Here is a 55983-nt window from a genome sequence, read left to right on the forward strand (position 1 = left end):
ATGGGTGTGTGCTCCTTCGTGCGTCGGCCGCGCACGAAGGCTTATGGGTGCGCGGCTGCACCCAGGTTCTGTCCCTTTCTCGTCCTTTCCGACTGCCCCTTGCGGCTTCTTCGCGCCCGGGCGGCCGAACTTGATGGCATCTTGACGGCCTGTCTCACGGACGACTGTCCCCAGCCGTCACCTGGGCAACGTGCCCGGACGTCAGGACGCAAGGAACCATGCGATTTCCGTCAGAGCCGCATCAAGGCACGTGGCTCGCGGTTCTCCGATCACTAGCGTCGCAGTCATGGGACGCCGTGACGACGCATGCCGAGGACCGCTCGACGCGCACGCAGATGGACCGGACGGCGCCGCGCAAGCCACGAACGACCGTAACTGGATGCAGGAGTTGTGGAACTCCGTCCGCTGCGCCGCCGTGTTGCTCGTTCTGCTGCTCCTGATCGACTGGGGCACGGGCCGGCTCGCCCTGTGGCGCGCCGCGCTGTGGCTCGCTCTCGCCGGGCTGCTCTTTGTCGTGCTGTATCCCGCCCGGGTGTCCGCGGGCGGGAACTGGCTGGCTTCGCGCCGGCTGGTACGCGAGTACCGGGTGCGAACGGACCTGCTGGTTTCGGTCCGGTACCTGGACACCATCTCGCAACGGCTCCTGCTGCGGGACGCGCTCGGCGGCCGCGTCGAGATCGACCCCGAGGTCTTCGTGCGCAACCCGCAGCTGTGGTTCTGCCTGGAGGAGGGCGTGCGCAAGGCCGGCGCCGACGGCTCACTGCTGTGCGGCGCGACCGCCTTGCGGCGCATCTCCCGACGTGTGGACCAGGAGACCGCACGCGCCGTGTTCAAAGCGTCCGGCCTGGAGTGAGTTCCGCGTCGGCTCAGCCGGCCGGCCCCGACGTGTCCAGAGCGGCCCCCGTCTGATCGGCCAGCGTCGCCGCGACCAGCCGGGCCTGGAGCGGGGGTACGGGGCCCGGCCCCGGGGTCAGCATGAAACGGCCGAGGTAGCGGGCGTTGCCGTGGACGCGCAGTTCGATCTCGCCCTCGGGCCATCCCGCGGCGTCCACGTCCCAGGAGCGCCTGCCCACCGTCATGCTGCCGTCGTTGTGCAGCCGGGGCGGCTGTCCCAGCAGGGTGCCGTACTGGAAACGGCAGGCGTTCAGGCCGAGCAGTTCGGTGAGTTCACGGCGAACCCCGTCGACCACGGTGTCCGCGTCGAGGGTCGCGACGCGGTGGATGCGCGCGAGGTAAGCGGCGTCCGTGACCGTGATCACTTCCAGGCGGCGGGCCCGGGCCGCCAGTTGGGACACGATCAGACCGACGACCAGCAGCAGGACCGCCGTCTCGATGTCCCTGGAGGCGGTGATGTCGAAGGTCTCGTACGGCCGCGTGAGGAAGAAGTCGAACCAGGCCGCCGCCGATAGCGCGGCCACCACACCCGCCGTACGGCTGCCCAGTGCGGCCACCGCGACGACTACCACGACGAGGACGAGGGCAGCGTTGGTGTGCGACAGGCTCGTGCGGAAGGGCACGAGCGCCAGCGCCACCAGGAAGGGTGCGGCGAGACCCGCCGCCAGGGCGAGCCGGTCCCGCAGCGGCCAGGTCCAGAACATGGCACGGCCTCTTCCCGTACGGTGCGGCCTCCAGGTGCCGGCCACTGTGCTCATCACGCACCTCCTGCGCTCTGCTCGGTCGGTACAACGCTCACGGCCTGTGCGGCGAACGGCAGCGACACCACCATCGTGAGGCCACCGCCGGGGGTGTCCTCGGGGCTGAGGGTGCCGTTCATGGCTTCGGTCAGGCCGCGGGCGAGGGCCAGCCCGAGACCGAGGCCGGTGGTGTTGTCGGTGTCGCCGAGCCGCTGGAAGGGCTCGAAGAGATGCTCGCGGCCCCCTGTCGGCAGGCCGGGTCCCCGGTCCACGACCCGCAGCTCCACACGGCCGGCCAGGGCGCTGGCGGTGACCAGCACTCTCCTGCCCGACGGCGTGTGGCGGGCGGCGTTGGTGACCAGGTTGGCGATCACCCGTTCCAGCAGCGGCGGGTCGGCGAGCACCGCCGGGATCTCCTCCAGGTCCGCCACGTCCACGTCTGAGACGTCCGCGAGTGCCATCGGGAGGACCTCCTCCAGGGTGGTGGCTCTCAGGTTCAGTGTGAGAGCGCCCGCTTCCAGGCGGCTGAGGTCGAGGAGGTTCTCCACGAGACGGTTGAGTTTGGCCATGGACTCGTCGGCGGTGGCCAGGAGTTCGTCCCGGTCCTGCGGGGAGAACTCGACGTCACGGCTGCGCAGCGAGGTCACCGCGGCCCAGCCCGCGGCCAGCGGGGTGCGCAGGTCGTGGCCGACGGCCCGCAGCAGGGCCGTGCGCAGGCGGTCGGCGGCCTTGACCGGTTCGACCTCGGCGGCGGCCTCGGCGAGCCGGGCCCGTTCGACCGCCGATGCGACGTGCGCGGCGAACGCGGCCAGCACCCGCCGCTCGGACGACGACAGGGTGCGGCCCCGCAGCGCGAGCCAGGCGCCGGGACCGGCGGGCACGGCTGTCACGCCCGCTTCGTCGGGCGGCTCGTCCACCAGGCCCGCCGATTCCATGCCGAAGGTTTCGCGGGTCCGCTCCAGCAGGGCGGGAATGGTCGCTTCTCCGCGCACGATGCTGCCGGCCAGGGACGACATGGTCTCCGCCTCGGCCGTCGCCCGGGCGGAGCGGCGCGACAGGCGCAGGGAGCGGTCGACGACGGCGGCCACGGTGGCGGCGACGACCGCGAACACCGCGAGGGCGAGCAGGGCGTTCGGGTCGTCGAGGGTGAAGGCGCCGATGGGCGGGATGAACCAGTAGTTGAGCAGCAGGGAGGCCGTGATCGAGGCGATGACCGCCGAGGCGACTCCGCCTATGCAGGCCACGCCCACCACGGCGAGCAGGAACAGCAGGGCCTCGCTGGTCAGGTTCAGCGTCCCGCGCAGCTGGGCGAGGACGATCGTGAGGAGCACCGGCAGTACCAGGCCGGTCACCGGGCCGGCGATCATCCGGGCCGTCGACAGGGTGCGGCGTCGTGACGGGAGCAGGGTGCCGCGGCCGGCGCGCTCGTGGGTGACCCGGTGGACGTCGATGTCGCCGGACAGCTCGGTCACGGTCTCCCCCGTGCCCGGGCCGGTGAGGAACCGGTCCAGTCGGCCTCGGCGGCTGGTGCCCAGGACCAGCTGGGTGGCGTTCTCGGCACGGGCGAACTCCACCAGCGTGGTGGCCACGTCGTCGCCGACCACCGAGTGGTAGCTGCCCCCGAGGTCCTCCACCAGCCTGCGCTGACGGGCCAGCGAGGCGTGCGAGACGCCGTCCGCGAGCCCGTCGCTGCGGGCCACATGCACGGCGAGCAGATCCCCTCCCGCCGACCGGTCGGCGATCCTCGCCGCCCGCCGGATCAGCGTGTCGCCCTCCGGCCCGCCGGTCAGCGCGACGACCACCCGCTCCCGCGTCTCCCACACCCCGCCGATGCCGTGCTGCGAGCGGTAGTCCTGCAGCGCCTCGTCGACCCGGTCGGCCACCCATAGCAGCGCCAGCTGCCGCAGCGCGGTGAGGTTGCCGGGCCGGAAGTAGTTGGCGAGGGCGGCGTCGACCTTCTCCGGGGCGTAGATGTTGCCGTGCGCCATGCGCCGTCGCAGCCCCTCGGGCGGCATGTCCACCAGCTCGATCTGCCACGCCCGCCGCACGACCTCGTCCGGCACCGTCTCGTGCTGCGGCACCCCGGTGATCTTCTCGACCACGTCGTTGAGGGACTCCAGGTGCTGGATGTTCAGCGCGGTGACGACGTCGATGCCCGCGTCGAGCAGCGCCTCGATGTCCTGCCAGCGCTTGGCGTTGCGGCCCTCGCCGGGCACGTTGGTGTGCGCGATCTCGTCGACGATCGCCGCCTGGGGGCGACGGGCGAGCAACACGTCCAGGTCCATCTCCTCGAACTGTCCGCCGCGGTAGGTGCAGGCCGCTCGGGGGACGGTCTCCAGTCCGTCGAGCATCGCCTCAGTGTGTGGGCGCCCGTGGCACTCCGCGAACCCCACCACCACATCCGCCCCGCGGGCGGCTCGGCGCCGCCCCTCGTCGAGCATGCGGTAGGTCTTGCCGACTCCCGGGGCTGCCCCGAGGTAGACCTTCAGTCGTCCGGGCCGTACGTCACTCATCGCCGCCGACGCGCTCCGCTCACTGGATCAACTCCCCTGTAGCCAGGGGTCCCTCCTTCCAAGGAAGCCCCTTCGCGGGCCGGTCGGCGCGGTTGTTAGCGCTTCCTTGGCGCCGGTCCCGGAGACCTTGACAGTGCCTTGACGTAACCTGCGCCCGATAGGGTGACGGCAGGTGTGCCGGGAAGTCTGGTCGGCCGGGGAGCCACGGCGGTTCTCCGAAAGCCCCAGGGAGACGGCATGCACAGCGTCGGTACGGTTCTCGCCCTCGCGGTCCTCGCTACGGTGGTCGCCACCTTCGCCCGCCGCTGGCGCATCCCCGCACCCTCCCTGCTGGTCGTCGCCGGTCTCGCGGTGGCGCTGTTGCCGGGCACCCCACGGATCGAGATCAGCCCCGAGATCATCGGCTTGGTCGTGTTGCCGCCCCTGCTGTACGCCTCCGCGGAGGAGATGTCCTGGCGCGAGCTGCGGGCGGTGTGGAAACCGGTCGGGGTCCTCGCCATAGGGCTGGTGCTCGCCTCGGCCGCGGCCGTGAGCGCGGTCGCGGTGTGGTTGACGCCGTTGTCGTGGCAGATGGCGTTCGTGCTGGGAGCGGTTCTGGCCAGCACCGATCCGGTGGCGGTCACCGCGCTCGGGCGGCGCCTCTCGCTGCCGCCGAAGGTGCAGGTGCTCGTCCAGGCGGAGAGCCTGTTCAACGACGCGACCTCGCTGGTGCTGGTACGGGTGGCGGCGGGCATCGCCGTGGCCTCCGCGGCCGCCGACTGGGGCGCGGCGGGCGGGCAGTTCCTGCTGCTGGCGGGTGGCGGCACGCTGATCGGCGCCGCCGTGGCCGGGATGATCACCCTGATCCGGCGACGCACCGAGAACCCGGTCCTGGAGACGGTGATCGCCCTGGTCACCCCCTACGCCGCCTACCTCCTCGCGGAGGCCGCGCACACCTCCGGCGTGACCTCGTGCGTGGTCGCCGGCGTCGTCCTGGGTGGCCGGGGCGACCGGCTCACCAACGCCCGCATCCGCCTCCAGCTGCACGCGGTGTACGGCACGGTGGTCTTCCTGCTGGAGAGCGTGGTGTTCTCCCTCATCGGGCTGGCGCTGCCGGCCGAGGTGCGAGCCCTCGCCGACGGCGACCGGGCCTGGCCGCTGTACGCCCTCGCCATTGCCGGCACGCTCATCACCGTACGACTGCTGTGGATCGCCCCGCTGTCGGCGGTGGTCCAGCGCAAAGGCGCGGTCAACCGGATGAACTGGCGGATCCCGGTCGTGCTGACCTGGGCCGGCACCCGGGGAGTGATGCCCCTGGCGGCCGCCCTGTCCATCCCGGAGATCACCAAGGACGGAACCGCGCTCGCCGACCGGCCACTCGTCCTCGTCCTGACCACCTCGGTCGTGGTCGTCACCCTCGTCGTGCAGGGCTTCACCCTTGCCCCGGTCGTCCGCCGCTCCGGCATCGCCCTGGAACCCGCCGACACCGAGCGCGAGGAGGCCGAGGCCCGCTCCCGCCTTGCCCACGCCGGACTGGCCCGGCTGGAGGAACTGGCGGAGCTGGAAGCCGTACCGGACATCGTCCTCGACCGGCTGCGCCGGGGTCCGAACGCCCGCCTCGACGACGCCCACGAGCGCCTGGCGGGACCGAACGGAACCGCCGTCGCGGCCGAGTCCGCCGCCCTGGTCTACCGCCAGCTGCGCCGCGATCTGATCGCCGTGGAGACGGTGGAACTGCAGCGGCTGTACGACGGCCACCGCATCAGTGACACCACCCGCCGCCGGCTGCAGCGCTCCCTCGACCTGGAGGAGGCCCGGCTGGCGGACGCCTAACGGAACTCGGCAAGCCTGGGCCGCAGTCCGAGGGCGGTGAGGGCGACGGCGGCGGCCAGCAGGCCGCCCGCGCACGGGAGCAGGCCGGTGACCGCCGAGCGGCCCGCGTCGACCGAGGCCGTGAAGTGGGCGCGGTTGATGCCGGTGACCTTGTCCAGGGCCGCCATCCACGCGCCGAAGTGCGCGTTTGAGGTGCCCGGCTGCCAGCCCATGCAGAACTCGACCGCCTCGCTCTCCTTCCCCGCGGACAGCAGGGCCCGTATCTTCCGGTCGTCGCGCTGGTAGACGGCGTACGCGTCAACCGTCTTCTCGGCTGCAGCCCGCTCACCGGGGAAGGTGATGTTGTCCAACTCCCGCCGGAACTCGCCGGTGAACCGCAGATCGTGGTGATCGGACAGGTACGCCTGCCAGGTGGTGGCGAGTTCGGAGTCGTACGACGAGAGAGTCGCGCCCTTCAGGCCGTACAGCTGCTGCGACTTGGCGAGGAACGCCCGCGCGTACTGGTCGCGGCGCTGCGGGTCGAGGAGATAGCGGCTTTCGTCGGCGTTGGCGTCGTAGGCGATCGCCCGGGCCCGCGAGAGGGCCACGACGGAGTCGAACGACTTCGAGTGGACCGAAGGCACCCCCTTCGCCAACTTCCTGCGCTTCTTCCTTTTCGGCCAGGGCGAGGTCGCCCCGGTCACCCGGGAGGTCCTGCGCGAGGCAGAGCCCGACCGCGCCCGCAGACCGAGGGTGCACACCGGCTGACGTACCGCGTCAGGATCCCGTCAAGGTTCGCCCGTGCAGCGCTAGGACCCCGTTAGCGACAGTCGCCGACCCCCGCAGGGGCGCCTAGCGTCAGCGCCATGCGACGGAGCGGACCGGCGGGCTCGGCCGGCGACCGCCACTGGCGTGGCAGCGCCCGGCTCGCGGTGAGCTGGGCCCTGATCTTCTTCGCCATGAGCCTCCTGATCGACTGGGACGCGGAAAGCCTGACGCCCCTCCGTGCCCTGCTGTGGGTCACCTTGTCGGCCGCCGTGTGTGCCGTCCTGCTGCCGCCACGGGTAAGCGCAGGCCGCGGCTGGCTGGCGGTACGCACCCCCTGGCGCAGGCGAGTGATCCACACGGACGCGCTGACAGCCGTACGGCAGTACGACGGCGTCTCCTCCCACCTGGTCCTGCGGGACACCCACGGCCACACCCTGGAACTCGACCCCCGAGTCCTCACCGCCAACCCGCTGCTCTGGCACGAACTGGACACGGGCGTCCGCCGCTCCCTCGAACGCGGAACGCTCCGCCACGGAGCTGACGTCATGAAGCGCCTGGGGCATCAGATCGACGACGAGACGATCGAGGCAGTGCTTCGGACCTCGGGGCTTCCCTGACGGCAGAGGGCCTCCGCCTTACATTGCGCCGCGTTGCTGCGTTCCGGACAGTCGCGCGCCCTGGACTACATGCGCCGCTCCACCGTCCTTGCACATCTGATGGGCCACGACGCCTTCGCCCACCACGGCCTCGGAAGCGCCGCCCTCGTGCGCTTCGGCTTCAGGACGACGGGAGCGTCCAGCGCTGGCCGGTGGCACCCGCGCAGGTGGCGATGGTCAGCTGTGTCTTGTTCGTCGCGCCGTTGCTGGAGGGGCCCGCAACCTGACGGTGCCGAACCGGGTTATCGCCGCCGTGTCCAACTCCGGCCCGGTCGTCTGGGGCCTGGTCTGCACCTGCCACTGCGGCTCGGCGTCCTCGGCCCAGCAGGCTGGTCCGTCATCATCGGCCTCCATGGCCTGTGTCGAAGACCGTCCGAGCACTGCCGGTGTGCCAGGTCCACCATGGAGGGAAAGCGCGAAGCAGGTGAGCGCGACGAGCCGCCGGGAGCACGGGCATGGCGCGTGGACGGTTGCGGATCTACCTGGGGGCCGCCCCGGGCGTGGGGAAGACATACGCCATGCTCGAAGAGGGCCAGCGGCTGCGTGCCTCCGGCGCGGACGTCGTCGCGGGATTCGTCGAGCCGCACGGGCGGCGGCCGACGGCGGCCATGGCCGAAGGCCTGGAGACAGTGGAGCGGCGCAGGGTGACCCACCGGGGAGCGGAGTTCACCGAGATGGACCTCGACACGGTGCTGGCCCGCCGCCCCCAGGTCGCCCTGGTGGACGAGCTCGCCCACACCAACGTGGCCGGCACCGGCACCCGCAACGCCAAACGGTGGCAGGACGTGGAGGAACTGCTCGATGCCGGGATCGACGTCGTCACCACGCTCAACGTCCAGCACCTGGAGTCGCTGAACGACGTCGTCCGGCAGATCACCGGAGTGCGCCAGCGCGAGACGCTGCCCGACGAGGTGGCCCGCCGAGCCGACCAGATCGAGCTGGTCGACCTGCCGCCCGAGGTGCTGCGCCGCCGCCTGGCGCACGGCGCCATCTACCCGCCGGACCGTATCGAGGCCGCTCTCACCCACTACTTCCGGGTGGGCAACCTCATCGCACTGCGCGAACTGGCGCTGCTGTGGCTCGCCGACCGGGTGGAGGAGGGCCTGCAGCGCTACCGCGCCGAGCACGGCATCGCCGCACCCTGGGAAACCCGCGAGCGGATCATGGTAGGGCTGACCGGCGGTCCGGAAGGCGAGACCCTGATCCGCCGAGCGGCCCGGATCGCCGCTCGCACCCCGGGCAGCGAACTGCTGACGCTGCACGTCGTGCCGGCCGACGGCCTCACCCACGCCGATCCGGCGGCCCTCGCGGCCCAGCGGGCTCTGGTGGAGTCGCTGGGCGGCACCTACCACCAGACGACCGGCGAGTCGGTGGTCGAGGCTCTACTGCAGTTCGCGCGGGCCGAGAACGTCACCCAGATCGTGCTCGGCGCCAGCCGCCGCGGCCGACTGTCGCTGCTGCTGGACGCCGGAGTGGGGCATCGCACGATCCGCGGCTCGGGCCCCATCGACGTTCATGTGGTCACCCACGAGGAGGCGGCCGGCTCCGCCTTCACGACGCGGAAACCGGGTCCGGGCCGAGGCGCCGGGCCACGCCGGTTCTGGATCGCGACAGCGGGAGCGGCGCTGCTGCTGCCCGCGCTGACCCTGATCCTGACGGCCCCCGCCACCCGGCTCGACCTGTCCGGGGTGCTGGTGGTCTTCCTGGTCGCCGTCGTCGTCACAGCCCTGGTCGGAGGGCTGGTCCCGGCGCTGGCAGCGGCGATCGCGGCGGCAGCGCTCGCCGACTACTACTTCACCACGCCTGTTCACTCACTGCGGGTCGAGCACGGCGGCGAAGTCCTCGCCCTGGTGGGCTTCGTCGTCACCGCGGCCCTGGTCGGCGCGGCCACCGACGCGGCCGCGCGGCGCACCCGGCAGGCCGTACGCGCCACATGGGAGGCGCAGGTGCTGAGCCGGCTGGCGAGCGCCATGATGCACGGACGGGACCTGCCGACCCTCATCGAGCAAGTGCGGGAGACCTTCGGGCTGACCGCCGCCAGCCTGCTCGAACGCGACCCCAAAGCATCACCCGGTCCCCGCTGGTACGTGGTCGCCAGTGCCGGTGCGGACCCGCCGGAGCAGCCGTACCAAGCCGATGTCGAAAGTCCCGTCAGCGACAACCTGACCCTGGCGGCCCGTGGCAGCCTGGCCACCGACGACCAGCGGATCCTCGGCGCGTGCGCGGCACAGCTCGGCATGGCACATCTGCACGGCAGGCTCGCCCGGCACGCCGCCGAAACCGACACCCTCGCCGCCGCCGAACGCACCCACGCCTCCCTGATCCGGGCGGCCGACCGCGATCTGCGGGAGCGGCTGCGCACGGCGGAAGAAGCCCTCGCCCGGCGCGACACCGACACGGCTCAGGCGTCGATCCGCCGCGCCGCTCAGGTCGTCGCCGACCTGGCCGACCTCGACCGGCTGCACGGCGGGACCCTCGACCTCTACTTGCGCCCGGTCGACCTCGACGAGGTACTGACCGCCGTACTGGACGACCTGGGGCCGGGTGGCCGCACCATCGAGGTCCGGCTGCCGGAACAGCAACCCGACGTGATCGCAGACGCCGCGCTCCTCACCCGGCTGCTGACCGCCCTCGCGGCGGACGCCTTGCGCCACAGTCCGCCGCAACGGCCGCCGGCACTGACCGCCGAAGTCCTCGACGGCCGACTGCGCATCCGCCTGACGGGCGGCCCCGACGGCGCCCCGCGCCCCGACAGCCTGACACTGCGGCTCTCCCGGGACCTGACCGAAGCGATGGGCGGCACGCTCGAGGCGGCGGACGACCGCGGGCGGCTGTTCTCGGTGACGCTCACCCTTCCGGCCGCCTCCACGCGCCCATGACCTCGCGCCGGGCGACCCGACCTGAGGGGTCACTTCAGACCCACGCGCAGAAGCGTGTGGACAGCCCGGACATCGAGGTGGTCGGCTTCGACGAAGGCAGCTGAGACGGGCAGGTCCCGGCGGTCACCTACGGAGAGCCTGACCACCACTGAACCGTCCCGGGTTCGGTAGAGATCTCAGATTGTGGTTGTGACCTGTGGTTTCGTGAGTTCGGTGTAGTAGTTGGCTTCGTACTCGACCGGCGGGACGTGGCCTATCTCACCGTGGAGCCGCCGGTGGTTGTACCAGTCGACCCACTCGACGGTGGCCAGCTCGACCTGGGAGAGCGTCTTCCAGGGCCGTCGAGGCTTGATCAGCTCGGTTTTGTAAAGGCCCACCGTCGATTCCATCAGGGCGTTGTCGTACGCGTCGCCGACGGATCCGATGCTCGCGGCGATGCCGGCGGTCTCGAGGTGTTCGGCGAGCTTGAACGATGTGTACTGCGATCCGGCATCCGAGTGATGGATCAACTCGCCCGGTTTCACCGGCCGTTGGTCGCGGTCTCGTTGCCAGATCGCCATCTCCAGGGCGTCCAGGACGAAGACGGTCTCCTTCACGGTGGCCGCTGACCAGCCGACGATCCGGCGTGAGAAGGTGTCCACGACGAAGGCGGGGTAGACGACCGCGGACCACGTTTTCACGTGGGTGAAGTCCGCTACCCAGCAGCGGTTCGGCGCGGCGGCGACGAAGTCACGGTCGACCAGGTCGGGCGCTCGCTCCACCTGTCCGCCGGGAATCGTGGTGATGACGCGTTTGCCGCGGACCGCGCCCTGGATGCCGAGTTCGCGCATCAGGCGCTCGACCGTGCAGCGGGCGACCGGATGGCCCTGCCGGTTCAGCTCGCGCCAGATCTTCCGGGCCCCGTAGACACGGTAGTTGGACGTGTAGACCTGCTTGATCTTCTCCTTGAGTTCCGCGTCGCGGACGCGACGGGCGGAGGGCGCCTGGAGGCGTTTGTGGTGGGCGTAGTAGGTGGAAGGGGCGATCTTGCAGTCGTGCTCGGTGAGTGTCTTGCAGATCGGCTCGACCCCGCCGAAGCGGTCCCGGTACTCGTCGATGAAGGCTACGAGCGCGTGTGTGGCCGGTCGAGCTCGGCCGCGAAGAAACTTGCCGCGGCCTTGAGGATCTCGTTGGCTCGCTTGAGCTCGGCGTTCTCCTTCTTCAGCGCCTTGAGCCGGGCGGACTCCTCCGTCGTCGTCCCCGGCCGCTGTCCCGCGTCGATCTCGTGCTGCTTGACCCAGTTCCGCAGCGTCTCACGGGAACCGATGCCGAGCTTGTCCGCCACCGCTTGCAGGGCGGCCGTCTCGTTCGGATAGTCGCCGCGGACCTCGGCGATCATGCGCACCGCACGGCGGCGCAGCTCAAACGGGTAACGGGAGGGTCGTGCCATGGCTCAATCCTTTCACGGAATCGAGCCTCCACCTGACACGGGGCGATTCATTGCCGCCCACCCCGACTCGCCCGGTCCCGGTCTTCCCGATCACCGTGGCGGTCGGATCTGCCGGAGGGTGACGGCGAAGGTTCGGCGCGCGAACCCCGGTGTCGCCCTCCGGTGCGCGGGTACGCGGAGCTGACCCCCGAAGATGTGGAGGGAGTCATGCAACGAGGCAGTGACCGGCTGAGCGTCCACCGCGACGACGAGATGAAGCACGAACTGCAGGGTCTGCTCAGGTCCGGGCGCCCCACCCGGACCGAGGAGTGGCACGACCCCGAACCCACCGCCGACGACGACCCGGAGGTCGCGGGCGGGCCCGTGGCACCGGGCGGCTCGACGGCCTCCCTGAGCGCCGTCCGTCTGGAGCTGGCCCGCCTCCTGGGCCGTCAGGTGTTCCCCGCGGACGCGCACAAGCTCGCCCGCGCGCTGCGCCGGGTGTACGCGCCGGACACCGTGGTCGAGGCGGTGGAACGGCTGCCGCGCACCGCGCGGTTCAGCACCGTCCAGCAGCTGGCCGAGGCCGTGGTCTCGAGCGGGCGCGAGGAGTCTCAATGACGAAGTCAAGCCGCCCGCGTGACCGGCGGGGCGGAGGTGAAGGCTCGGTTGTCACGCAGCAGCGCCCACAGCACGCCGGCTCGTCGGCGGGCCAGTGCGATGACTGCCTGGACGTGCGTGCACCCCTCGCTGCGCTTCTTGAGGTAGAAGTCCCGGTTCGGGCCCTCGCGGATGATGCTGGTCTGAGCGGACATGTAGAACACCCTTCGCAGGCGGCGGCTGTAGCGCTTGGGCCGGTGCAGGTTGCCGGTCCGGCGCCCGGAGTCGCGTGGGACGGGCACCAGCCCGGCCGCCGAGGCCAGGTGGCCGGTGTAGGCCGACAGGTCACCAGCGGCCACCACGAACTCGGCCCCGAGTATCGGGCGCATGCCAGGCAAGGACTCGATGATCTCCGCCTGCGGATGGCTGCGGAATGTCTCGCGGATCTGCTGGTCGATCCGCTTCAGCCTGTCGTCCAGGGCCAGGATCTGCCCGGCCAGGTCGGCCACGATCTGCGCGGCGATGTCTTCGCCGGGCAGCGCGGTCTGCTGGGCCTGCGCGGCCTCCAGCGCGGTCGCGGCCACCGCATCTGCACCCCGGACGCTGCGGTTGGCCAGCCAGGCCGTCAGCCTCGCCCGGCCGCGGCGGCGGATGGCGGCCGGGGTCTGGTAGCCCGTCAGCAGCACGAGCGCGCCTCTGTGCGAGCTGTAGTCGAAGGCCCCCTCCAGTGCGGGGAAGACGCCGGTCAGCACGTCGCGCAGGCGATTGATCATCCGTACCCGGTCGGCCACGAGGTCGGTGCGGTGGGCGGTCAGCAGTGCGAGGTCGGCGGCCAGCTGGGCGGGCACATCGATGGCGGCGAAGTCGTTGCGGTGGCGGGCGGTCTCGGCGATCACGTAGGCGTCGCGGGCGTCGGTCTTCGCCTCGCCCCGGTAGGCGCCCGACATGCGGTTGACGGTGCGGCCGGGCACGTAGACGGCTCGCTGGCCATGGACCGCGAGCAGGGCCAGCAGCGCGGAGGACGTGCCGGAGATGTCCACCGCCCAGTGAACCTCGTCCGCCAGGTCGAGGATCTCGCCGAGCGCGGTCAGGATCGCCGACTCGTCGTTGTCGATCTTCTTCGACCACAGCGTCGCGCCGGTCTCGTCGACCACCGCCGCCGGGTACGAGACCCGCGACGAAAGGAACCCGAATCATCATGCGCATCGCATTCCTGACCGCACCCGCGGGCGTCGAGCAGATCGAACTCACCGACCCTTGGCAGGCGGCGCGCGACGCGGGCCACGAACCCGTGCTCGTGTCGACGAGGTCCGGGAAGGTGCAGGCGTTCCACCGTCTCGACAAGGCGGACACGTTCCCCGTGGACGAGGTGGTGGGTGAGACCTCGGCCGACTCCTTCGGCGCCCTCGTGCTGCCGGGCGGCGTCGCCAACCCGGACTTCCTGCGCATGGACGACAAGGCCGTGGCGTTCGTCCGGGACTTCTTCGACCGGGGCCGTCCGGTCGCGGCGATCTGTCACGCCGCCTGGACGCTCATCGAGGCGGACGTCGTGCGCGGCCGGGTGCTGACGTCCTGGCCCAGCCTGCGGACCGACGTCCGCAACGCGGGCGGCACCTGGGTCGACGAGCAGGTCAAGGTCTGTGACCACGGCCCCAACAAGCTGGTCACCAGCCGCAAGCCGGACGACCTGAAGGCGTTCTGCGACGCGTTCCTGCGGGTGTTCTCCGAAGACGCGGACTGACGGACGGCACGGACGCCGGCCGGCCCGGAACGACACCTGGACGGCCGGCCCGGACGACAGCCCGGACGACAGCCCGGATCGCCGCCGGCCGCTGCTCGGCCGACGGCGATCCGGGTGTCCGGGTGTCCGGGTCCGGCGGTGCCGACTGTTCAGCTCTGTTCAGCTCTGTTCAAGGCTGTCCAACACTGTTCAGCCGCGGGGAGCCGCCGACTCCCCGCCCTTGCGTTCCCGGGCCCCTTCCCGTGTGCGGCCGGCGGCGACCGGACGCCGCGGGTTGCGGCGCAGGTACTCGCCCTCCAGCTGGGCCATGCGTTCGTTGTGGGTGCGCAGCGCGTCGTTCGAGCCGTACAGCAGGGTGTCGTGACGCGTGCGGTGGATCGTCTCCAGCTCCTTCATGAGCTGCTGGTCGTCCAGCCGACTGGGTTCGACTCCGGTCATGGTGGCTACCCGCTCGTCGTGTTCGTCCATGAGGTCCGGGTACCCGCCCGGTGAGCACTACCCGCGAGCGATATCCGGGAGGGAGCCATGGATCTCGCGTTTCTGCAACCACTGTACGAACATCCCGGGCCCTGGGCCTCCGTGTACGTCGACACCTCACGGCACACGGAGGACGCCTCCCACGAGCGGCGGCTGACGGCCGAGGCCCTGGCCCGGGAGCTGTCCGGACAGGGGGCGGACGATGCGACCTGCCGGGCGGTGCGAGAGGCGCTGGAGGAGCTCCGGCTCTCCCCCGAGCCGCCCGGGCGGGCCCTGTTCGCGCGCGCGGGCGGGGTGGTCCTGGACCCGCCGCTGGCCCGACCCCCGCGGCGCGACAGCGCCCGCTGGGCGCCGCTGCCGCACACCGCGCCGCTGCTGGAGCTGGCCGGTGAGGACCCGGTGTGCGTGGTGGCGTACATCGACCGCAAGGGCGCGGACTTCGAGCTGCGCAGTGCGCTGGACCGGCGGGACGCCGGTTCGGTCTCCGGACGCCAGTGGCCGGTGCACCGTACGAGCACGGTCGACTGGTCGGAGCGGCAGTTCCAGCTGAAGGTGGAGAACACCTGGGAGCACAACGCGGGCGAGATCGCCGACGCGCTCGCCGTCGCACAGGAGGAGACGCGGGCCGACCTGCTGATCCTGGTGGGGGACGACCGGGCGCGGCGGGCCGTGCGCGAGCGGCTGCCCGGGCGCCTCGCGGATCTGGTCGTCGACGCCCCGCACGGCATCGGCAGCCGGCTGCTGGACGAGGACGTCCAGCAGGCGCGCGCCGAGCACGTCCGGCGGCGGGCCACCCGCGAGCTGGAGCGCTTCCACGCCGCCCGCCATCCGGACGCCGAGGGGCGCAGCACGGCGGTGGAGGGCGTGCCCGCACTGGTCGAGGCCGCCCGCGAGCACCGCATCGACGAGCTGCTGATCCTCCCCGACGGTCCGGACGCGCACCGCGAGGTGTGGATCGGCGAGGACCCGGACCAGTTGGCGGTGCGCCGTACGGACCTGCGGATCCTCGGCGAGCAGCACTCCTGGTCCGCGCGTGCGGACGACGCGCTGATCCGGTCCGCGGTGGCCACCGGAGCCCCCGCGCTGTCGGTCACCCCGGCTGCCGGGGCGGCCCGGGAGGAGGCGCCGGTGGGCGGACTCGGCGCGCTGCTGCGCTGGTCCTAGCGCTCCGGGACGCTGGTCCTAGCGCTCCGGGACGCTGGTCCCAGCGCTCCGAACCCCGCGGACGGCGGTCGGCGGGTACCGGGCCTCCTCGGCCCGTCGGCCGTCACCTCACCCGCTCGACCCGTCGTTCGTCCCACACCGGTTCCTGGGTCTCCCGGACCCGGCCGTCGCTGCCGAAGACCAGGTAGCGGTCGAAGGAGCGGGCGAACCAGCGGTCGTGGGTGACCGCGAGGACGGTGCCCTCGAAGGCCTCCAGGCCCTCCTGGAGCGCTTCCGCGGACTCCAGGTCGAGGTTGTCGGTCGGTTCGTCGAGCAGCAGGGCGGTGACGCCCGCCAGTTCCAGCAGCAGGATCTGGAAGCGGGCCTGCTGGCCGCCGGAGAGCTTGTCGAAGGACTGCTCGGCCTGGGCGGTCAGTTCGTAGCGGCGCAGCCGCGACATGGCGGCGCCGCGGTCCTGCGAGTGCTCCTGCCACAGGATGTCCAGCAGCGGCCGGCCCCGCAGCTCGGGGTGGGCGTGGGTCTGCGCGAAGTGGCCGGGCACGACGCGCGCCCCGAGCTTCCAGCGGCCGGTGTGCGCCACGTCCTCGCCGGCCAGCAGGCGCAGGAAGTGCGACTTGCCGGAGCCGTTGGAGCCGAGGACGGCCACACGTTCGCCGTAGAAGACCTCCAGGTCGAAGGGTTTCATCAGGCCGGTGAGTTCGAGCTGCTCGCAGGTGACGGCGCGGATGCCGGTGCGGCCGCCCTTCAGGCGCATGGTGATGTCCTGCTCGCGCGGCGGCTCCGGCGGCGGCCCGGCCTCCTCGAACTTGCGCAGGCGGGTCTGGGCCGCCGCGTACCGGGACGCCAGTTCGTGGCTGACGGTGGCTGCCTGGCGCAGGCTCAGCACGAGTTTCTTCAGCTGGGCGTGCTTCTCGTCCCAGCGCCTGCGCAACTCCTCGAAACGGGCGAAGCGTTCGCGCCGGGCCTCGTGGTAGGTGGCGAAGCCGCCGCCGTGCACCCAGGCGTCGGCGCCCGCCGGGCCCGGTTCCACGGACACGATCTTCTGGGCGGCGCGGGCGAGGAGTTCACGGTCGTGGGAGACGAACAGGACCGTCTTGCGGGTCTCGCCCAGCCGCTCCTCCAGCCAGCGTTTGCCGGGCACGTCGAGGTAGTTGTCGGGCTCGTCGAGCAGCAGCACCTCGTCGGTGCCGCGCAGCAGCGCCTCCAGCACGAGCCGCTTCTGCTCGCCGCCGGAGAGGGTGCGCACCAGCCGCCACTGCGCCTTCTCGTACGGCACGCCGAGCGCGGCCGTGGTGCACATGTCCCACAGCGTCTCCGCCTCGTACCCGCGTGCCTCGGCCCAGTCGGAGAGGGCCTGCGCGTACCGCATCTGGGCGGCCTCGTCGTCGACGGTCATGATGGCGTGCTCGGCCTCGTCGACGGCGCGCGCGGCGTCGCGGACGCGGGGCGTCGCGACCGACACGAGCAGGTCGCGCACGGTCGTCTCGTCCCGCACGGAGCCCACGAACTGGCGCATCACGCCGAGGCCGCCGCTGACGGTGACGCTCCCGCCGTGCGGCTTCAGCTCGCCGGAGATCAGCCGCAGCAGGGTCGTCTTGCCGGCGCCGTTCGGTCCGACGAGGGCGACGACGGCCCCCTCGCCCACCCGGAAGGACACGTCACCGAGCAGCGTCCTGCCGTCGGGGAGGTGGTACTCGAGGTGCGCGGCTTCCAGATGTCCCATGGGAGGGCATTGTGCGGGCGGTACGCTCACCGGGGCAAACGCTTATCCGGACTCGCGCTCGCCCGGCTGTCCGGCTGTCCGGCTGTCCGGCTGTCCGGCTGTCCGGCTGTCCGGCTGTCCGGCTGTCCGGCTGTCCGGCTGTCCGGCTGTCCGGCTGTCCGGCTGTCCGGCTGTCCGGCTGTCCGGCTGTCCGGCTGTCCGGCTGTCCGGCTGTCCGGCTGTCCGGCTGTCCGGGCACTCATCCGGCCTCGGGGACCGGCCGTCCCGCCGGGCCGCCGTCGCCGGCCGGGGACACCGCCGCACCCGCCCACGTCAGCGCCGTCCAGCCGTCCGACGGGGAGCCCTCCAGGGCCACGACGCCCGTGTTGGCGAGGGGGCGGGCGGCGGCGAAGGAGACGTCGACGTTGTCGGCGCGGGCCGCGGTCCACACCCTGATCGCCGCGCCGTGGCTGACCATGGCCACCGTGGAGGCCCCGCTGCGGGCGGCCTCCGCGACGACGGCGTCGTACCGCGCGAGCGCCTCGGCTCCGGTCTCGCCGCCCGGCATCCGCAGCCGCGTGTCCCCGGCCGCCCAGGCGAACACCGTCCTCAGGTACAGCGCCCCATGCTCGGAGTCGCCGGGCAGCATCTCCAGGTCGCCGGCGGACAGTTCCCGGATGCCTTCCCGGACGACCACGCCGAGGCCGCGCACCGCGGCCAGCGGGGCGGCGGTGAGCTGGGTGCGGACCAGCGTGGAGGCGTACAGGACGTCGATGTCCTCGCCGGCGAGCGCCTTCGGCAGCGCGGCGGCCTGCCGCTCGCCGAGCGCGGTCAGGCCGGGGCCCGGGGCGGCGGTGTCGAGCAGCGCCCGGACGTTGGTGGGGGTCTGGCCGTGCCGGACGAGGAGCAGACGCATCCAGGGGCCTCCGCGTGTCGGTCACCGCCCGCCGTGAGCGGCAACGGCCGACTCAGCGTACCCGCACGGGATCCGCCCCGGCCGGTGCACGAACCGTACCGACGAGCCGTACCGACGAACCGTCGGTCCACATGGCGAAACGCGGGTCTCATCATTCGGCATGCACGCGTACCGTGACGGGTACCGGCCGCCGGGGTCCGAAGCCCCGAGGGCCGTACGACGAGAGGGGATCAGCCATGCCGAAGCCGCGGGAGACCGCCGTCTACACGCACGGGCACCACGAGTCCGTGCTGCGCTCGCACACCTGGCGGACCGCCGCCAACTCCGCGGCCTACCTCCTCGGCTCGCTCAAGCCCCACATGAAGATCCTGGACATCGGCTGCGGACCCGGCACCATCACCGCCGACCTGGCCGAACTGGTCCCGGACGGGCACGTCACCGGCGTCGACGCGGCGCCGGAGGTGCTGGAGCGGGCCCGCGCCACGGCCGCCGAGCGCGGCCTGGGCAACGTCGGCTTCGCCGTCGCCGACGTCCACGCGCTGGACTACCCGGACGACACGTTCTGCGTCGTGCACGCCCACCAGGTGCTGCAGCACGTGGGCGATCCGGTGCGGGCGCTGCGGGAGATGCGGCGGGTGACCAGGCCGGGCGGTCTCATCGCCGTCCGCGACTCCGACTACGCGGCCATGACCTGGTATCCGGCGTCCGCCGGGATGGACGACTGGCTGGAGCTCTACCACCGGGTGGCCCGCGCCAACGGCGGCGAACCGGACGCCGGACGCCGGCTCAAGGCGTGGGCGGTGCGGGCCGGGCTGAGCGACATCACCGCGACCTCATCGACCTGGACGTTCTCCACCGCCGAGGAGCGGGCGTGGTGGAGCGGCCTGTGGGCGGACCGGACGGTGGCGTCGGCCTACGCCGAGCAGGCCACCGCGGGCGGTCACGCCACCGCGGAGCAGCTGCGCGCCGCGGCGGACGCGTGGCGGGAGTGGGGCGCCCGGGAGGACGGGTGGTTCTGCGTCCTGCACGGGGAAATCCTCTGCCGCAAGGACGCCTGAAACACGGTTTCCTGGAAACCCGGCCGAGCAGGAGGTTCATTATGGTTGCCATCCTGCTCGTACTGCTTCTGGTGCTGATCCTCTTCGGCGCGGGATTCGCGGTGAAGGCCCTGTGGTGGATAGCACTCGCCCTTCTCGTCGTGTGGCTTCTGGGATTCCTGATGCGCAGCACGACGGCCAGCGGCGGGAGGGGGCGCTGGTATCGGTGGTGAGGTGACTGCCGGATTGTCCCGGTGGATTCATTCGGGCCGGATTGTCCCGGTGGATTCATTCCCGGGGAAGCAGCGGTCCCAGCGGCCCGAGGTCCAGATTCAGGTCCTCGGGCCGCAGGCCGTAGCGCTCGCGCAGCTCGGTCATGCGGTCGTCGAGGAGCATCAGCGTGAGCCCGATCCGCTCCTCCTGGTCCTCGCTCAGGTCGCCGGTGTCGAACCGGCGCAGGGCCTGGCGTTCCATCAGCTGCCGCAGCAGTTCCACGACGGTCAGGACGAGCTTGACGAGGTCGCGCTCTACGGTGTCGGGCTCCAGGTCAAGCCGGTTGCGGGGCTCCAGGTCCAGCCGGTCGCGGCGGGGCGCGGTCACGTCAACCCTCCCCAAAAGGCGAAGGAACTTGTTCGTTCACGGAGCTGATCAGTGCGTTCAGGTCGATGCGCACCAGGTCGACGTCCGCGATGCGCAGGGTGATGTCCCCCGTGATGACCACGCCGCCGGCCAGCAGCCGGTCGAGCAGGTCGACCAGCGCCACCTCACGGCGTTCGACGACGGTCACTGCTCCTCCCCGGCGAAGGAGTACGCCGCCCAGGGCCCGGTGAGTTCCACCCTTATTCCGGCGTCGTCCATCATCTTCTCGTCCTTCGTCCGGTCCACCAGTTCCACGAATTCCTCGGAACTGCCGCGTGGCACCAGATATGCGGCGTTGAGGACGTTGCGCCCGGAGACCCCGGAGAGTTTCGGATTCTGCGGGGCGTGCAGCCGGAAATCCTCGGCGTGCGCGGAAAGTGTCGCGTGGAGGCGGCTCGCGAACTCCTCGCACTTCTGCCACGTCTCCTCGTTCGACTGCACCCGCATCCGCCGCTGCCGCAGGTAGTCCCGGCCCGACGCAGGCTTCCCGGCGGGCGCGGGCGCCGGCCGGGGGGCCTCGATCTCGGCGTACACCTTGACGCCCCACTCCACGCGGCCCTCCAGCCGCGCGAGGGTGCGCCGGAAGTCCTCCTCGCGCTCCTCGATCATCACCCGGACCCCGCTGTCGTCCCGGAAGACGGTGCCGAGCCTCAGCGGCAGCGGCGTGGTGACGACGGTGAGCGCGTCGATCACTCCCTGGTGGGCCCGGGCCACGGCGGTCAGCCAGTCCAGGTCCTCCAGATGCCTGCGGAGCGGTTCCTCGGCGAAGTCCCGCTCCGGCACGTGGCTCACCACGGCCACCAGACCGTGGTGAGGCACCACTCTGGGCGGGTCGTCCGCCACGCCCGTCAGCTGGGCCTGAAGGGGCGTGTCGAAGGGGCGGCAGACGGCGTAGACGTACCGCAGTCCGGTCACGGTGCCTCCTTCTTCTTCTCTTCCTCTCCCCGCCCTTCTTCGACGGGCTCCGCGTACAGCTCCAGCTGAGCCAGCCGCTCACGCAACTCGGCGTTCTCACGCGCGAGTTGCTTGCGGCGGGCGCGGGAGGACAACTCGGGGTCGTCCTCCCACCAGTCGATGCCCATCTCCTTCGCCTTGTCCACGGAGGCGACGATCAACCGGAGCTTGATGGTGAGGAGTTCGATGTCGAGCAGGTTGATCCGGATGTCGCCGGCGATGACGACGCCCTTGTCGAGCACGCGCTCCAGGATGTCGGCCAGGTTGGACCCGCCGCCTCCGGCGTAGGGTTCGGGCATCCGGCTGGACATGGTCATCGACGGCTCCCGCCGGCGTACTCGTACTCGGGCTCTTCTTCCTCTTCCTCCTCGTCGTACTCCTCAGGCCCCTCGTCGTCCTCTTCTTCCTCCGCACGGGGCTCCTCGTCCTCTTCCTCCTCGTCGTACTCTTCCGGCTCCCCGTCCTCTTCCTCTTCTTCTTCCTCTTCTTCCTCTTCCTCCCCGGTGGGCTCCTCGCCCTCCTCGCCTTCCTCGTACTCCCCGTTCTCCTCCTCGCCCTCCTGCTGTTCCCGCTCCTCCTCGGCAAGGGCGTCCTCGTGGCTGCGGACGACCTCGGCGTCGCGGATCTCACCGCGCCAGCCGTCCTCCGCCTCGCCCTTGAGCGTGATGAAGCGGACGTAGTTCTTGAGGTCGAGCCGGGCCCGGCGGCCCTGGGCGCGCCAGATGTTGCCGGTCTTCTCGAAGAAGCCCGAGGGGTAGTACTCGATCACCAGCAGAACGCGGGTCAGGCTGTCGGCGAGCCGGTGGAAGGAGACGACGCCCTTCGTGGTGCCCTTGGCGCCCTCCGAGGTCCAGGCGATCCGGTCGTCCGGCACCTGCTCGGTGGTCGTCGCCTTCCAACTGCGGTTGGACCACCAGACCTTCAGCTGCCAGTCGGAGTGCGTGTCGTCGGCGCGGCTCGCGCTCTTGACGCCCTTGGCGAAGGTGCTGAAGTCCTGGTACTTCGTCCACTGGTCGTACGCGGTGCGCAGCGGCACGCCGACGTCGATGCTCTCGATGATGACGGTCGGCTTCTGGCCCGAGCCGCCCTTCTTCTTGCCCTTGCCCTTGCCGCCCCCGAGGTTCTTCAGAGCGCCCATCACGTTGTCCTTGGCACGGGAGGCCCCGAGTTCGAGTGCGGAGCGCAGCGGCCCCTTGCCCTCGGCGAGCTTGCGGCCCCCTTCGAGGGCGAGTTTGGCGAAGCCCGGGCTGTTGCCCTCGGCGATGTCGTTCAGCTTGCCGGTGGTCTCGCCCAGCTTGCGGCCGACGCCGACCAGCAGGCGTTCGGCCTGCGCGGCCAGGTACTCCTGCACCTCGGCCTTCAGCCGGTCGGCGGCCTCGCTGTGGGCGAGGCCGGTGAGCGGGTTGTCCGTGGCCTTGCCGGCCGCCTTGCCCGCCGCGCCTGACAGAGTCTCGGTCATCGGTCACCGCCGCCCTTCCGCATCCGGCCCCGGGCGCCACGCGCGGCACCCCTGGCCGCGGCCGTCTTCTTCCCCGCGGTCTTCTTGGCGGTCGCCGTCTTCTTGGCCGCCGCCTTCTTGGCCGGGGCTGTCTTCTTCGCCGCCGTCTTCTTCGCGGGTGCCTTCTTGGCGGGTGCCTTCTTGGCGGGCGCCCTCTTGGCGGCCCGCTTCTCCGGTGCCCGCTTCGCCTCCGCCTTCCCGCCGCGCTCCTCGGAGTCCTCTTCGGCCTCCGGCTCCTCGGAGTCCTCCTCGGAATCCGGCTCCTCGTGTTCCTCGGACTCGGGTTCCTCCTCGTCCTCCGGTTCCTCCTCGGCCTCCGGTTCTTCCTCGTCCGTCGGCTCCTCGTCCTCGCCGCCCCGGCCGCCGCCCGGCACCACGCCCGCGAGCTGGTCCCGGACCTGACCGGTACGGCCGTGCAGGCGGTCGGCGAGCGCGTCGATCTGCCGCTCCACCATCGCGCCCGAGGCCGCCTTGCCGACGCCCCGCAGGTCGGTGCGCAGCTGGGTCCCGATCTCCTTGAACTGGGGGTTCTTCAGCAGTTGCTGGGAGACCAGGTCCGCGACCGCCCGGGGGGTGATGTTCATCCGCTTGCCGGCCACGATGGAGCCGATGGCGAACGCCATCTTCAGTTTCTTCGTGCGTCCCAGGAGATATCCGGCCCCTACCGCGAGGCCCATTCCTACTCGGTTCATCGTGCCGTCCCGTCCCCACTTCCCACGCCGTTGCGCAGGCCGATCTCCAGCCGGTCGAGGAGTTCGTCCTCCATCCGGTCGAACTCCTCCTCGTCCATCTCGCCCGCTTCCAGCCGTGCCTCCAGCTGGGCGAGTTCAGCCCGGACCGTGGCCGGGTCGTAGTAGATGCGCTCCGCCTCGCTGAGCACCTGTTTGATCGCCCACGCGCTGCCGCGCACCGGGGCGAACGGCAGCAGGAGGACCTCTGAGATCAGTCCCATGGGGACTCACTCCTCCTGGCTTTCCGTGCCGAGTGCGGCGGCCGCGGGCTTGCCGGGCCCCGGCTCCACGAAGCTGTACGGCGGCAGCGGGCCGTTCACCCGCAACTCCAGGTGCGGCTGGCTGCTGCGGACCTCCTCCACCCCGGCGAGGAAGTCCTCGGCGGACCCCCGCTCCACCAGGAAGGAGATGTTGGCCAGCCAGCCGGTCGACTCCGGGCCCACGCTGATCGTGTCGGCCAGCGGCTCCAGGGCGCTGCGGACCGCCTCCGCGTCCTCGCCCTCGCGGGCCTTGACGGCGTCCGCGACCATCTCGCCGAGCCGCAGCCGGTCCTCGTAACTGCCGCCGCCCGCCTGCCGGTTGGCCTCGGCCATACCGCGGAGCTCCGCGTTCTCGGACATCACGCGGTGCAGCACGGCCTCTTCGTCGTGGACGGCCTTGACGTTGTACTCGACCTTGCCGTCCAGCGCCTGCAGTCGCTCCTTGTAGTGGTCCGCGCGCTCCGCGAGCACGCTCGTGACCGTGTCGTCGTCCTGCGCGACGCTGCCGAACCTCATGGGCAGCACGCAGCCGCCGGCGCCCGCCTCGCTCAGCACGTTCTGGTGGGCGAGCAGGTCCTTGCGCTTGGGCCGCAGCCCCTCGGGGGCGTCGCTGACGACGGCCACGAGCTCGCCGGCCTGGAGAATGCGCACCGGCCGGGGCGGGTCTCCGACGCCGCCCATGCCGTCGGGCAGCGACGGGTGGGAAGCGGCCGCGATGCCGTAGACGTACGTGCTCACTCCTCTTCCTCCCTCCGGCGCGCGGCCGTCGTCTTGCGGCGCGGCCTGGATTCGCTCTGGCTCTCCTCACGGGCCTGCTTGAAGGCGTCGGATATGGTGTCCGCCGCTCCGGAGAGGGCCCCCTTCGACTTGCCGCGGGCGCCCGACTCGGTGACCTGCCCGACGACGTCGGGCAGGCCGGGGCTCTTGCGCGGGCCCGCCTCCAGGTCGAGCCGGTTGCACGCCTCGGCGAACCGCAGGTAGGTGTCGACACTCGCCACGACGACACGTACGTCGATCTTCAGGATCTCGATGCCGACCAGGGACACGCGCACGAACGCATCGATGACGAGCCCCCTGTCGAGGACGAGTTCGAGGACGTCGTAGAGGCCGCTCGAGCCGCCTCCGCCGCCGCTCTGCTGGGCCGGGACAACGGTCATGCCGACCGTGCCTCCTTCTCTGTGGACTGGTGAGTGGTCGATTGCTCCGGCGAGCGGCCTACCGGCCGCCCGGCCTGTGGGCGTCGGCCCGTCCGCGCTCGTAGCGGCGGACGCGCCGGTAGCCGGTCAGCTGGCCGTCAGGGTCGAGTTCGACCTGGTAGCTCGCCATCAGGCTCATCGTGTCGGGCACGCGGGCGAGCTCCATGACCTCGATCTCCAGGGACCAGCCGTCCTCCGTCTGGTCGAAGGACGAAACGCTCTCGGCGGCCATGCCCGTCAGCTCCGCGAGCTGGGCGCGCGCGTGGCGCAGCACCTCCATGGGGCCCGGCCGCTTGCTCGTCGTGCGGCTCTCCGCCTTCTTCGGGGAATCGGGTGAATCTTGTGACTCTGGTGTGTTCTTTGTGTTCGTCATGGCCACCTCTCACTCCGTGTGGCCGCCCAGCCGTCGGACAAACCTTCCTGGGCGTCCGGGTCCAGGGGGATCGGCGTCACCGGTGGACAGCGCGGGTAGGTGCATCAACCACGTAGCCCGTCGAGCCTGCGGCGGGCCGGTCCGAGGGCGCGCGCCCTGCTCTTGGCACCGGCCCAGGGCTCGGTGCGGGCCTGGTCGACGGCGTCCGCGACGGTCCAGCGACGGGCGTGCAGGCCGGGGTCGTCGAGCTGGGACCAGGCGATCGGCGTGGCCACCGGAGCGCCGGGCAGGGCGCGCACGGTGCAGGGGGCGACCGCGGTCTGGGCGTAGGCGTTGCGTCCGATGTCCAGGTAGAGCCGGCCGCCGCGGTCCTTCCTGCGGGGCGCGGTGGTGAGCCGGTCCGGGTGCGCGGCGGCGGGTGCCGGCGACGTCGCGGGCGAAGGCGCGCACCTCGTCGTAGCCGTGCTGCCCGGTCAGCGGGACGATCACGTGCAGGCCGCGCGAGCCGGTCGTCATCAGCGCGGAGGGGAGCCGGAGTTCGTCGAGCAGCTCGCCCAGCAGCCGGGCCGCCGCACGGACCGCGGCGAAGTCGTCACCCGCCGGGTCGAGATCGAAGACCATCCGGTCGGGCCGGTCGATGTGCCCCACCCGGGACATCCAGCGGTGCAGCGTCAGGCATGCCTGGTCGACGAGGTGGACCAGGGTGGCGGAGTCGTCGCACACGGTGTGGCAGACGGTGCCGCCCTCCTTCGGCACCTCGACACGGGAGACCCGGTCCGGAGAGCTGTCCGGGGTGTTCTTCTGCATGAAGCGGGGACCGTCGATGCCGTCCGGGTGCCGTTGCAGCATCAGCGGCCGGCCGCGCAGGTGCGGCAGCATGAACGGGCCGGCGCGGCGGTGGTAGTCGACCAGGTCGGACTTGGTGTACTCCTTCCCGTCGCCGCCGGGGAACAGCACCTTGTCCGGCCGGTGCACGCGGACCGTGCGGCGCCCCGCCCGCACGGCCCGCGTGTCGTCGCCGGCCCGCGTGTCGTCGCCGCTCACGGCACGACCGCTTCCCCCACCAGCAGCCGCCCGGCCGCGGCGATCGACTCCGCGTCGATGCCCGCAGCGTGCAGCTGCTCGTCCGGGGAGGCCGAGCCCGGCATCGTACGGACGGCGAGGCGCACCAGCCGCGGCACGGGCCGTCCGTCGGTGAACGCGTCGAGGACGGCGTCCCCGAGGCCGCCCTCCTCGTGGTGGTCCTCCACCGTCATCAGGCAGCCGGTCTCCTCGGCGGCCCGGCGAAGGGTGAGCCGGTCGACGGGCTTGACCGAGTACAGGTCGACGACCCGGACCGGGACGCCCTCGCGCTCCAGCGCGTCGGCGGCGGCCAGCGCCTCGTGCACGGTCACTCCGGCGGCGACCACGGTCAGCCGGTCCCGGTCGGAGGAACGCAGCACCTTGCTGCCGCCGACCGGGAACTCCTCGTCGGGCCCGTAGATCACCGGGCTCTCGCCGCGTCCGGTGCGCAGGTAGCGGATGCCGTCGCGGCCGGCCATGGCGGCGACGAGTTTCGCGGTCTGGTTGGCGTCGCACGGGTACAGCACGGTCGAGCCGTAAACGGCCCGCATCATGGCCAGGTCCTCCAGCCCCATCTGGGAGGGGCCGTCCTGCCCGATCGCGACGCCCGCGTGCGAGCCGACGAGGTTGACACCGGCGCCGCTGATCGACGCCATGCGCACGAAGTCGTGGGCCCGCGTGAGGAAGGCGGCGAAGGTGGCGGCGTACGGCACCCAGCCGCGGGCGGCGAGGCCCACCGCGGCCGCGACCATCTGCTGCTCGGCGATGTAGCACTCGAAATAGCGGTCGGGGTGTGCCTTGGCGAACAGTTCGGCGCGGGTGGAGTCGCCGACCTCCCCGTCGAGGGCTACGACATCGCCGCGCGCGGTGCCGAGCGCGGCCAGCGCCTCGCCGAAGGCGTTGCGGGTGGCGACCTTCTCGCCCTCGTCCCAGCGGGGCAGGTCGGGCCGGGCGGCGGTGACGTCGTGCGCCCTGCCGTCCGCGGCCGGCTCGTGCACCCGTACCCGGACCTCGCCCGGTCCGCCGAGTTCGGCCACCGCCTCGTCGGCGTCCGGGAGCGGCTTGCCGTGCAGGCCCTCGCGGTCCTCGACGGCGGCCACGCCCTTGCCCTTGAGCGTGCGGGCGAGGATGGCGGTGGGCTGGCCGGTGGTGGACCTGGCCTCGCCGTAGGCGCGGTCGATCGCGTCGACGTCGTGGCCGTCCACCTCGACGGTGTGCCAGCCGAACGCCTGGAAGCGGCGGGCGTAGGCGTCGAGGTCGTGGCCGTGGCGGGTCGGGCCGCGCTGGCCGAGCCGGTTGACGTCGACGATCGCGGTCAGGTTGTCCAGGTGCTCGTACGCCGCGTGCTCGGCGGCCTCCCAGATGGAGCCCTCCGCCAGCTCGCTGTCCCCGCACAGCACCCACACGCGGTAGTCGCGGTGGTCCAGCCGCTTGCCCGCCAGCGCGATGCCGACGCCGACCGGCAGGCCCTGGCCGAGCGAACCGGTGGCCGTCTCGACCCACGGCAGTCTGCGCGGCGTCGGATGCCCTTCGAGGCGGCTGCCGAGCTTGCGGAAGCCGAGCAGTTCACCGTCGTCGATGGCACCGGCCGCCTTGTACGCGGCGTACAGCAGCGGCGAGGCGTGCCCCTTGGACAGGACGAAGCGGTCGTTGCCCGGGTGGTCGGGGCGTGCGAAGTCGTAGCGGAGGTGGTTGGCGATCAGGACGGCCATCAGGTCCGCGGCGGACATCGAGGACGTCGGGTGCCCGGATCCCGCGGCGGCCGACGCCCGCACGCTGTCCACGCGCAACTGACGTCCCAGCTCGTCGAGTTCGGCGGTGTTCATACGTCTCCTCGTGATGTGTCAGTCGGACCGCTGGACGGGACCGGGGGACTCGGACGACGGCCCACCGGACTGCCCACCGGACTGCCCTCCGGACCGGCTCCTGGCGGGCTCACCATCCGACCGGCTCCTGGCGGTCTGGCCGTCGGGCCGGCTCCTGGCGGGCTGCCCGTCGGTCTGGCCGTCGGGCTGGTTCCTGGCCGGTTCACCGCCGGGCTGGTTCCTGGCCGGTTCACCGCCGGGCTGGTTCCTGGCCGGCTCCGGGCCCGCGTCGGCCGACGCGCCCGCGGGCGGGTCGGCGGACCGGCCGGTCCGCGGCTGCGCCCGCTCCTCCCGGCTGCCCGGCGTCCGGGCCAGTTCCGGCGCCGCCGTGTCCAGCGGGACCGACCAGGCCCGCACGAGCCCCAACTGCACGGCCTGGCGCGGCAGTACGGCGTCCAGCAGCCAGTCGGCCGCGACCCGCACCCGGTTGCCCGGCATCGCGGCCAGGTGGTAGCCGCGGGCCACCGCCCCGGCGACCGGGCCGGAGAGCGCGACGCCGAGCGGGTTGGCGGCCGCCTGCACCCCGCCGAGGTCCACGACGAAGCCCAGGTCGCGGTGGCGGTAGGCACGGCGGTCGCCGATGCCGAGCGACGCGGCCACGTTTCGGCCCGCCACCTTGCCCTGCCGCCAGGCGTGCTGGGCCGTCATCGGCGTGTACGCGCCGGGCTGCTCCAGGTCCGGCACGGCGGCCGCGTCGCCGCACGCGAACAGGTGCGGATGGCTCGGCACCTGGAGGTGCGGGTCGACCAGCAGCCGGCCGCGTTCCATGGGCAGCCCGAGTGACTCGGCGAGCGGATCGGGCCGTACGCCCACGCACCACACGAGGGTGCGTGAGTCGACGAACTCCCCGTCCGTCAGCAGGACTCCGTCGGGCGTGGCCTCCTTGACGGAGGTGCCCATCCGCACGTCGACGCCGCGTCGGCGCAGCACGCTGTCGGCGGTCCGCGACAGCCGCTCGTCCAGTTCGGGCAGCACCCGCGGTGCGATGTCGAGCAGCATCCAGCGCGGCCGCATGCCCTGCCGCAGCGGGTGCTTGCGCACCTGCGCGTCGGTGAACAGCTGCCCCTGCGCGGCGACTTCGGTGCCGGTGTAGCCGGCGCCGACCACCACGAACGTACAGCGGGCGGAGCAGGTCGCCGGGTCCTTCGCGGCGGCCGCCAGTTCCACCTGGCGGGTGACGTGGTCGCGCAGGTACAGGGCCTCGGGCAGGCCCCGGAAGCCGTGCGCGTGCTCGGCGACGCCGGGGATCGGCAGCAGCTTGTTGACGCTGCCCGCGGCGAGCACCAGCCGGTCGAAGGACAGGGTGCCGCCGTCGCCCTCCGGGCCGGTGTAGTGGACGGTGTGCGCGTCCAGGTCGATCGCGTCGGCCTCCCCGAGCACCAGCCGTACGTGCGGCAGGGTGCCGGAGAGGGAGACGGTCACCCGTCGGGGTTCCAGGATCCCGGCGGCGACCTGGGGCAGCAGGGGCAGGTAGAGGAAGTAGTCGGTCGGGTTCAGCAGGGTGACGTCGGCCTTGTGCCGCACCAGCCGGGACAGGGTGCGGGCCGCCCGGTACCCGGCGAACCCGGCACCGACGATCACGATGCGGGGTCGACTCACGGTTCGCCTCCGGCGCTGTCGGGTGCCTCGTACGAGAGCCTTCCGCGTCCCCCTGGTCGGACCGCCCAAACGTCCGCCGGTTGCCGCCGGGGCCACCCGGGTACCCGGGTGGGCGTCCTGACCGCCGCTTTCGCGGAGCTGCGTTGGAGGTACCCCCATGCCCGAATACGGCTACTTCCTCTCGTGCGAGGAGTTCGCTCCCGCGGACCTCGTCGAGCAGGCGCGGATGGCCGAGCAGGCCGGATTCCAGTCGCTGTGGATCTCCGACCACTATCACCCGTGGAACGACGCCCAGGGTCAGAGCCCGTTCGTGTGGCTGGTGATCGGCGCGCTGTCGGAAGCGGTGTCGCTGCCCGTGGAGACGGCCGTGACCTGCCCGACCGTGCGGGTCCACCCGGCGGTGGTGGCGCAGGCGGCGGCGACCTCGGCGGTGATGACGAACGGCCGCTTCCGGCTGGGCGTCGGCACCGGCGAGGCCCTCAACGAGCACATCCTCGGCCATGTCTGGCCGCCCGCGCACGTGCGCCTGGAGATGCTGGAGGAAGCCGTACAGATCATGCGCCGGCTGTTCACCGGCGAGGAGGTCAATCACCGCGGCACGCACTACACGGTGGAGAACGCCCGTCTCTACACCCTGCCCCAGGAGCCGGTCGCGATCGACGTCTCCGGGTTCGGCCCGGCGGCGACGAGCCTGGCCGGACGGGTGGGCGACGGCTTCGTCACGATGATGCCGGACGCGTCGATGGTGGAGCAGTTCCGCAAGGGCGGCGGGGGCGGCAAGCCGGTCATGGGCGGCACGAAGGTCTGCTACGGCGCCGACCGGGACGAGGCGGTGCGCACCGTGCGCCGGCTGTGGGCCAACCAGTTCCTGCCCGGCGAGATGAGCCAGATCCTGCCCGAACCGAGCCACTTCGAGCAGCTTCAGCCGCTGGTCACCGAGGACATGGTGAGCGAGCAGGCGGTGTGCGGGGACGACGTCGACGAGCACGTGGCCGCGCTGTCCGCGTTCGCCGAGGCGGGCTTCGACCGGATCTACGTCAATCAGATCGGCCCCGACCAGCGCGGCTTCTTCGACTTCTACCGGACGAAGGTGCTGCCACAGCTGAGGGAGTGACGTTCGGGGCGGGGCGGCGCCCCTGCCGCCCCGCCCCGCCAGGCGTCCCTGCATCGGTGTCGCTCATGGACATGTACGTCATCCATGGGCCTTGACCCGGCGCAGACCGGCGGTGACCGCGGCGCCCAGGCCGCCGACGACCAGGCCGGCTCCCATGCGTCCCCGGTTGCGGGAGATCCAGTCCTGCGGGCTGCGCGCGATCGACTGGTCGTCGAAGCGTCCGTGCGCCCCGTGGTCCCGGCCGTGCGGCCCGTCCACGGGCGCCCACAGGTTCGGCGGCCCGCCGTGCCCGCCCCGGTCCTGCTGGGAGTCGAAGCCGGTGCGGGCGAGGTACCGGTCGAGCAGTCCGGGTACCACCGCGTTGGCGATCAGGGTGGCCGCGGTGGATCCGCCCACCCAGTACTCGCGCCGCCGTCCGTGCGACGCGGCGTGCACGATCGCCCGCGCCGCCACCTCGGGCTGGTACACGGGTGCCACCGGCCGCGCCTGCCCCGGCATCCGGCTGAGCACCCAGTCGAACTGCGGGGTGTTGACGGCCGGCAGTTGCACCATCGTCGTACGGACCCCGCTGCGTGCGTGCAGCAGCTCGCAGCGCAGCGACTCGTTGAACCCCTGGATCGCGTGCTTGGCGCCGCAGTACGCCGACTGCAGCGGAATCCCGCGGTAGGCCAGCGCGGAGCCGACCTGCACGATCGTGCCCCGGTCGCGCGGCAGCATGTGCCGCAGCGCCGCCCGGGTGCCGAACACGTAGCCCAGGTACGTCACCTCGGTCACCCGGCGGAACTCGTCCGGGGTGATCTCGGTGAACGGCGCGAACACCCCCGCGAACGCGTCGTTGACCCACACGTCGATGTGCCCGAACACGTCGGCGACCCGCTGGGCGGCGTCGTCGACCGCCTTGGCGTCAGCCATGTCCACCGGCACGACCAGCGCCTCGCCCCCGGCGCGCTGCACTTCGTCGGCGGCCCCGGCGAGTCCCTCGCGTCCCCGGGCCAGCAGGGCGACCCGGTCGCCCCGGGCGGCGAAGGCCCGGGCCGTGGCCCGTCCCACGCCGCCGCTGGCCCCCGTCACGACGACCGTCCTGCGCCCCTTCGGCAGGGGTACGCCCCAACGCCCGCGCACCGCGTCACGCCCTGCGGTGCGGCGGCTCGGGGTCGATGTCGTCCGGCCGGGGAGCCGGTGTGCTCCTGCCGGGTCCGGGGGGACCGGTGACCGGCCCGCCCGGTGCCCCGGCCGCGCCACCCGGTGTTCCGGCCGCCCCACCCGGCGCCGCGGGCGGCGCGGCAGGCGGCGACACGGGCGGCGCGGCGGACGGCCGGACCGGCGGCGCGGCAGGCGGCGTCGGCGGCCGAGCGGTGCCGAACCCGCCGGCCGGGGCGCCCGGAGCGTGGCGGCCGGTGCCCCAGCCGCGGCCCGCGGGGGCCCCGGCCTCGTGAGCCCCGTGTTCCGGAGCCGGCCGGGACGGGTGCGGCCGGGCCGCGGCACGCAGCGCGTAGGCGATGGCTCCGAGGATCACGGCGGTGACCAGAGCGGCGACCCAGCCGGGCATACCGAGGGCGAGGGCGAGGCCCACGGTGAGCGCGAGGGCCGCGCCGGCGTAGAGGGCGGCGGCGCCGGACGCCGCGTACAGCATCGCCGTACGCCGCTGCTTGCGAGTCTGTTCGCGCAGTTCGTCGCGCACGGTCTCGCGCGCCACCTGCGCCAGCTCGTCGACCAGTTGCTTGTCCAGATGCTCCAGATGATCCAAGCCTTCCATGGCCGCCGGGTACCCGCGCCCACGTGCGCATAACACCGTCCGGCACCGTCCGCACGGCGGCCCGGAGGGGGCCGCGCTCCGAAGGGTCGCGGGGAACCGCGCGACCGGCCACGCCCGCACCGCGGCCGACCGACGGCACCACGCGGCACCACGCGGCACCTCCGGCGGAGCGCTCGGGCCCGGCAGCCGGAGGGGCGACCGGGGACGAGGGGATCGCGGGAATGGATCACCTTCACCGGTCGCCCCAACTAGGCTCTGCGGCATGGACATTCTGGGAGCCACGCTGCGCGTCTGCGTCGACGACCTGGAGACCGCGGTCCCCTTCTACGAACGGCTCGCGGGCGGCCGGGCCCTCCGCTTCGAACGCGGTGGCGTCCAGGTGGCCGCGGTCGGCTGCTTCCTGCTGATGAGCGGGCCCGAGGCCGAGCTGGAGGTGCTGCGCAAGGTCGCGGCGACCATCGCCGTCAAGGACGTCGAGGAGACCCACCGGGTGCTCACCGACCTGGGCGCGCACATCGTCGCGGGCCCGGTGGCCACCCCGGCGGGCCGCAGCCTGATCGCGATGCACCCGGACGGCACGGTCTACGAGTACGTGGACCGCGGCGCCTGACCCCTCACAGGTCGCGGGCCACCGAGCGCGCCACCCTCCTGGCCGCCGGCCGCAGTTCCCCCTCCACGGCGGTCGCTGTGCGCCCGTCGAGCACGACCTTGGCGACGGACGGCCCGCGCCGGTCGAGACGTTCGAGGCGCAGCCGGGTCGGCGGGTGCGTGGCGTCCTGCCGGTGCCGCTCCGATTCGCCGGTCCGCAGCAGCCGTGCGCGCTCGTCCGCCGGTACGGCCGCCAGGTGGTCGGCGAGCCGCGGCCACAGTGTCTCGTCCGCGCGGGGAGCACCGTCGCGCCCGGCGAACGCCGTCGCCTCGTTGGACAGCCGGCGCAGCTCCCCTTCGATCCGTCCGGCGTGCAGCAGCGTCTCCATGAGGTCCCGGGCGGCTTCGGCGGAGGCCACGTCGGCGGCCAGGTCGTCGGCGAGGTACTCACGCTCGGGCTGTCCGCGCAGCGAGACCTTGTCCAGCACGGTCAGCGCGCCGCGCGCGGCGTGGTACGGGATGCGCAGCAGCCCGACGACCAGCAGGTGCACGAGCCGGCCGTCCCAGCGTTCGGGTGTGAGCACCACGACCCACAGCCGCAGGGTGTGCAGGGCGCTTCCGACCACCGTGCCGTGCCGGGTGTCGCCGCCCGCGAAGTGACCGAGCTCGTGGCCGAGCAGGGCGACCTTCTGCTGCGGGGTGAGCACGGCCCACAGCCCCAGTCCGAGGCACAGGGCACGCCGCCTGGGACCGCAGGCCGTGACGGAGGCGTTGACGCGCGGATCCAGCGTGATCACGTCGACGCCGCGCGTGCCGACCTCCCGTGCCACGGCGTCGACCAGTCCGAACAGCCGGGGCGCGTCGGCCCTCGTCAGCCGCGGTGCCGCCTCGTCGAGGCGTGGGAAGCGCGGCCGCAGCAGAAGGAACAGCAGCACCATGAGCACGCCGAAGAACATCACGAACGGATTGCCCCAGCCCCGTACGAGCAGCCACCCCCCGGCGCCGAGCAACGCGAACGACAGCCCGTGCACCAAGAGGGCCAGCGCGTACGCGGCGGCGTACGAAGGCGTCGGCCGTGCCCGCCGCGCCCGCGCTCGCGCGCGAGGGTCGGCCTGCTCGGTGTCCTGCGTCGTCATCTTCCCCACCCCTGTCCTGCGCAGCGCACGGGTGCGCGACGCCGGAGGAGAGTAACGCCCCCGATTCCCGGACCCGTTGACGGGGGTACCGCTCCGGGGGCCGTCAGCGGGACGGGCCGGTCGGAAATTCCGTGGGCGCCGGCTTCCCGGGGCCGTAGAGTCGGCCCTCGACCGGCGCGGAACGACACGGGGAGCAGGGCGATGAGTGAGCGGCACACGTACCGGGTGATCGTCCGGGGGACGTGGGACGGGCTGAGCGACACGGCCCGGCAGCGGCTGCTCGACGAGGCGGCGGACCACGGGCTGGCCAGCATGCGGTTCACCGAGGAGGGCTCGCTGACCTACGAGCGGTCGCCGCTGAAGCACTTCTCGATGCGGTTCGTGGTGGTCTCGGACGCGGCGGACGGCGACGAGATGGCGGGCGCGATCGCGGAGGACCGCGCCGAGGCCACGCTGCGCGCGCTGGGCTACGGCTTCACACGGATGAAGTCGACCGTCACCGACCTCGACACCATGAAGATCAACGTCAAGCCCGCATCTCGACGGTGAGCGCCCAGCGCTCGTGGTCCCGCCAGGCCCCGTCGACGTGGAGCATCTTCGGCGAGAAGCCCTCCAGACGGAACCCGCAGGAGCGGGCCAGGGCGATCGAGGCGGCGTTGCCGGGCTGCACGTTGATCTCCAGCCGGTGCAGCCGCATCGGCCCGAAGGCGTGGCTCACCACCAGCTCCAGGCCCTCCCGCATCAGCCCGCGTCCGGCCGCGTGAGCGAAGGCGCCGTAGCCGAGCGCGCCGCACTGGAAGCCGCCCTCGACGATGTTGTTGATGTTGACGAAGCCGGCGATGGCGCCGTCGCCGTGCTCGCTCTCCTTCTCGCAGACCAGGAACCCGGCCTTGGTCGGGTCCTCGATCAGCCGGCCCGCGTAGGCGGCGTAGGCCTGCGGGGTGTCCGGCGGGAACAGCCACGGGTGGTGCAGGTCCTTGCTCTCCCGGGCGCGGGCGGTGAACTCGGCACCGTCGCCGTAGGTGAAGTGGCGCAGCCCCACGCGGGGGCCTTCGGCGAGGTAGCGGGTCGGGGGATGCGGCATTCCGCCAGCCTACGACGCCGCCGCCCCGGTGGCCGTCGCACCGGGGCGGGGACGGCTCAGCGCAGCGCGGGTTCGTCCAGGGTGAGCGTGCCGGCGTCGGCGTCGAGTTCGGCGCGCACGCCGAACGGGACGGTCAGGGCGCCGGCGCAGTGTCCGAACCCGAACTCCTCCGCGACGGGGACGCCGAGGCCGCCGAGCCGGTCGGCGAGGACGGCGCGCAGCTCGCCGTAGGGGCCGCACCCGTCCCAGGAGCCGAGCGCGACGCCGGTGACGCCGTCGAGCCAGCCGGAGCGCAGGAGTTGGGTGAGCATGCGGTCGACGCGGTACGGCTGCTCGCCGACGTCCTCGATCAGCAGCAGGCCGCCCCGGGCCCCGTCGCGGGCGTGCGGGGTGCCGAGGTCGGCGGCGAGCATGCTCAGGCATCCGCCGACGGTCACGCCCCGGGCCCGGCCGGGGACGAGGGCGGTGCCCCCGGAGGCGATGGAGCGGACCGACTCGGGGGCGAACAGGGTGGCCCTGAGATGGTCCTGGGCCCGCGCGTTCTTGAGGAAGTCGACGCCCGCGGCCGCCGGGCCGTGCAGGGTGACCAGGCCGAGGCGGGTGGCGAACGCCTGGTGCAGCACCGTGATGTCGCTGAAGCCGACGAACACCTTCGGCCCGGCCGCCCGCATCGCCGTCCAGTCGAGCAGGTCGGCCATCCGCTGGGCGCCGTACCCGCCCCGCGCGCACAGCACCGCGTCCACCGCCGGGTCGCACCAGGCGGCCTGCAGGTCGGCCGCCCGGTCCGCGTCCGTGCCCGCCAGGTAGCCCAGCCGCCCGTGCCGGTCCAGGACGTGCGGGCCCACCACCGGGTCGAGGTCCCAGCCCCGCAGCACGTCCAGCCCGGCCTGCAGCCGCTCCTCGGACACCGGCCCGCTCGGCGCGACGACGGCGACCCGCGCGCCGGGGGCGAGCCGGGGAGGTCGCGTCAGCTCTCTCACTTCGTCAGCTCCAGGGTCGGGATGCCGCGCGGGTTCAGGCCGAAGACCTGTGCGTACAGGGAGAGTTCGGCCTGCAGGGCGCGGATGGTGGTCTCCGCCCGGCGGAATCCGTGCCCCTCCCCCTCGAAGGCGATGTAGGCGTGCGGCACTCCCCTGCCCTCCATGCGGGCGAGGAAGCGTTCGCACTGGACGGGCGGGCAGATCACGTCGTCCAGTCCCTGGAGCAGCAGGAAGGGCGCGGTGACGCGGTCGGCGTGCTCGGTGGGCGAGCGCTCCGCGTACCGGGCGGGCACCTCGGCCAGCGGTCCGACCAGGCCCTCCAGGTACCGCGACTCGAAGTCGTGGGTCTCCCCCGAGGCCCAGCCGGCCAGGTCCAGGATCGGGTAGATGATCGTGCCGCAGGCGTAGACGTCGGTCGAGGTGAGCGACGCGGCCGCGGTCCAGCCGCCCGCGCTGCCGCCGCGGACGGCGAGCCGGGCCCGGTCGGCGGTTCCCTCGTCGGCGAGGGCGAGCGCGACGGCCGTGCAGTCCTCGACGTCCACCACCCCCCACTGCTCACGCAGCCGGTCGCGGTACTCCCGCCCGTACCCGGTCGAGCCGCCGTAGTTGACCTCCGCCACGCCGATGCCCCGGGAGGTGAAGTAGGCGATCTCCAGGTCCAGCACCAGGGGCGACCGGCCGGTGGGCCCGCCGTGCGCCCAGACGACGTACGGGGGCAGTTCGTCGTCGGGGGCGGCGCACCCGGGGTGGTGGGGCGGGTAGACGTGGGCGTGGACGTCGCGTCCGTCGGGGCCGGTGAACGTGCGGATCTGCGGCTCGGGGTAGTAGGCGGGCTCGACGGCGTCGTCGTGCGCGGCGCCGATGACGTGGGCCCGGCCGGTCCGGGTGTCGAGTTCGACGACCTCGTGGGCGCTGCGCGGGCCGGCGCCGACGGCCACGACCCGGTCGCCGTGCACCGCGAGCGTGGGCGAGAACTCCGTCCAGGGGCCGGCCGCGTCGACGACCTCGCCGGTGTCCGGGTCGAGCACGCCGAGCGCGGCGGCGCCGCGGCCGTGCACGACGGCGATCAGGCCGTTGTGCAGCGGGGCGAACCAGCGGTGGCCGAGCTTCCACAGCGGGCCGCCGAACTCCTCCTCGCGCGGGCACACCGGCTCGCCGTCCCGGTACAGGTTCCACCAGCCCGTGCGGTCGCTCGCGTACAGCAGCCGGCCGTCGGCCGACCAGTCGACCTGGGCGACCGACTCCTCGGGGCCGCCGGCCACCGTCCGCGCCCGCTGGAGGGTGCCGTCCTCGGCGACGGAGGCCAGCACCACCTCCGTGCCGTCCCACGGCATGCGCGGATGGTCCCAGCCGAGCCAGGCCGCGCTGCGCCCGTCCGGTGACAGGCGTGGCCCGGTGACGAACCGGTGCCGGCCGTCGCTGAGTTCGCGCACCGCGTCCCGGTCCTGGGCCGCCGAGCCGTCCAGCGGTACGGCGGCCAGGACGCGGCGCACGTCGGTGGGCCCGTCGCCGGTGAACTCCTCCAGTACGCACCACACTTCGCCGCGCCCGGCCGGCAGCTGCGGCTCCGCCCAGCGCAGTCCGCCGCCCACCGGGGAGACGGGGGTCAGCGGCATCGGCTCGCCGCCCGGCCGGTACCGGTACAGCCGCTGGTCGGCGAAGTTCACGAACACCACGAGCGGTTCGCCGTCCACCACGGTCCCGGCCCAGGGCTGCCCGCCGTACTCGATGACCCGGCTGCGCACGTTCCACGGGGCGGGCAGCACCGACTCCTCCCCGCCGTCGGCGTGCCGGCGCACCAGCGTGCGCCGGCCGCCCTCGGCGGGCCGGGGCTCCGTCCACCAGGCCTCGTCGCCGACGAATCCCACGTACTCGGGGTGTCCGTCGTGCGCGGCGGCGAGCGCCGCGCTGATCGGCGAGGGCCACGCACCGTACGGAAGGATCTGCACTGTCTCCCCCATCTGCCTAGGCCGTCCGCAGGAAGCGGTCGAGGACGCGGACGCCGAAGTGGAGCGCCTCGACCGGGACGCGTTCGTCGACGCCGTGGAAGAGCGCCTGGTAGTCGAAGCCCTCGGGGAGCTTCAGCGGCGCGAAGCCGTAGCCGGTGATGCCCAGGCGCGAGAACTGCTTGGCGTCCGTGCCGCCGGACATGCAGTACGGCACGACGTGTCCCTCCGGCGCGAACTCCTGGATCGCGGCGCGCATCCTGGCGTACGTCGGGGAGTCGAGCGGTGCCTGCAGGGCCACTTCGCGGTGGTGGAACTCCCAGTCCACGTGCGGCCCGGTGAGTTCGTCGAGGGTGGCGCGGAACTCGTCCTCGCAGCCGGGCAGGAACCGGCCGTCGACGTAGGCCACCGCCTCCCCGGGGACCACGTTGACCTTGTAACCGGCTTGCAGCATGGTCGGGTTGGCGCTGTTGCGGACGGTCGCCTCGACCAGTTCGGCGGCCGGTCCGAGCTTGTCGAGCAGCCCGTCCACGTCGTCCAGGTCGGTGTCGATGCCGTACAGCGCGGCGAGTTCGGTGAGCGCCGCGCTGACGGTCGGGGTCAGCCGCAGCGGCCACTCGTGATCGCCGATCCGGGTGATCGCCTCGGCGAGCCGGGTGATGGCGTTCTCCCGGTTGACCTTGGAGCCGTGCCCGGCCCGCCCGCGGGCGGTGAGCTTCATCCACCCGGTGCCGCGCTCCCCGGCGGCGACGGGGTAGAGCTGCCGGCCGCTGCCGTCGTGGAAGGTGAACGCCCCGGACTCGCTGATGCCCTCGGTGCAGCCCTCGAACAGGTGCGGGTGCTCGCCGGCGAGGAATCCGGAGCCGTCGGCGGCGCTGTCCTCCTCGTCGGCGGTGAACGCGATCACCAGGTCGCGCCGGGGCCGTACGCCGAGGCGTGCCCAGGCCCGCACGACGGCGAGGATCATCGCGTCCATGTTCTTCATGTCGACCGCGCCGCGCCCCCAGACGACCCCGTCGCGGACCTCCCCCGAGAAGGGGTGCACGGTCCAGTCGCGGGCCTCGGCGGGCACCACGTCCAGGTGCCCGTGGACGAGCAGCGCGTCGGCGGCCGGGTCGGTGCCCTCGATACGGGCGACGACGTTGGTGCGCCCCGCGGTGCGCTCCAGCATGGCCGGCTCCAGCCCGGCTTCCGCCAGTCGCTCGGCGACGTACTCGGCGGCGGGCCGTTCCCGGCAGTCCCCGCCGCCGCGGTTGGTGGTGTCGATGCGGATGAGGTCGGAGGTGAACCGGACGACCTCGTCGAGCGCCTGCGCGTCAGCCATACTGCTCCTCCACGGCGGCCGAGACGACGGTGGTGACCGCCTTGAAGGTACGGATGCCCTCGTACATGGTCACGCTGGTGTACGCCACCTTGCGCTCCCCGGTCCGCTCGACGCCCGGCACCACGGTGGCGGCCATGGCGAGGTGCTCGGCGTCGAACTCGAGCGCGACGGTGAACGGGCCCGCCTGGACGGGTTCCTGGCGGACCGCCAGCGCGGCCGCCGTCCTGGCCGCCGCGCGGATGTCGGCGGCGGTCCTGGCGGGCGTGCGGCACACGGCCGCGTACCGCGAGACGTGGTCCTTCACGGCGACCTTGAGCGCCTCGGGCGCATAGCCGAGCGCGTCCTCGCACGCCACGTCGTCACCGGTCACCAGGACCACGGGTACACCGAATTCGGCGACGACGCGCGCGTTCAGCAGGCCCTCGCTGGCGGGGACGCCGTCGAGCCACACGCCGGTGATGGAGTTGGCGAGATAGGTGTGGGCGAGGACGCCCTCCTTGCCGGCGCCCGCGTGGTAGCCGACGAACGCGATGCCGTCGACGTCGCCGCGCTGCACACCCTCCACCATGGACAGGTCCTTGTGCCGCCCGGTGAGCATCTGCACCCGCTCGTCGAGGTGTTCCAGGAGCAGGTTGCGCATGCTCCAGTGGGCCTCGTTGACGAGGACCTCGTCGGCGCCCCCGTCGAAGAAGCCCAGCGCGGCGGCGTTCACGTCCGAGGTGAACATCGGCCGGCACCGCTCCCACTGCGGCGTCCCCGGCAGCACGTCGGCCGGCCAGGTGACGCCGGTGGCGCCCTCCATGTCGGCGCTGATGAGGATCTTCATGGTCCGCCACGTTACGCGGCGCGGGGACGTCCGGCTACGGGGGGCGGCCCTCAGCCGGCCCGGCCGGCCAGCAGCCATGTCGACGGCGGCTCGATCCGGGTGCCGTCGGGTCCCGACCGGGTCCTGGGCGGCGGGAGTTCGCCGCTCGCCGGGACGGTGAGGCCGGCCGCGCGCGGGTAGCGGGGCACGGCGTCGTCGGCCACCTCGCCGGGGGCTGTCCCGTGCCGGAAGACGGGCGCGAGCCTGGGCGGCGGGCCGGCCGGACTCCGCGCCAGGGCCGGCAGCACGGGCTTGGCGGCCTCGGAGAGCTCGACGGGGAAGGCCCGTTCGCGCTCGCCGAGGAGCGCGGCGACCGAGTCCACCATCCGCTGCCGGTCGTCGGGCTCGGCCTGGTGCAGGACGCCCCGCGGGTAGACGTCGGCGTCGCCGAGTTCCGCGTGCAGCGTCTCCGTCTCGATTCTTCGCCGCGAAGTCCAGTACGCGGTAGGCGGCCTGCCCGGCGGGGTCCGCTCGCCGGGCGTGCTCGACGGCCGCCGGGGACAGGCCGGCGCCCACGACATGCGGGAAGCGGTCGGCGAGGAACCGGGTCCGGGTGCCGTCGCCGCAGCCGAGGTCCACCATCGGCAGGCCGGGTTCGGTGAGGTGCGGCCCGAAGAGGGCCAGGTGCGGAGCGGCCGCCAGGGCGGGCTCCGCGTCCCGGAAGACGGCCCCCGGCTCCTCGGGGGCCTCCCGCCAGAAGCCCTCCCACGCCTCCCGGACCGAGGTCCGAGACCGTCGCCGTCCGGGGACGCACCGTCCGGGTACGCACCGTCCGGGTACGCACCGTCCGGGTACGCACCGTCCGGGTACGCCTCGCACAAGGCGCCGTCCTCCTCAGGCAGGGCGCCGGCGACGGGCAGCAGGTCGGCGGCGGGGCGGCCGATCGCGTCCGGTCCGGCGACGCCGAACAGGCGGCGTGCGCCGCTGCTCCAGTGGGAGACGAGACCGTCGCGGTCCGCCACGACCACCGCCAGCGGGACGCGTCCGGCCTCGGCGGGCCGCGGTGCCGCGTCCTTCCGGGCTCCGCGGCCGCAGGGCGCGTCCCGCTCGGTCTCGCCGCCACGGTCCATGGCCCAGGCCCTCTCTCCCCACGGCTCCGCGAGAACTGTGCCGCCGTCACCGCCGTACGGCTCGGTCCGGTGGTGACGGGCGCCGATGTGGGAATTGGGTTCAACCATTCGCTCCGGCGCCCGCGGGGCCGGACGGGCGCGCCGGGGGGCTCAGTCCTCGTGCCCGAGCTGCAGGTCCCGCTCGGTGCGGCCGCCGCCCGCCACCTGGAGCACGGTGGCCACGGGCGGGTAGCCGGCCGCGATGACCGTGTACTCGCCGGAGGACAGGTCGACGAACCGGAAGGTGCCGTCGGGGCCGGTGGTGAGGGTGTCGGTGACGTTGCCCGCCGCGTCGAGCAGCGTCACGCGGGCGTCCTCGACGGGCCTCCCGCCGCTCGCCCGTACGGTGCCGCGCAGCACGGCGCCGCCCGCGAGTTCGACGTCCTGCCGGGTCTCCCGGGACGCCTGCACGGTGACCGGAAGCGCGGCCGGGCGAAAGGCCGGCGCGCTGGCGGCGAGCGTGTACTCGCCGGCGACCAGCTCGGTGATGACGTAGCCGCCCTCCCGTCCGCTGCGGGTGGTGGCGACGACCTCGCCGTGCACGTTGGTGAGGGTGACGGTGGCGTCCCGCACGGGGCTGCCGTCGGCGGTGACCACGCTCCCGGCGAGGCGTCCGGCGCCGCCGAGGACGACGTCGAGCTCGACCGGGCGCTCGCCGACGGTGACGGAGACGGCCTGCGGCTGGTGTCCGCCCGCGGCGGCGATGAGCACGTAGGAGCCCGTGCCCGGCGTGGACAGCGCGTACCGTCCGTCGTCGCCGCTCGCGCCCCGTCCGATCTGCTGTCCGGCCACGTCGATGAGGGTGAGCGCCGCGCGGGCCACGGCGGTCCCGTCCGGGTGCTGCACCGTGCCGCAGACGGGGACTCCGGCGGGGTGCGAACGGGCCTGCTGGAGGGGGACGGTCACGGTCGCGGGCTCCGTTTCGGCGGCGTTGTGGGACACCAGGGGTTTCTCCTTGAGGAAGAAGGCGATCAGCGTGCCGAGGACGAGCACCGGCACGAGGTAGAGGAAGATCCGCGGCATGGCGTCGGCGTACGCCGCGATGTAGTCCTCGCGCAGTGCCGGGGGCATCGCGTGCACGAGCTGCGGGGTGAGGGACTCCGGGTCGGGCAGCGCGGCGCCCGCGTGCGCCGGGAGGCGTTCGTCGAGCGCGTCGGCGAGCCGGCCGGCGAACAGGGTGCCGAAGACCGCGGCGCCGACGCTGCCACCGATCTGCCGGAAGTAGTTGTTGGCGCTGGTGGCGGTGCCGAGGTCGGCGGGGCGCACGGAGTTCTGCACGGCGAGGACGAGGACCGGCATCACCATGCCGATGCCGGCGCCGAGGACGGCCATCCAGAGGCTGTAGTGCAGCCGGGGCGTGTCGGCCTGGAGGCGGGAGAGCAGCCACATGCCCACGGTGGACAGGGCGCCGCCGAGGACGGGGTAGACCTTGTAGCGACCGGTGCGGCTGACCAGCTGTCCGGAGATGATCGAGGCGCCGACGATGCCGCCCATCATGGGCAGCATCAGCAGACCGGATTCGGTGGCGGAGGCCCCGTCGACCATCTGCAGGAAGGTCGGCAGGTAGCTGGCCGCGCCGAACAGCGCGACGCCGGTCACCAGGCCGACGAGCCCGGTGACGTTGAAGACGGAGTCCCGGAACAGCCGCAGCGGGACGAGGGGTTCGGCGGCGAGGCGCTCGGCGGCGACGAACAGGACGGCGGCCAGCACGGCCGCGGCGCCGAGACCGAGGACGACGCGCGAGTCCCAGGCGTACTCGGTGCCGCCCCAGCTGGTCAGCAGCACCAGGCAGGTGGAGGCGACGGCGAGCAGCAGCGTCCCGGGGAGGTCCAGGCGCGGCCGGGCCGAGGGTTTCGGCAGCTTCAGCACGACGGTGACCACGGCCAGGGTGAGCAGGCCGAGGGGGACGTTGAAATAGAAGCACCAGCGCCAGGAGAGGTGGTCGGTGAAGTACCCGCCCAGCAGCGGCCCGGCGACGGAGGCGAGCCCGAAGGCGGCGCCGATCATCCCCATGAACCGCCCGCGCCGCCGGGGCGGCACGATGTCCGCGATGATCGCCTGCACGCCGATCATGAGTCCGCCCGCGCCGACGCCCTGCACGGCGCGGAAGGCGATCAGCTGGTCCATGGTCCGCGCCCGCCCCGCGAGCGCGGAGCCGACGACGAAGACGGCGATGGCGAACTGGAAGACGCCCTTGCGGCCGAACAGGTCGCCGAGCTTGCCGTAGACGGGCAGTCCGACGGTGGCGGTGAGCAGGTAGGCGGTGATCGCCCAGGACATCCGGTCCAGGCCGTGCAGCTCGCCGACGATCTTCGGCAGCGCGGTGGCGACGATCATCTGCTCCAGCGCGGCCAGCAGCAGCGCGAGCATCAGCCCGAGGAACACCAGCCGCACCCGGCGCGGGCCGAGTCCGGCCGCCGGAGCCGGCGCGGCGGGGGTCCGCGGGGGTGCCGGTGCCGCTTCCTCGTGCACCAGAGTGATCCCGCCCACGTGCCGCTCCCCTCGTCGCGCCTGCCCGCATTTCCCGCGTACGGCGACAACTACGGGCAAGGGCGACGAGTTACGGCACGGAGGTGCCCGGTGCCAAGATCCACCCGATCCGGTGAGCGGCGTCAACGACCCCCGGGCAGGCGGGACTTACTCCTGGACCTCGGTGGCGAGCCTGGCCAGCACGGCGTCGTAGATCCGGCCGAGCCCCTTGGGCGCGAAGGTCCTCTCGAAGAATCCGCCGATGCCGCCCGCACCGTTCCAGGTGGTCGTCACGACGACGCGGGAGCTGCCCTCGCCGGCCGGGGTGACCCGCCAGGTGGTGACCATGGAGGAGTTGCGGTCCTTCTCGACGAGTTCGCCGTCGGTGGGCTCGGTGACCTCCAGGAGGCAGTCGCGCACGCGCTTGCTGGTGGCCTGGAGCTTCCAGTGCACGAGCGTGCCCTCGCCGTCGCCGCCTTCGCGCACCTCGTACTCGCTGAACTGTTCGGGCAGCAGCTTCGCGCGTGTGCCGCTGTAGTCGGCGACAGCGTCGAACACCTTCTCCGCGTCCGCCGCGACGACCCGCTCCGTAGTGGCCTCGACCTGCGCCATTGCGTTCCTCCAGGACTTGCGTTCTCGGGGTTGGGGCAAGCCAACCACCCCCGCCCACGGCCGCCAAATCGGGGTGCCCGCGGGCGCCGGAAGCGACCGGACGCATCTCGCACGATCATGCGAACGAATGTTCTATTCTGTGCGCAGTGCTACCGAGGAGGCGTCATGCGCTGGGAGAACCTCACAGTGGAGTCCGGCGGCCACGAGCGGGCGGCCGCCGCCGCGCTGTTCGGCGCGGACGCGGTGGTCAGCCGCACCGTCGACACGCCCGAGTTCCGCGGGATCACCTTCCACGAGGTGCGGGCCCGCTCCATCGTCAACCGGGTGCCGGGGGCCTCCCGGATGCCGTTCGAATGGACGGTGAACCCCTACCGCGGATGCTCGCACGCGTGCGTGTACTGCTTCGCCCGCAGGACGCACACCTACCTGGACCTCGACGCCGGCCTCGACTTCGACTCGCAGATCGTGGTCAAGGTCAACGCCCCGGAACTGCTGCGCCGCCGGCTCGCCTCCGGCGGTTGGGAGGGCGAGCACATCGCGATGGGCACCGACGTGGACTGCTACCAGCGCGCCGAGGGCCGCTACCGCCTGATGCCGGGCATCCTGTCCGCCCTGCGCGACCACGCGAACCCCTTCTCGATCCTGACCAAGGGCACGCTGATCCTGCGCGACCTCGACCTGCTGGTGCAGGCCTCGCGGGTGACGGACGTCGGCGTCTGCGTCTCGGTCGGCTTCACCGACCCCGGCCTGTGGCGCACCGTCGAGCCGGGCACGCCCGCGCCGGAGCGACGCCTGGACGTCGTGCGCACGCTGGCCGGGCAGGGCATCGGGTGCGGGGTGCTGATGGCGCCGGTACTGCCGTTCCTGAGCGACCATCCGGCACAACTGCGCGCCACCGTACGGGCGATCGCGGCGTCCGGCGCCACCTCCGTCACCCCGCTGGTGCTGCATCTGCGGCCGGGCGCCCGGGAGTGGTTCACGTCCTGGCTGACCCGCCGTCACCCGCACCTGGTGCGCCGCTACGAGCGCCTGTACGCGGACGGTGCCTACGCCCCGAAGTGGTACCAGCGCCGGATCACCCGTCAGGTCCATGACCTGGCACGGGAGTACGGGATCGGTCCGGCCGGCACGGGGACGCCCGGGCGCGGCCCGCGGCGGCAACCGGAGCCGCAGCCCGCGCCCTTGGAGCCGCCGGCATCCGGTCCGACCCAACTTTCGCTCATTTGGGATCATTCGAGGGCATAGCGCGACCCGATCGGGTCAAGTATTGCCAGAACGAGTTCTTCCGGGCCCTCTTTCCGGGACGATGCGGCGTGGACCGTGACCCACGCGGTTTCCGCAACACCTCCGTCCTGGGAGGACCGCATGAGAAAACGCGCAGCCGTGCTGTGCGGTGCCGCCGTCGTCGTGGCCGGGACCGTCTCGGCCGTGCCCGCCGACGCGAGCGCCCCGGGCACCGCGCAGTCCGCGACCGCCGCGCCCCTCGCCTGGAAGAAGTGCGCCACCACCGACTACCCGACACTGCAGTGCGCCTCGCTCAAGGTGCCGCTCGACCACCGGAAACCGAACGGGCGGCAGATCACGCTCGCGCTGTCCCGCGTGCCGCACACCGCGAAGAAGTCCCAGGGTCCGCTGCTGGTCAACCCGGGCGGCCCGGGCGGCAGCGGCCTCACCCTCGCCGGTTTCGTCGCCTCGGCGCTGCCCAAGGCGGTCGCCGCCCAGTACGACGTCATCGGCTTCGACCCGCGCGGGGTGGGCAGGAGCAAGCCCGCCCTCGACTGCGCCCCCGGCTATTTCAACCCGGTGCGCCCGGACTCCGTACCGCGCACACCGGCCGTCGAGAAGGCCAACCTGACCCGGGCCAAGTCCTTCGCCGCGGCCTGCGGCAAGAAGTACCCGAGCCTGCTGCCGTACATCGACACGGTCAGCGCCGTGCGGGACATGGACTCGATCCGCCGGGCGCTGGGCGCCGAGCGGATCAACTACTTCGGCTACTCGTACGGCACCTACCTGGGCGCGGTCTACGCCAAGCTCTTCCCGGAGCGCGTGCGCCGGCTGGTCCTGGACTCGATCGTCGACCCCACGGGCGTGTGGTACGACGACAACCTCGCGCAGGACTACGCCTTCAACGACCGCCACCGGGCACTGATGGCCTGGATCGCCAAGTACGACGCGACGTACAAGCTCGGCACCGATCCCGAGAAGATCGAGGCCAAGTGGTACGCGATGCGGGCGGCGCTCGCCAAGAAGCCGGCCGGCGGCAAGGTGGGCGTCTCCGAACTGGAGGACACCTTCGTCCCCGGCGGCTACTACAACGGCTACTGGCCCTACCTGGCGGAGGCGTTCGCGGCGTACGTGAACGGCAAGAACGCCGGCCCGCTGGTCGAGGCGTACGAGAACTTCGCCGCCGTGGACGCCTCGGGCGACAACGGCTACAGCGTCTACACCTCGGTGCAGTGCCGTGACGCCTCCTGGCCGCGGGACTGGAACCAGTGGCGCGAGGACAACTGGGCGGTGTACGAGAAGGCGCCCTTCATGGCGTGGAACAACGCCTGGTACAACGCGCCGTGCGCGTTCTGGCCGACGAGCGCGCGGCACCCGGTGAACATCGCCAACGGCAAGCTGCCGCCGGCGTTGCTGTTCCAGGCGACCGACGACGCGGCCACCCCGTACGAGGGCGGCGTCACCGTGCACCACCTGCTGGCCGGCTCCAGCCTCGTGGTGGAGCAGGGCGGCGGGAACCACGGCATCACGCTCAGCGGCAACACCTGCCTGGACAAGTACCTCGCGGCGTACCTGACCGACGGCACGGTGCCGCGCGGGGGCGGCGAGGCCGACGCGGTGTGCCGGAAACTGCCCGACCCGAAGCCGCTGGGCAACCGGGCGGCGGCGCCGTCCACTCACGGCTCGGCGCTGCACGGGCTGTTGGGCACCCGCGGCTGAGCACGGCCGCGCCGCGGGACCCGTCGGGGGCGTTGTCACACCCGTGGTCCAGGATGGACGCATGAGCGAGCCGATCAGGATCACCGCACCCGACGGGGTCTTCCCCGCCGCGCAGTACAGTCACGTCGTCACCGGCACCGGCCGTGTCGTCGCGGTCTCCGGGCAACTCGCCCTGGACGAGGACGGCAGGCTCGTCGGCGAGGACGACCCGGCCGCCCAGGCCGGCCAGGTCTTCACCAACCTCGGCCGCTGCCTGGCCGCCGCCGGGGCGACCTTCGACGACGTCGTCAAACTCACCTACTTCGTCACGGACATGGCCCACATGCCGGCGATCCGCGAGGCACGCGCGCGGCACATACCGGACGACCGTCTCCCGGCCGCGTCCGCCGTCCAGGTCGCCGCTCTGGTCCGCCCCGAGTTCCTGCTGGAGATCGAGGCGTTGGCGGTCGTGGACGGCGCCGTCCCCGGCGCGCCGGTCTGACGGGCCGGTGTTCACCGTTGCCGGGGGATCCGGGCCAGTGCGCGCACGGCCGCCTCGGCGAGCGCCGGGTGGGCCAGGGCCTCGTTGAGGACGGGTCCGGCCCGCCCGTCGGCCAGGGCGCCGAGTCCCTCCACACAGGCGAGGGCCACCCGGCGATAGGGGTCGTGCGGGCTGAGCCTGCGCCGCAGGGTGGTGATGAGCGCCGGCACGGACTCGGGGGCGCGCAGTTCCACCAGGAGCCGTACCGGGTGCAGGGCGTAGGCGACGCGCAGTTCGTTGGTGGCGAGGGCGGCCGCCGCGCGGGCGGTGCGCGGGTCGCGGAGCCGGGCGAGGGCGTGGGCGGCGGACGCGCAGCGCTCGGGGTCGCGGTGGTTCAGCAGCAGCACGAGCGGCTCGAAGGCCCGCCGGTCCCCCGCGAGGCCCAGCCGCAGCGCGGCCAGTTCCCTGGCCCACAGCGGCTGCCCGGGCGCGGTGAGCACGTCCGCCAGCTCGTCGAGGTCCTCGGTCCCCGCCATGCGCTCGTAGAACGGCGAGCCGCCCGACTCCCGTCCCAGACGGTCCAGGTGCGCTCGCACCTCTTCCTCCCCAGGGCCTGTTGCGAAAGTCCCGCCGACGGACACCGCCGACGTCGTCAGTCGCAGCCGATGGATTTCAGCTCTCGCGAGAGAACACCCTGCTCGATCAGGTCGAAATGATCCATTTCCGTGATGGAGAAGGACACCCCGGCGGCCGCGGAGGTGCGGCGCCGCACGGCAGCCTTCATTTCGGCCAGGTGTTCCACGTAGTCGGCGGAGAGCACGATGTTGACGGTGTCCGCGATTTCCGCAACACGGGAAACACGCATACCGAACTGATCATATCCGGCAGCGTCCCAGTAATGAATCATATCGTCAGCAAGCTGGTGAACCTGTCCGAAATCTTTCGCGGCGATTCTGTTCGCGTAGGCGCACAGCGCGCGGAATCCGTCCAGATCAGGAGCGAGGCCGATCAGTTTCTTCAGGGCGGGCAGCGGGTCGCTGCGGTCGGCGGCGGCGAACAGCCGGGAGATCGTCATGGTGGACCGGTTCACGTTGGGGTCCAGCAGCAGCGCCCCGGAGACGCGCGGGCGGCGGCGCGGACCGGCCGTCCAGTGCTCCGCCAGCTGGAGCACGAGGTCGGCCCCCAGCGAGAAGCCGACCAGGACGATCCGCTTGTCCGGGTATTCGTCGCCGATCCGCTCCACCAGAGCGGCCACCATCTCCACATGGCGCTGCACGGGCACGGGCGGGAGGTGATCCCTGCCTCCCGGGGCGTAGCCCGCCAGGTTCACCGCGACCCCGTGGATGTCCCGTGACTGCAGATACCCCTGGTAATCCGTGGCGTCCAGACCCAGCCCGTGGAAGAACACGACCACGGTGCGCGTATCAGCCAGACGTTCCAGATAGGTCAGCTGTTTGAAACGCTTGGGGGTCAAGGAGTCGGCATGCAGAAAAGTTGCCATGGGATCGGCCACTCTCTTGGTCGGGTGATGATGAATTCACTGTCAGTAACCCCAGACCATAGTCCAGTACCCGGTCCGCACGGGCAGGAATCGCGCTTTCCGGCCCTTTATGACTTCCCGCGCTTCAGGTTCTCGGCGCAGGGGTAAGAAGGACCCGACCTGAGAGATTCCTGTACGGCCCGCTCGGCGATGTCAATGAGCGAGCGCAGATGGAACATGACAATCCATTTACGTCAGGTTGATCCAACGGGCCAGGGGGGCGTGCTTCATTGGAAGGTGCCTTGAGCGAGTCGGAGGCGGCGCGGCTCATCTTCGATCACTCGCTGTCCCGGAGCCGGGTGGGGCGGACCGGAGTGGAGCTCGAGTGGCTGGTGCTCCCCGTGGACGACCCGACGCGCCGGGCGACACACGAGGAACTGGCGTTCCTCGCCCGGTCCTTCGCGGGCCCGCTCCCCGGGGGCAGCCTGGTGTCCTGGGAACCCGGCGGGCAGGTGGAGCTGAGCAGCGCGCCGCACGACTCGCTGCGGGACTGCGTCGAGGCCGTCGCAGGCGACCTCGCCGTCCTGCGGGGACGGACGTCCGCGGCGGGGATGCGGCTGCTCGGCGCGGGCCTCGACGCCCGGCCGCCGCTCTTCACCGTCGCCCTGCCCCGCTACCAGGCGCTGCGCCGCCACTACGCGCACTTCGGCAACGGCGACAGCCTCCTGTGCAACACCGCCTCCGTGCAGGTGAACGTGGAGGCGGGGGACGGCTCCGACGGATGGCGCGGCAGGTCCCGGAGGTGGTCCATCGCCAACTGCCTGGGGCCGGTCCTGATGGCGATGTTCGCCAATTCGCCGGTGGCCCGGCTTCCGGGCCGGCCCGAGGGACCCGTGCTCTCGGGCCGGCAGCTGCTGCGCCTCCAGGTGGACCCGTTCCGCAGCGGCCCGCTGCCCTGCGGCGGTGATCCGCGCGGGACATGGACCCGGTACGCGCTGAACACGTCGGTCACGGCCATCCGGTCGGCGCCGGACGCCGGCTCCCGGCCCGCCCCGGGCTCGCCGTTCCGCTGTCCCGCTCCGGCGGGCAGCGGTGGCGTGGAGCAGGCGGAGGTGTGGGGACCGGCGCCCGCCGGGCTGTCCCTCAGGCGGTGGCTGCGGGGCAGCGGCCCGCAGCCGGTGCACCGGGACGACGTCTTCCACCACCTGAAGTCCCTGGTCGCCCCGGTCCGCGCGTGCGGGCACCTGGAACTGCGCATGATCGACGCCCAGGGCGCCGACGACTGGGTGGTGCCGGTGGCCGTGGTCGCGGCCCTCATGGACGACGCGGCCACCTCCGACGCCGCCGCGTCCCTCATCGCGTCCGCTTCCCTGGCCCCCACCCGCCAGGACTGGCTCGACGCGGCGCTGCGCGGCATGACGGATCCGGTCGTGGCCGGCCTCGCGAGGACGGTGATGGAGCTGGCGCTGTCCGGCCTGCGCCGGCTGGGCGCCTCCGCCGCCGTGACCGGCACGGTCGAGCGTTTCGCAGACAACCACACGTTTCGGGGACTCGCGCCCGCGCACCTGCGGTGGCCGCACCGCACGGCGGTCGCCTGACCCCCTGTCCGTGAAGGAGTGACCGGTCCGTGTTCCTCACCCGCAAGGCGTCACTGCGTGAGGCCCTGGCCGACATGAGCCACCACCAGCAGGGCAATCACGGATGGTCCGCGTTCCACGAGTGTCTCGCGGAGCTGGCCGGGTCCCGGGACTCCGCACCGCTCGACGATCTGCTGTCGGCGTTGTGGCGCGGCCGGCCGTACATCAGCGACACGCACGCCATCACCCTGCTCGGCATCGCGGTGCGGCACCTGCTGCGCGACGAGGGGCCGGCGGAGGTGTTCGACCCCGAGCTTCCGCTCGCCCGCCGGGTCACCTCGCTCGGGCGGCTGTTCCAGGAGCGGGGGGACACCGTCGCCCGTCTCATGGAGAGCCACTCCAACTCGTACACGGGGGCACGGCGTTTCCTGCTCCCGCAGCTCGTCATCGGCGCTTTCGCCGAGGCACGCGGCATCCGCCGGGTCCGCCTGCTCGACCTGGGCACCAGCATCGGGCTGCTCCCGAGGCAGCTGAACAACGAGGTGGTCTTCCGGCGTTTCGCGGGGGACCTCCGCTGGAACCCGGCGGCGCCCGCCTTCCGGCCCATCCCCCTGGAGCTGGCCTGCGGAGTCGATCGCGCCCCGCTGCCCACCGTCGAGTGGGTGCGCACCTGCCACGGGCCGTCCGACTACTACGAGCAGCGGTTCGGGGAAGTGCTGTGGTCGCTGGAGCAGGCCGCGCGGACGGAGCACGAGGTGCTGCTGCGGCCGCTGGACCTCCTGGACTCGCCGCGGCTGGAAGGCTTCCTGAAGTCCTTCTCCTTCAACGTGGTCACCTGCAATTTCGTGCTCTACCAGTACGGCGAGGACGTGCGGCGGCAGCTCGTGCGGACGGTGACGGGCGCGCTGGGCGCCCCGAGCCTGCTGCTGGTCATGGAGCTCAGCCACGCCCTCACCCGCAAGGGCTGCACCGTGCACGCCTACCGGGACGGCAGCACCGAGCCGCTGCACATCGCCGACGTGTCCGACGCGCACTTCATCGGGGAAGTCACCGTGCGCCCGGAGCTGGCCGTCCTGACAGAGCCATGATGGGAATGTTCGGGGGAATTCGATGATCCGCACGTCGTTGCTCATCGAGAGAGCGGCCGCGTTCGTCGGCCGGCACAGGTCGACCGTGGCGGTGGTGGGAGGCGTCACGGGCGCCGCCATCGGCATCTACAGCGACGAGGCCCGGGCGGTGATCGCCTGGAGCTGGAGCCACGTCGTGGCCGGCGGCACGCTGGTGATCCTCGCCGTCACGGCGGTCTTCTCGCTGGCCTGGTGGGCGCGCGGCCTCGCGGAGCAACGCCGTGAGCTGCGACGCGAGGTGGTCCGGAACTTCTTCGACATCCACGCCGACGACTTCGAGGAGGACCTGCCGTCGGACAACGCCGTCATCGGACGGCAGCTCTGGTACCTGGAACGCGCCACCGAGTCGCCCGATCTCGTCGTGCTGCTGCACGGCCTGGGCCTGGACGCGGACGACTTCCGGCCGTTCATGAACGTCGCCCGGCAGCACACCGCCGCCATCACCCTGTTCGGGCACAACGCCGAGGAGGCGCGGGACGGCCGCTACCGCCCCATCGGCATGGCGGTGCACGCCGACCTCATCAGCGGGGCCATCAACAACCTGCAACGGCAGTACCCGTACAAGCGGTTGACGCTCGTCGGGTTCTCCGTCGGCTGCGACATGCTGTTCCGGCTGGCCGAGCTGTGGCGGGACCATCCGGAGCGGCAGCCGAAGATACGTTCCGTGCTGCTGCTCGACCCGAACATCAACCACTCCACCATGGTCATCTCGGGGAAGGTCGCCCACCTCGATCCCGAGCGGCCCCTCGCGGAGCTGAAGCGCATCGCGCAGGTCCCGGAGGCGCTCGTGGAGTTCCAGAACTTCTGCGAGTACCTGCACAAGATCAGCGGCAAGGATCTCGCCCAGGTCCAGCGCTACGCGGCCGACCTGTGGGACTACTGGCAGCCGGACGGCCAGTACGAGCTGTTCTTCGGGCGCCTGGAACGGATCAGGGCGATCAGCGACCGGACCCGGGTGTTCTTCTCCCTGCACTTCGAACAGCGTTTCAACGACGTCGTGGCCCGCGCCCGGCAGCGAGGCATCCGGCAGGTCTTCGACATGCGCCGGGTGGACCACTTCGAGTTCTGCCAGGACGCCTTCCTCAAGCGGGAGATCGGCACGCTGCTGCGCGGCGGCTGACCCGGCCCGGCCGCCGCGGGACGCGGCCGGGCGCGCGAGGCGTACGCCACACACCGGGGGCTGGCGCGCTCGTTACCCACCGGTTAGGCTCAGACGAGCGAGTTACCCACTCGCACACCTGCTCGCGATGGCCTGGTGACGCAGCCGTCGTGACGGGACACCTCCCATGCCCTCGGGGCAGTGGGGGAAGTCGGTTCGGTACATCGCGTACCTCAGCACGACGCGGCTCCGGGACAGGGCCGGTCGGATCGGCTGTCGGTCCACGGGCGTGTGCGCGCCCCGCATCGACGGCACCGGGCGTGTGCGCTCGCAGCCCGGCCACACCCGCATATCTCCCGCACCCGGTGCGCCCTCCGCGGCGCGCCGGGCGCGCTCCCAGTCGTCACCCTCATCTTCTGGAGTCCCGCGATGGCCACTCCCCTGTCCGACACCCCTCTGTCCCCCATCAAGACCGTCGCCGTCGTCGGCCTCGGCACCATGGGCACCGGCATCACCGAGGTCCTCGCCAAGGCCGGCCGCGAGGTCGTCGGCATCGACGTCAGCGAGGTCGCGGCCGCCCAGTCCGTCGCCGCCCTGGAGGCCGCCACCGCGCGCGCCGTGGAGCGGGGCCGGCTGACCGAGCAGGAGCGCGCCGACGCCCTGGCCCGCTTCCGCACCGCCACCGACCTGCGCGCCGCCGCCGACGCCGACCTCGTCATCGAGGTGGTCCCGGAGTCGTACGAGATCAAGCACCAGGTCTTCCGTGAGCTGGACGCGATCGTGCGTCCGGAGACGATCCTGGCGACCGGCACCAACGCCCTGTCGGTGACCCGCCTGGCCGCCGACTCGGCCCGCCCGGAGCGCGTGCTGGGCCTGCACTTCTTCAACCCGGCCCCGGCGATGAAGCTGGTCGAGGTCGTCTCCTCGGTGCTGACCGCGCCGCAGGCCGTCGCCGCGGTCACCGACCTCGCCCTGGAACTGGGCAAGGAGCCGGTCGCGGTCGGCGACCGGCCCGGTTTCGTCGCGGACGGGCTGCTGTTCGGCTACCTCAACCAGGCCGCCGCGATGTACGAGGCCAAGTACGCCTCCCGCGAGGACATCGACGCCGCGATGCGGCTGGGCTGCGGTCTGCCGATGGGCCCGCTCGCCCTGCTCGACCTGATCGGCATCGACACCGCCCGCACGGTCCTGGACGCCATGTACGCCGAGTCCCGCGACCGGCTGCACGCCCCCGCCCCGATCCTCAAGCAGCTCAGCGAGGCGGGCCTGACCGGCCGCAAGTCGGGCCGCGGCTTCTACACCTACGAGGCCCCCGGCAGCGCCACCGTCGTGCGGGACGCGCTGACGCCGCTGGAGGGCGCGGACCTCACCCCGGGCCGTCCGGTCCGCTCGGTCGGCGTGGCCGGCTCGGGCACCATGGCGTCCGGCATCGCCGAGGTGTTCGCCAAGGCCGGCTACGACGTCGTCCTGGCCGCCCGCAGCGAGGAGAAGGCGCAGGCCGCCAAGGCCCGTATCGGCAAGTCCCTGGCACGCTCCGTCGACCGGGGGCGGATGACGGCCGAGAGCGCCGCGCAGACCCTGGAGCGGATCACCCCGGCCGGTTCCTACGACGCCTTCGCCGACGTCGACCTGGCCGTCGAGGCCGTCGCCGAGGACCTGGAGGTCAAGCAGCAGCTGTTCGCGGCGCTGGACAAGGTGTGCAAGCCGGGCGCGGTGCTGGCCACCACCACCTCCTCGCTGCCCGTCGTCGCCTGCGCCCGTGCCACCTCGCGCCCGCAGGACGTGATCGGCATGCACTTCTTCAACCCGGCGCCGGCGATGAAGCTGGTCGAGGTGGTCCGTACGGTGCTGACCGCGGACGACGTCCACGCGACGGTCCGCGAGGTCTGCGCCGGGATCCGGAAGCACGCCGTGGACTGCGGCGACCGCGCGGGCTTCATCGTGAACGCCCTGCTGTTCCCGTACCTCAACAACGCGGTCAAGATGGTGCAGGAGCACTACGCCTCCCTCGACGACATCGACACGGCGATGAGGCTGGGCGGCGGCTATCCGATGGGCCCGTTCGAGCTGCTGGACGTCGTCGGGCTCGACGTCTCCCTCGCGATCGAGAAGGTGCTGCACCGCGAGTTCCGCGACCCGGGACTGGCGCCGGCCCCGCTCCTGGAGCACCTGGTGGCCGCGGGCTGCCTCGGCCGCAAGACCGGCCGCGGCTTCCGCGAATATGCCCGGCGGTAAGCGCCCGGGCGACCGGCCTGCGGGCGAGACGGACTGGGGCGGGCTGCTCGGCCCGGGCAGCCGCCCCCCTGCCGCCCGGCACGGCTCTCCCCCGCCGGCGCCGTCCGGTCCCCCACCCGCGCAGGGCGGTACCCCGTCCGGCCGGGGCGGGGGAACCCCGGTACCTGCGCGGCACGCTGCGCGCATGCAGTACGTTCGGGTCATGTCCCAGCCCGCCAAGTCCTCACGTACACCAGCTACGCCCGACGCGCCGGAGAGTGCCGCAGGCAGTCGCGCCGCCGCCCAGCGGCTCAAGATGCGCCGGGAACTGGCGGCCGCGGCGATGGAGCTGTTCGCGACCAAGGGCTACGAGGCGACCACCGTCGACGAGATCGCGGCCGCCGCCGGGGTCGCCCGCCGCACCTTCTTCCGCCACTTCCGCTCCAAGGAAGAGGCCATCTTCCCGGACCACGACGACACGCTGATCCGCGCGGAGGCCGTGCTGAACGCGGCCCCGGCGCACGAGCACCCGCTCGACACGGTGTGCCGCGGCATCAAGGAAGTCATGAAGATGTACGCGGCCCGGCCGGAGATCTCCGTGGCCCGCTACAAGCTCACGCGCGAGGTGCCCACCCTG

General features: G+C 72.5%; 53 protein-coding genes and 2 pseudogenes (2 of these 55 running past the window's edge). 20 read left to right on the top strand and 35 right to left on the bottom strand.

Annotated elements, in window-relative coordinates:
* Positions 1–2: a 2-nt sliver of an APC family permease gene (locus VKA29_RS23960; protein WP_324788011.1), read on the bottom strand. The gene continues 1840 nt to the left of window position 1, outside the view; a 2-nt sliver of its 1842-nt coding sequence is all that appears in the window; its start codon straddles the left edge of the window (only 2 of its three bases are visible, at positions 1–2); its stop codon lies beyond the left edge, outside the window.
* A gap of 377 nt (positions 3–379) precedes the next feature.
* Here VKA29_RS23960 and VKA29_RS23965 point away from each other — a divergent pair, with 377 nt between their 5' ends.
* The gene (locus VKA29_RS23965) at positions 380–853 is read left to right on the top strand and encodes a hypothetical protein (RefSeq protein WP_324788012.1); all 474 of its coding nucleotides are present in this window, start codon (positions 380–382) and stop codon (positions 851–853) included.
* A 13-nt stretch (positions 854–866) separates the two neighbouring features.
* On the opposite strand, the gene VKA29_RS23970 is transcribed toward VKA29_RS23965, so the two are convergent.
* Both VKA29_RS23970 and VKA29_RS23975 read right to left on the bottom strand, forming a co-directional pair.
* The gene (locus VKA29_RS23970) at positions 867–1598 is read right to left on the bottom strand and encodes a DUF4118 domain-containing protein (RefSeq protein WP_324788013.1); all 732 of its coding nucleotides are present in this window, start codon (positions 1596–1598) and stop codon (positions 867–869) included.
* Positions 1599–1651: 53 nt separating this feature from the next.
* Positions 1652–4147 carry a sensor histidine kinase gene (locus VKA29_RS23975; RefSeq protein ID WP_324788014.1) on the bottom strand — a complete coding sequence of 832 codons (2496 nt, stop codon included), beginning with the start codon at positions 4145–4147 and terminating at the stop codon, positions 1652–1654.
* A gap of 237 nt (positions 4148–4384) precedes the next feature.
* On the opposite strand from VKA29_RS23975, the gene VKA29_RS23980 reads away from it, so the two are divergent.
* Complete coding sequence (locus VKA29_RS23980; protein ID WP_324788015.1) at positions 4385–5959, top strand: Na+/H+ antiporter; 1575 nt, start codon at positions 4385–4387, stop codon at positions 5957–5959.
* Here the strand turns inward: VKA29_RS23980 and VKA29_RS23985 are convergent.
* Complete coding sequence (locus VKA29_RS23985; RefSeq protein WP_324788016.1) at positions 5956–6582, bottom strand: hypothetical protein; 627 nt, start codon at positions 6580–6582, stop codon at positions 5956–5958. The genes VKA29_RS23980 and VKA29_RS23985 overlap by 4 nt on opposite strands.
* A gap of 222 nt (positions 6583–6804) precedes the next feature.
* Here VKA29_RS23985 and VKA29_RS23990 point away from each other — a divergent pair, with 222 nt between their 5' ends.
* Together VKA29_RS23990 and VKA29_RS23995 are read left to right on the top strand one after the other, a co-directional pair.
* Positions 6805–7323, top strand: coding sequence for a hypothetical protein (locus tag VKA29_RS23990; RefSeq protein WP_324788017.1), 519 nt, complete (start codon positions 6805–6807; stop codon positions 7321–7323).
* A gap of 494 nt (positions 7324–7817) precedes the next feature.
* Positions 7818–10241 carry a DUF4118 domain-containing protein gene (locus VKA29_RS23995; RefSeq protein WP_324788018.1) on the top strand — a complete coding sequence of 808 codons (2424 nt, stop codon included), beginning with the start codon at positions 7818–7820 and terminating at the stop codon, positions 10239–10241.
* A 176-nt stretch (positions 10242–10417) separates the two neighbouring features.
* Here the strand turns inward: VKA29_RS23995 and VKA29_RS24000 are convergent.
* Positions 10418–11670 (bottom strand): IS3 family transposase gene (locus VKA29_RS24000; RefSeq protein WP_420718548.1). Its coding sequence is split into 2 segments (ribosomal slippage): positions 10418–11391 and positions 11391–11670, totalling 1254 coding nucleotides; the frame shifts between segments, so codons are not numbered across the junction.
* A 207-nt stretch (positions 11671–11877) separates the two neighbouring features.
* Here VKA29_RS24000 and VKA29_RS24005 point away from each other — a divergent pair.
* Positions 11878–12270 carry a DUF2795 domain-containing protein gene (locus VKA29_RS24005; RefSeq protein WP_324788020.1) on the top strand — a complete coding sequence of 131 codons (393 nt, stop codon included), beginning with the start codon at positions 11878–11880 and terminating at the stop codon, positions 12268–12270.
* Positions 12271–12275: 5 nt separating this feature from the next.
* On the opposite strand, the gene VKA29_RS24010 is transcribed toward VKA29_RS24005, so the two are convergent.
* Entirely contained in the window at positions 12276–13403 is a 1128-nt protein-coding gene (locus VKA29_RS24010) for an IS110 family transposase (RefSeq protein ID WP_324788021.1), read from the bottom strand.
* 44 nt (positions 13404–13447) lie between these two features.
* On the opposite strand from VKA29_RS24010, the gene VKA29_RS24015 reads away from it, so the two are divergent.
* Positions 13448–13990, top strand: a complete 543-nt coding sequence (locus tag VKA29_RS24015; RefSeq protein ID WP_324788022.1) for a type 1 glutamine amidotransferase domain-containing protein — start codon at positions 13448–13450, stop codon at positions 13988–13990.
* 189 nt (positions 13991–14179) lie between these two features.
* Here VKA29_RS24015 and VKA29_RS24020 read toward each other — a convergent pair whose 3' ends face one another.
* A complete protein-coding gene (locus VKA29_RS24020; RefSeq protein ID WP_324788023.1) occupies positions 14180–14458 on the bottom strand; it encodes a DUF6158 family protein in 279 nt (92 codons plus the stop codon).
* 57 nt (positions 14459–14515) lie between these two features.
* On the opposite strand from VKA29_RS24020, the gene VKA29_RS24025 reads away from it, so the two are divergent.
* Positions 14516–15631, top strand: coding sequence for a Vms1/Ankzf1 family peptidyl-tRNA hydrolase (locus VKA29_RS24025; RefSeq protein WP_324788024.1), 1116 nt, complete (start codon positions 14516–14518; stop codon positions 15629–15631).
* A 103-nt stretch (positions 15632–15734) separates the two neighbouring features.
* On the opposite strand, the gene VKA29_RS24030 is transcribed toward VKA29_RS24025, so the two are convergent.
* Positions 15735–17354, bottom strand: a complete 1620-nt coding sequence (locus tag VKA29_RS24030; protein ID WP_324788025.1) for an ABC-F family ATP-binding cassette domain-containing protein — start codon at positions 17352–17354, stop codon at positions 15735–15737.
* Positions 17355–17592: 238 nt separating this feature from the next.
* The gene (locus VKA29_RS24035; RefSeq protein ID WP_324788026.1) at positions 17593–18249 is read right to left on the bottom strand and encodes a histidine phosphatase family protein; all 657 of its coding nucleotides are present in this window, start codon (positions 18247–18249) and stop codon (positions 17593–17595) included.
* 236 nt (positions 18250–18485) lie between these two features.
* Here VKA29_RS24035 and VKA29_RS24040 point away from each other — a divergent pair, with 236 nt between their 5' ends.
* Together VKA29_RS24040 and VKA29_RS24045 are read left to right on the top strand one after the other, a co-directional pair.
* Positions 18486–19307 carry a class I SAM-dependent methyltransferase gene (locus tag VKA29_RS24040; RefSeq protein WP_324788027.1) on the top strand — a complete coding sequence of 274 codons (822 nt, stop codon included), beginning with the start codon at positions 18486–18488 and terminating at the stop codon, positions 19305–19307.
* Between the two features lie 41 nt (positions 19308–19348).
* The gene (locus VKA29_RS24045) at positions 19349–19519 is read left to right on the top strand and encodes a hydrophobic protein (RefSeq protein WP_324788028.1); all 171 of its coding nucleotides are present in this window, start codon (positions 19349–19351) and stop codon (positions 19517–19519) included.
* A gap of 55 nt (positions 19520–19574) precedes the next feature.
* Here VKA29_RS24045 and VKA29_RS24050 read toward each other — a convergent pair whose 3' ends face one another.
* The 13 genes and pseudogenes from VKA29_RS24050 to VKA29_RS24110 all read right to left on the bottom strand — a co-directional run bounded on the left by VKA29_RS24050 (position 19575) and on the right by VKA29_RS24110 (position 29463).
* The gene (locus VKA29_RS24050; protein ID WP_324788107.1) at positions 19575–19856 is read right to left on the bottom strand and encodes a gas vesicle protein K; all 282 of its coding nucleotides are present in this window, start codon (positions 19854–19856) and stop codon (positions 19575–19577) included.
* Positions 19857–19887: 31 nt separating this feature from the next.
* Positions 19888–20073, bottom strand: coding sequence for a gas vesicle protein (locus VKA29_RS24055; RefSeq protein ID WP_324788029.1), 186 nt, complete (start codon positions 20071–20073; stop codon positions 19888–19890).
* Entirely contained in the window at positions 20070–20840 is a 771-nt protein-coding gene (locus VKA29_RS24060) for a GvpL/GvpF family gas vesicle protein (protein ID WP_324788030.1), read from the bottom strand. The genes VKA29_RS24055 and VKA29_RS24060 overlap by 4 nt, the downstream gene beginning before the upstream one ends.
* Positions 20837–21196 carry a gas vesicle protein gene (locus tag VKA29_RS24065; protein ID WP_324788031.1) on the bottom strand — a complete coding sequence of 120 codons (360 nt, stop codon included), beginning with the start codon at positions 21194–21196 and terminating at the stop codon, positions 20837–20839. The genes VKA29_RS24060 and VKA29_RS24065 overlap by 4 nt, the downstream gene beginning before the upstream one ends.
* Positions 21193–22338 (bottom strand): SRPBCC family protein, encoded by a 1146-nt coding sequence (locus VKA29_RS24070; protein WP_324788032.1) that lies wholly within the window; start codon positions 22336–22338, stop codon positions 21193–21195. The genes VKA29_RS24065 and VKA29_RS24070 overlap by 4 nt, the downstream gene beginning before the upstream one ends.
* Entirely contained in the window at positions 22335–23069 is a 735-nt protein-coding gene (locus VKA29_RS24075; protein ID WP_324788033.1) for a DNA primase, read from the bottom strand. Before VKA29_RS24075 ends, VKA29_RS24070 begins: the two co-directional genes overlap by 4 nt.
* Positions 23066–23329 (bottom strand): gas vesicle protein GvpG, encoded by a 264-nt coding sequence (locus VKA29_RS24080; protein ID WP_324788034.1) that lies wholly within the window; start codon positions 23327–23329, stop codon positions 23066–23068. The genes VKA29_RS24075 and VKA29_RS24080 overlap by 4 nt, the downstream gene beginning before the upstream one ends.
* A gap of 6 nt (positions 23330–23335) precedes the next feature.
* Positions 23336–24106 (bottom strand): GvpL/GvpF family gas vesicle protein, encoded by a 771-nt coding sequence (locus VKA29_RS24085; protein WP_324788035.1) that lies wholly within the window; start codon positions 24104–24106, stop codon positions 23336–23338.
* Entirely contained in the window at positions 24103–24525 is a 423-nt protein-coding gene (locus VKA29_RS24090) for a gas vesicle structural protein GvpA (RefSeq protein ID WP_324788036.1), read from the bottom strand. Before VKA29_RS24090 ends, VKA29_RS24085 begins: the two co-directional genes overlap by 4 nt.
* 58 nt (positions 24526–24583) lie before the next feature.
* Positions 24584–24937: a gas vesicle protein gene (locus VKA29_RS24095; protein WP_324788037.1), complete on the bottom strand. Its 354-nt coding sequence runs from the start codon at positions 24935–24937 to the stop codon at positions 24584–24586.
* 104 nt (positions 24938–25041) lie between these two features.
* Positions 25042–25939 (bottom strand): annotated as a pseudogene (ligD, locus tag VKA29_RS24100) (non-homologous end-joining DNA ligase).
* Between the two features lie 38 nt (positions 25940–25977).
* Positions 25978–27825, bottom strand: coding sequence for a transketolase (locus VKA29_RS24105; RefSeq protein WP_324788038.1), 1848 nt, complete (start codon positions 27823–27825; stop codon positions 25978–25980).
* Between the two features lie 18 nt (positions 27826–27843).
* Positions 27844–29463 (bottom strand): FAD-dependent oxidoreductase, encoded by a 1620-nt coding sequence (locus VKA29_RS24110; RefSeq protein ID WP_324788039.1) that lies wholly within the window; start codon positions 29461–29463, stop codon positions 27844–27846.
* Between the two features lie 157 nt (positions 29464–29620).
* Here VKA29_RS24110 and VKA29_RS24115 point away from each other — a divergent pair, with 157 nt between their 5' ends.
* Positions 29621–30577 carry an LLM class F420-dependent oxidoreductase gene (locus VKA29_RS24115; RefSeq protein ID WP_324788040.1) on the top strand — a complete coding sequence of 319 codons (957 nt, stop codon included), beginning with the start codon at positions 29621–29623 and terminating at the stop codon, positions 30575–30577.
* Positions 30578–30655: 78 nt separating this feature from the next.
* Here the strand turns inward: VKA29_RS24115 and VKA29_RS24120 are convergent, their stop codons facing one another.
* The gene (locus VKA29_RS24120) at positions 30656–31699 is read right to left on the bottom strand and encodes an SDR family oxidoreductase (RefSeq protein ID WP_420718550.1); all 1044 of its coding nucleotides are present in this window, start codon (positions 31697–31699) and stop codon (positions 30656–30658) included.
* Between the two features lie 4 nt (positions 31700–31703).
* On the bottom strand, positions 31704–32333 hold the full coding sequence (locus tag VKA29_RS24125) for a phage holin family protein (RefSeq protein WP_324788041.1): 630 nt from the start codon (positions 32331–32333) through the stop codon (positions 31704–31706).
* Positions 32334–32595: 262 nt separating this feature from the next.
* Between VKA29_RS24125 and VKA29_RS24130 the strand changes: the two genes are divergently transcribed.
* Positions 32596–32943 (top strand): VOC family protein, encoded by a 348-nt coding sequence (locus VKA29_RS24130; RefSeq protein ID WP_324788042.1) that lies wholly within the window; start codon positions 32596–32598, stop codon positions 32941–32943.
* Between the two features lie 4 nt (positions 32944–32947).
* Here VKA29_RS24130 and VKA29_RS24135 read toward each other — a convergent pair whose 3' ends face one another.
* The gene (locus VKA29_RS24135; RefSeq protein WP_324788043.1) at positions 32948–34057 is read right to left on the bottom strand and encodes a M48 family metallopeptidase; all 1110 of its coding nucleotides are present in this window, start codon (positions 34055–34057) and stop codon (positions 32948–32950) included.
* Between the two features lie 201 nt (positions 34058–34258).
* Here VKA29_RS24135 and VKA29_RS24140 point away from each other — a divergent pair, with 201 nt between their 5' ends.
* On the top strand, positions 34259–34606 hold the full coding sequence (locus VKA29_RS24140; RefSeq protein ID WP_324788044.1) for a DUF6204 family protein: 348 nt from the start codon (positions 34259–34261) through the stop codon (positions 34604–34606).
* Here VKA29_RS24140 and VKA29_RS24145 read toward each other — a convergent pair.
* The 8 genes and pseudogenes from VKA29_RS24145 to VKA29_RS24185 all read right to left on the bottom strand — a co-directional run bounded on the left by VKA29_RS24145 (position 34584) and on the right by VKA29_RS24185 (position 44446).
* The gene (locus tag VKA29_RS24145) at positions 34584–35141 is read right to left on the bottom strand and encodes a GNAT family protein (protein WP_324788045.1); all 558 of its coding nucleotides are present in this window, start codon (positions 35139–35141) and stop codon (positions 34584–34586) included. The genes VKA29_RS24140 and VKA29_RS24145 overlap by 23 nt on opposite strands.
* A 56-nt stretch (positions 35142–35197) precedes the next feature.
* On the bottom strand, positions 35198–36121 hold the full coding sequence (locus VKA29_RS24150; RefSeq protein WP_324788046.1) for an LD-carboxypeptidase: 924 nt from the start codon (positions 36119–36121) through the stop codon (positions 35198–35200).
* Entirely contained in the window at positions 36118–38082 is a 1965-nt protein-coding gene (locus VKA29_RS24155; protein ID WP_324788047.1) for a prolyl oligopeptidase family serine peptidase, read from the bottom strand. Before VKA29_RS24155 ends, VKA29_RS24150 begins: the two co-directional genes overlap by 4 nt.
* 4 nt (positions 38083–38086) lie before the next feature.
* On the bottom strand, positions 38087–39391 hold the full coding sequence (locus tag VKA29_RS24160; RefSeq protein WP_324788048.1) for a M20/M25/M40 family metallo-hydrolase: 1305 nt from the start codon (positions 39389–39391) through the stop codon (positions 38087–38089).
* On the bottom strand, positions 39384–40217 hold the full coding sequence (locus VKA29_RS24165) for a M55 family metallopeptidase (protein ID WP_324788049.1): 834 nt from the start codon (positions 40215–40217) through the stop codon (positions 39384–39386). The genes VKA29_RS24160 and VKA29_RS24165 overlap by 8 nt, the downstream gene beginning before the upstream one ends.
* Positions 40218–40267: 50 nt before the next feature.
* A pseudogene (locus VKA29_RS24170) lies at positions 40268–40973 on the bottom strand (class I SAM-dependent methyltransferase); the annotation flags it as partial.
* 503 nt (positions 40974–41476) lie between these two features.
* A complete protein-coding gene (locus tag VKA29_RS24180; RefSeq protein ID WP_324788050.1) occupies positions 41477–43855 on the bottom strand; it encodes an MFS transporter in 2379 nt (792 codons plus the stop codon).
* Between the two features lie 147 nt (positions 43856–44002).
* Positions 44003–44446: an SRPBCC family protein gene (locus VKA29_RS24185; RefSeq protein WP_324788051.1), complete on the bottom strand. Its 444-nt coding sequence runs from the start codon at positions 44444–44446 to the stop codon at positions 44003–44005.
* Positions 44447–44611: 165 nt separating this feature from the next.
* On the opposite strand from VKA29_RS24185, the gene VKA29_RS24190 reads away from it, so the two are divergent.
* The 3 genes from VKA29_RS24190 to VKA29_RS24200 all read left to right on the top strand — a co-directional run bounded on the left by VKA29_RS24190 (position 44612) and on the right by VKA29_RS24200 (position 47870).
* Positions 44612–45691 (top strand): Rv2578c family radical SAM protein, encoded by a 1080-nt coding sequence (locus tag VKA29_RS24190; RefSeq protein WP_324788052.1) that lies wholly within the window; start codon positions 44612–44614, stop codon positions 45689–45691.
* Between the two features lie 120 nt (positions 45692–45811).
* Entirely contained in the window at positions 45812–47389 is a 1578-nt protein-coding gene (locus VKA29_RS24195; RefSeq protein ID WP_324788053.1) for an alpha/beta hydrolase, read from the top strand.
* Between the two features lie 61 nt (positions 47390–47450).
* Positions 47451–47870 carry a RidA family protein gene (locus tag VKA29_RS24200; RefSeq protein WP_324788054.1) on the top strand — a complete coding sequence of 140 codons (420 nt, stop codon included), beginning with the start codon at positions 47451–47453 and terminating at the stop codon, positions 47868–47870.
* Between the two features lie 11 nt (positions 47871–47881).
* On the opposite strand, the gene VKA29_RS24205 is transcribed toward VKA29_RS24200, so the two are convergent.
* Complete coding sequence (locus tag VKA29_RS24205; RefSeq protein WP_324788055.1) at positions 47882–48445, bottom strand: adenylosuccinate lyase; 564 nt, start codon at positions 48443–48445, stop codon at positions 47882–47884.
* A 56-nt stretch (positions 48446–48501) separates the two neighbouring features.
* Positions 48502–49350 carry an alpha/beta fold hydrolase gene (locus tag VKA29_RS24210; protein WP_324788056.1) on the bottom strand — a complete coding sequence of 283 codons (849 nt, stop codon included), beginning with the start codon at positions 49348–49350 and terminating at the stop codon, positions 48502–48504.
* A 281-nt stretch (positions 49351–49631) separates the two neighbouring features.
* On the opposite strand from VKA29_RS24210, the gene VKA29_RS24215 reads away from it, so the two are divergent.
* The 5 genes from VKA29_RS24215 to VKA29_RS24235 all read left to right on the top strand — a co-directional run.
* On the top strand, positions 49632–50927 hold the full coding sequence (locus VKA29_RS24215) for a glutamate-cysteine ligase family protein (protein WP_324788057.1): 1296 nt from the start codon (positions 49632–49634) through the stop codon (positions 50925–50927).
* A 29-nt stretch (positions 50928–50956) separates the two neighbouring features.
* Positions 50957–51994: a hypothetical protein gene (locus VKA29_RS24220; RefSeq protein ID WP_324788058.1), complete on the top strand. Its 1038-nt coding sequence runs from the start codon at positions 50957–50959 to the stop codon at positions 51992–51994.
* Between the two features lie 22 nt (positions 51995–52016).
* Positions 52017–53153 (top strand): hypothetical protein, encoded by a 1137-nt coding sequence (locus VKA29_RS24225; protein ID WP_324788059.1) that lies wholly within the window; start codon positions 52017–52019, stop codon positions 53151–53153.
* A gap of 408 nt (positions 53154–53561) precedes the next feature.
* Positions 53562–55367, top strand: a complete 1806-nt coding sequence (locus VKA29_RS24230) for a 3-hydroxybutyryl-CoA dehydrogenase (RefSeq protein WP_324788060.1) — start codon at positions 53562–53564, stop codon at positions 55365–55367.
* 184 nt (positions 55368–55551) lie between these two features.
* On the top strand, positions 55552–55983 hold the 5' portion of the coding sequence (locus tag VKA29_RS24235) for a TetR family transcriptional regulator (RefSeq protein ID WP_324788061.1). The gene runs 399 nt beyond the window's last position; 432 of the gene's 831 nt are visible here — the first part of the coding sequence; it begins with the start codon at positions 55552–55554; its stop codon lies off the right edge, out of view.

The sequence above is a fragment of the Streptomyces sp. H51 genome (genome assembly GCF_035656535.1).
Classification (GTDB): domain Bacteria; phylum Actinomycetota; class Actinomycetes; order Streptomycetales; family Streptomycetaceae; genus Streptomyces.

Bases quoted from the DNA above. Each gene is read 5' to 3' on its own strand.
- VKA29_RS23965 (WP_324788012.1), top strand. From the start codon at position 380: ATGCAGGAGTTGTGGAACTCCGTCCGCTGCGCCGCCGTGTTGCTCGTT.
- VKA29_RS23970 (WP_324788013.1), bottom strand. From the start codon at position 1,598: ATGTTCTGGACCTGGCCGCTGCGGGACCGGCTCGCCCTGGCGGCGGGT.
- VKA29_RS23975 (WP_324788014.1), bottom strand. From the start codon at position 4,147: ATGAGTGACGTACGGCCCGGACGACTGAAGGTCTACCTCGGGGCAGCC.
- VKA29_RS23980 (WP_324788015.1), top strand. From the start codon at position 4,385: ATGCACAGCGTCGGTACGGTTCTCGCCCTCGCGGTCCTCGCTACGGTG.
- VKA29_RS23990 (WP_324788017.1), top strand. From the start codon at position 6,805: ATGCGACGGAGCGGACCGGCGGGCTCGGCCGGCGACCGCCACTGGCGT.
- VKA29_RS23995 (WP_324788018.1), top strand. From the start codon at position 7,818: ATGGCGCGTGGACGGTTGCGGATCTACCTGGGGGCCGCCCCGGGCGTG.
- VKA29_RS24005 (WP_324788020.1), top strand. From the start codon at position 11,878: ATGCAACGAGGCAGTGACCGGCTGAGCGTCCACCGCGACGACGAGATG.
- VKA29_RS24015 (WP_324788022.1), top strand. From the start codon at position 13,448: ATGCGCATCGCATTCCTGACCGCACCCGCGGGCGTCGAGCAGATCGAA.
- VKA29_RS24020 (WP_324788023.1), bottom strand. From the start codon at position 14,458: ATGGACGAACACGACGAGCGGGTAGCCACCATGACCGGAGTCGAACCC.
- VKA29_RS24025 (WP_324788024.1), top strand. From the start codon at position 14,516: ATGGATCTCGCGTTTCTGCAACCACTGTACGAACATCCCGGGCCCTGG.
- VKA29_RS24030 (WP_324788025.1), bottom strand. From the start codon at position 17,354: ATGGGACATCTGGAAGCCGCGCACCTCGAGTACCACCTCCCCGACGGC.
- VKA29_RS24035 (WP_324788026.1), bottom strand. From the start codon at position 18,249: ATGCGTCTGCTCCTCGTCCGGCACGGCCAGACCCCCACCAACGTCCGG.
- VKA29_RS24040 (WP_324788027.1), top strand. From the start codon at position 18,486: ATGCCGAAGCCGCGGGAGACCGCCGTCTACACGCACGGGCACCACGAG.
- VKA29_RS24045 (WP_324788028.1), top strand. From the start codon at position 19,349: ATGGTTGCCATCCTGCTCGTACTGCTTCTGGTGCTGATCCTCTTCGGC.
- VKA29_RS24065 (WP_324788031.1), bottom strand. From the start codon at position 21,196: ATGACCATGTCCAGCCGGATGCCCGAACCCTACGCCGGAGGCGGCGGG.
- VKA29_RS24070 (WP_324788032.1), bottom strand. From the start codon at position 22,338: ATGACCGAGACTCTGTCAGGCGCGGCGGGCAAGGCGGCCGGCAAGGCC.
- VKA29_RS24075 (WP_324788033.1), bottom strand. From the start codon at position 23,069: ATGAACCGAGTAGGAATGGGCCTCGCGGTAGGGGCCGGATATCTCCTG.
- VKA29_RS24080 (WP_324788034.1), bottom strand. From the start codon at position 23,329: ATGGGACTGATCTCAGAGGTCCTCCTGCTGCCGTTCGCCCCGGTGCGC.
- VKA29_RS24090 (WP_324788036.1), bottom strand. From the start codon at position 24,525: ATGACCGTTGTCCCGGCCCAGCAGAGCGGCGGCGGAGGCGGCTCGAGC.
- VKA29_RS24095 (WP_324788037.1), bottom strand. From the start codon at position 24,937: ATGACGAACACAAAGAACACACCAGAGTCACAAGATTCACCCGATTCC.
- VKA29_RS24105 (WP_324788038.1), bottom strand. From the start codon at position 27,825: ATGAACACCGCCGAACTCGACGAGCTGGGACGTCAGTTGCGCGTGGAC.
- VKA29_RS24115 (WP_324788040.1), top strand. From the start codon at position 29,621: ATGCCCGAATACGGCTACTTCCTCTCGTGCGAGGAGTTCGCTCCCGCG.
- VKA29_RS24125 (WP_324788041.1), bottom strand. From the start codon at position 32,333: ATGGAAGGCTTGGATCATCTGGAGCATCTGGACAAGCAACTGGTCGAC.
- VKA29_RS24130 (WP_324788042.1), top strand. From the start codon at position 32,596: ATGGACATTCTGGGAGCCACGCTGCGCGTCTGCGTCGACGACCTGGAG.
- VKA29_RS24135 (WP_324788043.1), bottom strand. From the start codon at position 34,057: ATGACGACGCAGGACACCGAGCAGGCCGACCCTCGCGCGCGAGCGCGG.
- VKA29_RS24140 (WP_324788044.1), top strand. From the start codon at position 34,259: ATGAGTGAGCGGCACACGTACCGGGTGATCGTCCGGGGGACGTGGGAC.
- VKA29_RS24145 (WP_324788045.1), bottom strand. From the start codon at position 35,141: ATGCCGCATCCCCCGACCCGCTACCTCGCCGAAGGCCCCCGCGTGGGG.
- VKA29_RS24155 (WP_324788047.1), bottom strand. From the start codon at position 38,082: ATGGGGGAGACAGTGCAGATCCTTCCGTACGGTGCGTGGCCCTCGCCG.
- VKA29_RS24160 (WP_324788048.1), bottom strand. From the start codon at position 39,391: ATGGCTGACGCGCAGGCGCTCGACGAGGTCGTCCGGTTCACCTCCGAC.
- VKA29_RS24165 (WP_324788049.1), bottom strand. From the start codon at position 40,217: ATGAAGATCCTCATCAGCGCCGACATGGAGGGCGCCACCGGCGTCACC.
- VKA29_RS24185 (WP_324788051.1), bottom strand. From the start codon at position 44,446: ATGGCGCAGGTCGAGGCCACTACGGAGCGGGTCGTCGCGGCGGACGCG.
- VKA29_RS24190 (WP_324788052.1), top strand. From the start codon at position 44,612: ATGCGCTGGGAGAACCTCACAGTGGAGTCCGGCGGCCACGAGCGGGCG.
- VKA29_RS24195 (WP_324788053.1), top strand. From the start codon at position 45,812: ATGAGAAAACGCGCAGCCGTGCTGTGCGGTGCCGCCGTCGTCGTGGCC.
- VKA29_RS24200 (WP_324788054.1), top strand. From the start codon at position 47,451: ATGAGCGAGCCGATCAGGATCACCGCACCCGACGGGGTCTTCCCCGCC.
- VKA29_RS24210 (WP_324788056.1), bottom strand. From the start codon at position 49,350: ATGGCAACTTTTCTGCATGCCGACTCCTTGACCCCCAAGCGTTTCAAA.
- VKA29_RS24225 (WP_324788059.1), top strand. From the start codon at position 52,017: ATGATCCGCACGTCGTTGCTCATCGAGAGAGCGGCCGCGTTCGTCGGC.
- VKA29_RS24230 (WP_324788060.1), top strand. From the start codon at position 53,562: ATGGCCACTCCCCTGTCCGACACCCCTCTGTCCCCCATCAAGACCGTC.